Here is a 55,531-nt window from a genome sequence, read left to right on the forward strand (position 1 = left end):
AGTCCTCGGACTCGCTGCCGCCTTCACGCAGGTGGCGGCGGGCGGCGGCTTCCTGCAGGGCCCAGGCGTAGGCGAGGGCGGCGTAGCCGGCGTACATGAGGAAGTCGTGGCTGGCGGTGCCCACCAGGTCGCGGTCCTTGCGGGCGCGCAGGGCGATGCGCAGGGTCAGGACGTTCCACTGCCCGGCGAGCTTGAGCAGGGTGAGGGCGCGGCCGCGCATGGCGGGCTCCTGCTTGATCAGGTCCACGGCGAAGCGGGCCATCTGCCCGGTGAAGTCGCGCACGGCCTTGCCCTGGGTCATCAGCAGCACCTTGCGGCCGAGCAGGTCGAGGGCCTGGATGCCGGTGGTGCCTTCGTAGAGGGTGGCGATGCGGGCGTCGCGGACGATCTGCTCCATGCCGTGCTCGCGGATGTAGCCGTGGCCGCCGAATACCTGCATGCCGAGGTTGGCGCTCTCCAGGCCCAGTTCGGTGAGGCAGCCCTTGAGGATGGGGGTGAGGAAGCCGAGCTTGTCGTCCCAGTGTTCGTACTTGCCGGTGTCGTTCTGCAGGATGCCTTCGATCATGCGGTCGGCGTACTGGGTGGCGAGGTAGACCAGCGCGCGGCCGCCTTCGGCGATGGCCTTCTGGGTCAGCAGCATGCGCCGCACGTCACCGTGGTGCATCAGCACGTCGGCCACCTCGCCGGGCTCCTTGGTGCCGGAGAGGGCGCGCATGGAGCGGCGTTCGCGGGCGTAGGCGAGGGCGCCCTGGTAGGCCAGTTCGGCGGTGGCGACGCCCTGGATGGCGGTGCCGATGCGGGCGCTGTTCATGAAGGTGAACATGCATTCCAGGCCCTTGTTCGGCGGGCCGATGAGGTAGCCGGTGGCGCCGTCGAAATTCATCACGCAGGTGGCCGAGGCCTTGATCCCCATCTTCTTCTCCAGCGCGCCGCAGCTGACGCCATTGCGCGGGCCGAGGCCGCCGTCGGCGCCGGGGAGGAACTTGGGCACGATGAACAGGGAGATGCCACGGGTGCCCTTGGGCGCGTCGGGCAGGCGGGCGAGGACGATGTGGATGATGTTCTCGGTGAGGTCGTGGTCCCCGGAGGAGATGAAGATCTTGGTGCCGGTGAGGGCGTAGCTGCCGTCGGCGTTGGCGTCGGCGCGGGTCTTCACCTGGCCCAGGTCGGTGCCGCACTGGGGTTCGGTGAGGCACATGGTGCCGGCCCAGCGGCCTTCGGTGAGCGGGGTGAGGTAGGTGCGTTTCTGTTCCTCGGTGCCGTGCTGCATGAGGGTATTCATGGCGCCGAGGGAGAGGCCGGGGTACATGGAGAAGGGCCAGTTGGCGGTGCCGAGCATCTCCTGCTTGAGGGCGCCGAGGCTCATGGGCAGGCCCTGGCCGCCGTACTCGACCGGATGCGAGAGGCCTTGCCAGCCGCCGGCGACGTAGGCGTCGTAGGCCTCCTTGTAGCCCTTGGGCGTGCGCACTTCGCCGTTCTCCAGGTGGCAGCCTTCCTCGTCGCCGCTGTGGTAGAGCGGGGCGATGACTTCCTCGCAGAGCTTCGCGCACTCGCCGAGGATGGCGTCGACCATGTCGGGGGTGGCGTCCTGGCCGTTGGCGAGGCTGCGGTAGTGGGCGGGGAAGTCGAAGACTTCGTTGAGCAGGAAACGGGTGTCGCGCAGGGGCGCCTTGTAGCTGGGCATCGGAACCTCGGCAGGCAGGTGGCAGTCGCGCCGAGTTATACGGCGCACCGGTCATGTCGGCCTTGGCAGCGGGAACGGGGGCGTCTGGCAGTTCGGACAATACCGGCCGGCGGTTGTGGTTTTCGTTGACGCTTTTCTTGATGCGGGTATATACACGCATCCATGTCGACCTCCCCCTGCCTGTGCACGCGGCTGCGCCGCGCCAGCCGCAACCTGACCCGTATCTATGACGAGGCGCTCGAATTCGCCGGGATCAACGTCGCCCAGTATTCGCTGCTGAGGAACCTGCAGCGGCTGGATCGGCCGAGCATCACCGACCTGGCGGAGGCGCTTGCGCTGGACCGCAGCACCCTGGGACGCAACCTGAGGGTGCTGGAGGGCAAGGGCCTGGTCGGGCTGGGCGAAGGCGAGGACCAGCGCAACCGCGTGGCGTTCCTGACCGCTGAGGGCCAGGCCTGTGTCGCCTTGGCGCTGCCTGCCTGGGAGTCGGTGCAGCGACGGATGGTTGAGCGCCTGGGCGCGGGGCAGCGCGATGCGCTGATGGCCCTGCTGGGTGACGTGGAATCCCTGGACTGACTGTTTCGCGATAACGCGGGTGCCTGCCCGTAGAGGACATGCAATGAATTCGATGTGGCGCACGAGTGGCTGGGTGTTGCTGGGGGCGTCGCTGATCCTGGCGCTGTCACTGGGCATCCGCCACGGTTTTGGCTTGTTCCTGGCCCCGATGAGCGGGGAGTTCGGCTGGGGGCGGGAGGTGTTCGCCTTTGCTATCGCGCTGCAGAACCTGATCTGGGGGCTGTCGCAACCCTTCACCGGGGCCCTGGCCGACCGCTTCGGTGCGACGCGGGCTGTGGTGGTGGGCGGTGTGCTCTATGCGCTGGGGCTGGTGCTGATGAGCCTGTCCCATACGCCGCTGCAGCTCTCGGCCAGTGCGGGGCTGCTGATCGGCATCGGGCTGTCGGGGACGTCGTTCTCAGTGATCCTCGGGGTGGTCGGGCGGGCGGTGCCGATGGAGCAGCGCAGCATGGCCATGGGCATTGCGGCGGCAGCCGGTTCGTTCGGCCAGTTCGCCATGCTGCCGGGGTCCCAGGGGTTGATCAGTTGGCTGGGCTGGTCGTCGGCGCTGCTGGCGCTGGGGCTGCTGGTGGCGTTGATCGTGCCGCTGGCGGGGATGCTCAAGGACCGTCCGTTGCCCAGCAAGGGGCCGGAGCAGAGCCTGGCCGAGGCGCTGCGCGAGGCGGCGGCGCACCGGGGGTTCTGGCTGTTGTCGCTGGGCTTCTTCGTCTGCGGGTTCCAGGTGGTGTTCATCGGCGTGCACCTGCCGGCCTACCTGGTGGACCAGCACCTGCCGGCGACCGTGGGCACGACGGTGCTGGCGCTGGTGGGGCTGTTCAATGTGTTCGGCACCTACATCGCCGGCTGGCTGGGCGGACGCCTGGCCAAGCCTCGGCTGCTGACCGTGCTGTACCTGCTGCGGGCAGTGGTGATCCTGGCCTTCCTCTATATGCCGCTGTCGGTGTGGAGCGCCTATGCCTTCGGCATGGCGATGGGGCTGTTGTGGCTGTCGACGGTGCCGCTGACCAACGGCACGGTGGCGACCCTGTTCGGGGTGCGCAACCTGTCGATGCTGGGCGGCATCGTGTTCCTCTTCCACCAGCTCGGGGCCTTCCTCGGCGGCTGGCTGGGTGGCTACCTGTACGACCACACGGGAAGCTACGAGGTGGTGTGGCAGATCTCCATCCTGCTCAGCCTGATGGCGGCCGCGCTGAACTGGCCGATCCGCGAGCAGCCGGTGGCGCGCCTGCAGGTGGCGGTGTGAGGGCGCGCCTGGCGCTGGTCGCCGTGGCGGCCCTGGTGCTGGGCCTGACCGCATTGGCCTGGTGGGGTTGGCAGCGCGGTGGCCTGGCGCTGCTGCAACTGAACATGAGCCTGTGCTGATTGCCGGCCGGCGGGCCCGGCGCTAGCCTTGCTCCACCGCTTGACCCGCCGCGTGCCCGAGGATGCCTGCCATGAAACGCCTGTTCGCCGTGCCCCTGCTCGCCCTGTTCACCTTGCCCGCCGTGGCAGCGGAGTGCCCACCGCTGTTGCAGCACAGCCTGCCGCAGTTGCGGGCCAAGGCGACGGTGGATCTGTGCGAGCGCTTCGCCGGCAAGCCGCTGCTGATCGTCAACACCGCCAGCCACTGCGGTTTCACCCCGCAATTCAAGGGGCTGGAAGCGCTGTACCAGCGCTACAAGGCCGAGGGCTTCGAGGTGCTGGGCGTGCCTTCGGATGACTTCAAGCAGGAGGCGGCCAATACGGAGGAGACCGCGAAGGTCTGCTACGTGAACTACGGCGTGACCTTCACCATGACCGAGCCGCAGCATGTGACCGGTGACGAGGCGACGCCGCTCTACCGCGAGCTGATCGAGCAGTCCGGGCAGGCGCCACGCTGGAACTTCTACAAGTACGTGGTGGATCGCCAGGGCAAGGTGGTGGCGCATTTCTCCAGCCTTACCAGCCCGGATGACGAGGACCTGCAGAAGGCGATCCGCCAGGCGCTGGACAGCAAGCCCTGACCCGGCGAGGGGGCGAAAAGGCTGATCAGCCGGGAGTGTGTTTCAGAATCTTTCGGCTGGTTCCGGTTTGCGTGGCGCTCCTGTGATAGGGTTCGCGGCCTGTTTTTCACCCCCTCTCCTGGAGACACCCATGTCGATCAAGGACCTGATCCTGGCCGGACTGCTGGCCGCCGCCATTCCCACCGCCTTTGCCGCCAAGCCGGCTGCCCCCGTTGAAGAGAACGCTGCCCAGGCCGAACAGGCCACGGACGAGGACGTCTCGGCCGACGAAGAGCAGGGCATCAGCGAGGAAGAGTTCCTCAACAGCCTGAACTTCAAGCAGGGCAAGGTGGTGATCGGTGACAACCTGGCCACCCTGGATGTACCCGAGCAGTTCGTCTACCTGGACGGCAAGGACGCCGAGCGCGTGCTGGTGGAGGCCTGGGGCAACCCGCCGGATGCCGAGGAACCGCTGGGCATGATCCTGCCCAAGGGCATTTCTCCGCTGGCCGATGAGTCCTGGGCCGTGACCATCGAGTACGAGGAGAGCGGCTACGTGTCCGACGAGGATGCCAGCGACATCGACTACAACGAGATGCTGCAGGGCATGAAGGACGACACCAAGGAAGACAACAAATGGCGCGCCGAGAACGGCTACGAGCCGGTGCAACTGATCGGCTGGGCCTCCCAGCCGCGCTATGACGCCAATGGCCGCAAGCTGCACTGGGCCAAGGAGCTGAAGTTCGGCGATTCCGAAACCCACACCCTGAACTACAACATTCGCGTGCTGGGCCGTAAGGGCGTGCTGGTGCTGAACTTCATCGCCAACATGGACCAACTGCCGACCATCGAGCAGAACCTGCCGGCGGTGCTGGCGATGACCGAGTTCAACCCGGGCAACCGCTACGCCGACTTCAACCCGGACCTGGACAAGGTCGCGGCCTACGGCCTGGGCGCGCTGATCGCGGGCAAGGTCGCCGCCAAGACCGGCCTGCTGGCCATCCTGCTGGTGCTGCTGAAGAAGTTCTTCTGGGTGCCGATCGCCATCGGTGGCTGGGTCATTGCCCGTGTCCGCGGCAAGAAGAAGGAAGCGCCGCAGGCGGCCGAGCCGGTCCAGCCGGAGGTGGCACCGGTGGTGCAGCCGAGCAAGCCGGTGGAACCTGCTGCGACGGTGATGGACCTGAACCGCGAAGAGCCGCCGAAGTCCTGACGGTGGCTGCTGCCCGGGGTGATGCGTCACCCCGGGCGCACATGAAAACGCCGCGATACCCGAGAGGGGATCGCGGCGTTTTCGTTTTGGGGTGTACCCCGGCAGCGACGGCCGCCGGGGTTCAGGTCAGAAGCGGTAGGTGACCTGGGCGCCCAGGCCGTGGGCGCTGTTCTTGTAGGTGGAGGAGTAGCTGCCCTTGGTGCTGTTGCTCTGGTTGATGGTGGCGTCGTCTTCCTTCAGGTAGGAGTAGGCGAGGTCCACGGTCCAGTCGTCGTTGGGGCTCCAGGCGGCACCGAGGCTGAGGATCTTGCGGTCATCGGTGGGGATACGCGGGGAGCGGTACTCGTTGCGGGTCGGGCTCTGGTCGTAGGCCAGGCCGGCACGCAGGGTCCACTCGCGGTTCAGCTTGTAGGCTGCGCCGACGGCGTAGGACCAGGTGTCGCGCCAGTTCTGTTCTTCGGTAATGGTGCCGAGTACTCCGGCCAGCGGGCCGCGCACGCCGTCGTTCTCCACCTTGATTTCTTCCAGGCGGCTCCAGCGGGTCCAGGTGGTGCCGGCGTAGAGGGTCCAGTCGGCGTTCAGGTCATGGGTGATGGAGAAGTCGACCGATTCGGGGGTCTCCAGGTCAAGGGAGGCGTCGTACTTGCCGGACGAGCCGGCCAGTAGGCCATTGGTGGAGACGGTGGTGTCGCCACGCAGCTTGTACTTGACCTTGGAGTGGTAGGTCAGGCCCAGGCGGGTGCTGGGATCGACTTCGAACAGAACGCCAGCGTTGAAGCCCAGGGCGGTGTCGTCGCCCTTGACCTTGACCTTGCCATCGCTGCCACCGGGGAAGGGGTTGCGCAGGGCAGAGGTCAGCTCGCCGTCGATGCGGTTGATGGTGGGGCCGAAGCCGACGGAGAGCTGGTCGTTGACCTTGTAGCTGACGGTTGGCTGCAGGGTGACCACGCGGACTTCGCTGCGGGTGCCGTAGTAGCGGCCCTGGAAGCCCTTCTCATAGTCGGTCACCAGGCCGAAGGGCACGTACATGCCGAGGCCGAAGGTCCATTTGTCGTCGATGGGTTTGACGTAGTAGCCCATGGGCACGCCGATGAACGGGACCATGTCGCCGTCATTGCTGCCCGAGAAGGAGCCGCGGCCATGGTCGATGTCGGTCTTGGCGTCCAGCAGGGCGACACCGCCGCTGACCTGTTCGCGCTTGAGGCGCGACATGCCGGCGGGGTTGCCGAAGACGGTGGAGGCATCGTCGGCCGAGGAGGAGCGGCCGGCGAAGGCAGTACCCATACCGCTCACGCTCTGTTCGTTGATGGCGAAACCGCCGGCGAGGCTGTAGGTGGATGCGCCGGCAACAGCGAGAGCGAGGCTGGTCTTTATGATTCTTGTGATCACGGTTGACTCCTGGGTCTGGTAAGGCAGGGGGCGGAAACTAGCAGGATTTCCAGACCCTTTCCAGCTACGTTGAGTTCCCGCTAAATCGGCGTTCTAGAGGCTTTCGTGTGGCAAATTGCCGCTAATTTCACGCTTCGTGCAAAAAGCCTTGGACGCTCGTTCCTGACTGATTGGTCAGTGATCGATTTATCCTAGGCAGCCTGCTGATGAAGTCCTACGCAGCGATTCCAGGCAGCGAGGTAATCGCTGGGATTTCCCTGCGGGTTGAATACGCGTCGCCAGACATCCGCCATGCCCGGCCAGTCATCCGCAGAGGGCATCACGAGGACTTCGCTTTCCACCAGCAGCCAGGCGATGGCGGTGGCGTAGCGCAGGTTCACCGCGAGCTCCAGGTGGGGAGCGCCTAGGAAGGCATGCTGGCTGGCCAGGCCCCGCACCAGGCTGGCCAGGTCCGGATCGCGGGCCAGGTGCTGGTCCCAGAGCTGGCGGTGGTGGGCTTCGCTGATGTGGTAGAGGCCGTAGCCGGCGCGATCCCCCAGGGCCGTGCCAAGGTCGGACTGGCACGCGGCGGCACCGAGCAGGAGCACTTCGGCCGTGGGGGAGGGGCGCTGCAGGTAGGCCAGGGTGGGGCGGATGACGTGTTGGCAGAGATCGTGTGCGGCTATGCCCATGATGCCCTCGCGGAAGGTGCCGGCGGGGTCGGGGGCGTGTGGCAGCTTCTCGTTCTGGGAAAGGACCCCGCCGGGAGCGGGGTTAGCCGCTCGATTTGAAGTGTAGTGGGATAAAGATGCTGTAAAGACCTGTTTTTAAACTGTTTGGCGTCTTGCGCCAGGCGCCATATGCCAGGCAGTCATTAACAGGCTGCGGAGTAGGCCGCCCGGTATGACGGGCGGCCGGGATCACAGGCCGGTGGCCACGGGGCGACTGGGGTCGGTTATCCATTCGCTCCAGGAGCCTGCGTAGAGCGGTGCGAGCGGGTAGCCGGCCAGGCTCAGGGCGAACAGGTTGTGGCAGGCGGTGACGCCGGAGCCGCAGTAGGCCACGAGGCTGTCTGCAGGGCGGTCGGTGAGGAAGGCCTGGAAGCGCTGGCGCAGGGCCTGGGCAGGCAGGAAGCGGCCGTCGGCACCGAGGTTGTCGGTAAGGCGGCGCACTGGGCTCCGGGGATGTGCCCGGCGACGGGGTCGATGGGCTCCACCTCGCCCTTGAAGCGCGGCAGGGCACGGGCGTCCAGCAGGGTGAGTGCGTGGGAGTCGAGGCGGGCCTGGAGCTGACGGGCATCCAGCACCAGGCTGGAGTCGGGGGTGCCGGTGAAACTGCCGGTGCGCTCGGTGGGCTGTTCCGCATCCAGGGGCAGGCCGGCTTCGCGCCAGGCCTTCAGGCCGCCGTCGAGCAGGTAGACGCCATCGCGCTTGCCCAGCCAGGCGAGCAGCCACCAGGCGCGGGCGGCGAAGGCACCGGGGCCATCGTCATACAGCACGATCATGCTGGCGTTATCCACGCCCCAGCGGCGCAGGGCGGCGACCAGTCGATCCGGCTCCGGCAGCGGGTGGCGTCCGGTGATGCCCGGTTGCACGGGGGCGGAGAGGTCACGCTCGAGGTCGGCGAAATGGGCGTCCGGGATATGCCCTTCGGCATGGCTGCGCTGGCCGTAGGACGGATCATCCAGGGCGAAGCGGCAATCGAGGATCACCAGGCCGGGCTCTCCCAGTCGAGGCGCCAGTTCATCAGGGCGGATCAGTTGCGCGAGGGGCATGACGGTCTCCTGTGTCGAATCAATGACGATGCGCATCATAAGGAACGATCGCGCGTTGCGTCGCGCGGATGAACACGAGATGGGAGGGCCACGATGCCAAACCTGCATTCATTCGCCCAGAGCGCCACCCTGGCACGCCGCGTCGGCGTGGTGGTCGGTTCGGTGCTCTGGACGCTGTATTTCTGCTGCCTTGTCCTGTGGCTGGCGCTCTGGCGGCGCCTGGACCGCCAGCGTGTGGACGGTTTCACGCGGGCCTGGTCACGCGGGCTGCTGCGCCTGGTGCGGGTTCGCCTGTCGGTCCATGGGCAGTGGCCGGATTTCAATGATGGCCGGCGCTACCTGATCCTCTGCAATCACTCCAGCCACTACGACATCCCGGCCTCTTTCGTGGCGCTGCCGGGCTCCATCCGCATGCTGGCCAAGCAGGAACTCTCCCGCGTGCCTTTCCTGGGCGCGGCGATGAAGGCGGCGGAATTCCCGTTCATTGACCGGCACAACCGGCGACAGGCGCTGGAGGACCTGGCCAAGGCGCGCGCCATGATGGAAAGCGGCATTGTGCTGTGGGCCGCGCCGGAGGGAACGCGTTCCCCGGATGGCCGGTTGCAGCCATTCAAGAAGGGCTGCTTCCACCTGGCCCTGGATACCGATGCGGTGATCGTGCCGGTGGCCATTCGTGGCATTCATCGGGTGCTGCCTGCGCGCTCCTGGCGTTTCAACCTGGGGCTGCCGGTTTCCGTGCATGTGGGGGAGCCGATCGATGCCAGCCAGTACGACGTGGCACGTCTCGGGATGCTCATGGAACTGACCCGTGAGCGCATGGAGGCCTTGTTGGAGCCTGGGGTGGCGCAGCCGGAAGCGGTGAGGCAGGTGCTGCTGGAGCCGGCCTGAAGCTGTTCGCAGCGGCGAAGGGAGAGGGCGGTTAACGAGCTGCCCAGTCTGAGAGGGCTCAGTGCTGTGAACGAGGCATGAAAAAAGGGACGCCATTGGCGTCCCTTTTTCATGGAGCAAGCAGGCCTCAGACGGTCGGCTTGTCCTTCTCTTCCTCGCTGGCCTGCTGTTCTGCAGCAGGTTGCTCGGCTTCGACGGTTGCGGCTTCTTCTGCCTGGGCCTCGGCCTGGACGGCTTCAGCTTCGGCGGCCGGTGCGGCCTCTTCGGTCGGCTGAGCTTGTGCCTCGGCAGGGGCTTCGGCCACGACCGGCTCCTCGACCACCGCAGGTGCAGCCTCGGCTTCGACCGGGGCGGCGGCAGCGGCTTCACGAGCCAGGCGCTCGGCCTCCTGCTGGCGACGACGAACCTCGCGAGGATCGTTGGGCGCGCGGCCGGTGCTGCTCACGCTGGCAGCGGGGGCAGCTTCGACGCTCGGAGCGGGCTCGGCTACGACCTCTGCCACGGGTTCCGGCTGAGACTCGGCGGCTTCGGCCTGGGGCTCGACGGCAGCTTCGGCGACTTCAGCCGGCTGGGCCTGAGGCTCGCTGGCCACTTCGGCGCTTTCGCTCTGCTCGGTCACGGCAGTGGCCGGTTCGTTCGCTTGCGGCGCGTCTTGCGGCTGGATCAGCTCCAGGCTGGCCTGCTGCTCGGTGGTTTCGCTGACGGCGTTCGCTTGCGGCTCGACCTCGGCTGCCTCTGCTGCCTGGCTGGCGGCTTCGACGGCGATTACGGAGCCGGCGGCGACCGCTGCAACCACGGCGGCTTCGGAGGGCTCGTTGGCCTGCTCGGCATCGCCTTCTGCTTCTTCATTACCGTCCAGCGACTCGTCGCCATTCACTTCACGCTGACGCTCGCGGCGGTTGCTGCGGCGGCGTTGGCCGCGGGAGCGACGACGGGGGCGTTCGCCGTCCGCGCCTTCCTGGCCGTCGTCCAGCAGCTCTTCGCTGTCGTTCAGCAGTTCTTCTTCGCTCGGGGCGGCGGCAGCCTGCTCGGGGCGCGGTTGGCGCTCTTCACGGGGCGGACGCTCACCACGCTCGCGGCGGTTCTCCTGGCCTTCACGCGGCTCACGGGCTTCGCGGGGCTGGCGCTCCTCACGGGGCTGACGCTCTTCGCGGGGTTGGCGTTCCTCGCGGGCCTGGCGTTCTTCACGCGGTTGGCGCTCTTCGCGAGGCTGACGCTCCTCACGGGGCTGGCGCTCTTCGCGCGGGGCGCGCTCTGCACGAGGTTGGCGCTCTTCGCGTGGCTCACGGCCTTCGCGGGGCTGGCGCTCTTCACGCGGTTGACGGTCTTCGCGAGCCTGGCGTTCTTCACGCGGCTGGCGCTCTTCGCGAGGCTTGCGCTCGTCGTCACGACGACCTTCACGGCCTTCGCGGCGGCGGTTCTGCTGACGACCGTTGCGACGCTCCTCACCGGTACGGGCGGGGCGCTCGCTGGCGGCGGCCTTCTCGGGCGCGGGGCTCGGCTCGTCCTTGCCGGCGAACAGGCTGACCAGCGACTTCACCAGGCCCTTGAACAGGCTCGGTTCGGCGGCTGCAACGGCGGCGGTGGGCGGTGCCATCGGGGCCGGTGCGGTCGGGGCGGGAGCCGGACGCTCGGGGGCGACGGTCTTCACGGCGGCTTCCTGGCGAACCAGGGTGCGGGTGGAGGCGGCCGGGTGGTGTTCCTCGACTTCGGTGGGGGTCATCTCGTAGCTGGACAGACCAGTGAGGACTTCCGGGTTGTCGTCGCGCAGGCGCTGGACTTCGAAGTGCGGGGTTTCCAGGTGGTCGTTCGGCAGGATCACGATGCGTGCGCGGGTGCGCAGCTCGATCTTGGTGATGCTGTTGCGCTTCTCGTTGAGCAGGAAGGCGGCGACCGGGATCGGGACCTGGGCGCGGACTTCGGCGGTGCGGTCCTTGAGGGCCTCTTCCTCGATCAGACGGAGGATGGCCAGGGACAGGGATTCGACGTCACGGATGATGCCCTGGCCGTTGCAACGGGGGCAGACGATGCCGCTGGTCTCGCCCAGGGACGGACGCAGGCGCTGGCGGGACATTTCCAGCAGGCCGAAGCGGGAGATGCGGCCGACCTGTACGCGGGCGCGGTCGGCTTCCAGGGCTTCGCGGACTTTTTCTTCCACGGCGCGCTGGTTCTTGGCCGGGGTCATGTCGATGAAGTCGATGACGATCAGGCCGCCGATGTCGCGCAGGCGCAGCTGGCGGGCGATTTCCTCGGCCGCTTCCAGGTTGGTCTGCAGGGCGGTTTCTTCGATGTCACCGCCTTTGGTGGCACGAGCGGAGTTGATGTCGATGGACACCAGGGCTTCGGTCGGGTCGATGACGATGGAGCCGCCGGAGGGCAGTTTCACTTCGCGCTGGAAGGCGGTTTCGATCTGGCTCTCGATCTGGAAACGATTGAACAGCGGAACGCTGTCCTGGTAGAGCTTGATCTTGTTCTGGTACTGCGGCATCACCTGGCGGATGAAGCTGAGGGCTTCTTCCTGGGCTTCGACGCTGTCGATCAGCACTTCGCCGATGTCCTGGCGCAGGTAGTCGCGGATCGCGCGGATGATGACGTTGCTTTCCTGGTAGATCAGGAAGGGGGCGCCACGCTCACCGGAGGCTTCCTTGATGGCGCTCCAGAGTTGCAGCAGGTAGTCGAGGTCCCATTGCAGCTCCTCGCTAGAGCGGCCAAGGCCGGCGGTGCGCACGATCAGGCCCATGTCGGCCGGCGCGTTCAGGCCGTTGAGGGCTTCGCGCAGTTCGTTGCGCTCTTCGCCTTCGATGCGACGGGAGATGCCGCCGGCGCGGGGGTTGTTCGGCATCAGCACCAGGTAGCGGCCGGCAAGGCTGATGAAGGTGGTGAGGGCTGCGCCCTTGTTGCCGCGCTCTTCCTTCTCGACCTGGACGATGACTTCCTGGCCTTCGTTGAGCACGTCTTTGATGTTGACGCGGCCCTCGGGGGACTTCTTGAAGTATTCGCGGGAGATTTCTTTCAGCGGCAGGAAGCCGTGACGTTCGGCACCGAAGTCGACGAATGCGGCTTCGAGGCTGGGTTCGATGCGGGTGATGCGGCCTTTATAGATGTTGGCCTTTTTCTGTTCGCGGGCGCCCGACTCGATGTCCAGGTCATACAGGCGTTGGCCGTCGACCAGGGCAACACGCAACTCTTCGGGCTGAGTTGCGTTAATCAGCATTCTTTTCATGTAGTACCGTCGGTTTCCGGGGCTACCGGAAACGGCGACCGGCACACACGACTCTCGCGGTCGGTGTCAGGTGCGTGTCAGGAGCGGGTTAATGCTCCCGTGTCCAGCGACATCAGGCCATCTGGCCGGAGTCGCGACGACGTCTCCCGCTGCTGTTGTCGTAACAGAAGCAACGTTTATCAGGAGGAGGAATCAGCCATCGGCAGCGGACGGAATAAAACGTCTTGGTTGAAGCGCTGCTACGCAGTCCGACGGTTGTGCATCTCCACCCTACACTTGTCCCTTGAAAATCGGGTGCCGCTCGCAGAATCCGTAGCGGGTTGCATTTACCGCGACCGCCCTAGGGTGGTCACGCGTCATGGCTCAAGGCTTTTTTCTCCGAATGATCGCTGTTCTGGAGCGAAGATTCTGACGGACGGCCTGACGTCCTGAATGGGTTGCACGTGGCTGGGATGGCAGTTTTGGCGAGCATCCGGGGCACGGCCGCTTTTGGCGGCGTTCGCGACTATAGCAGCAATCATTAAGTGCTTCAAATCCATAAAAAATTGTTATGATCGCCGCCATGACGACTCCCTCCTCTCCAACTTCCGGCGTGCAAATGCTCGAAGTTGCGCCGGAATATGCCGGTCAGCGTATTGATAATTTCCTCCGGACCCAGCTGAAAGGCGTCCCCAAGACCTTGATCTACCGCATCTTGCGCAAGGGCGAAGTGCGGGTGAACAAGGGGCGCATCAAGCCTGAGTACAAGCTTCAGGCTGGCGATGTAATTCGGGTGCCGCCGCTGCGTCTCGCGGAGCGGGATGAGCAGGTACCGGTTGCCCAGGGGCTGCTGGAGCGTCTCGAAGCTGCCATCGTTTATGAAGACAAGGGGCTGATTGTCCTCAACAAGCCGGCCGGCATTGCCGTGCATGGCGGCAGCGGCCTCAGTTATGGGGTGATCGAGGCGTTTCGCCAGCTGCGGCCCGATGCGCGCGAGCTCGAGCTGGTCCATCGCCTGGACCGGGATACCTCGGGCCTGCTGATGATCGCCAAGAAGCGCAGCATGTTGCGTCACCTCCACGAAGCACTGCGCGGTGATGGTGTAGATAAGCGCTACCTCGCCCTGGTGCGGGGGAGTTGGCCGACGTCGAAGAAAAAAGTCAGCGCCCCGCTTCTGAAGAACACCCTGCGCTCCGGTGAGCGGATGGTGGAGGTGGATGACGAGGGTAAGGATGCTCTGACCGAGTTCCGCGTGCTGCGGCGTTTTGGTGAGTTCGCCACTTTGATCGAGGCGAGCCCGATTACCGGCCGTACCCATCAGATCCGGGTCCATACCCGGCATGCCGGCCATGCCATTGCGGGTGATCCCAAGTACGGCGATGAAGATTTTTCTCGGGAAATCCGCGATTTGGGCGGCAAACGCCTGTTCCTGCATGCCTATGCGCTCTCCCTGGTTTTGCCGGATGGCACGCCCCTGAGTCTTGAGGCGCCAGTGGATGAAATGTGGTCGCAGACCCTGGAGCGGTTGGGTGCCTGACTATCAGCTGCTGATCTTCGATTGGGATGGCACCCTGGTGGACTCCATTTCGCGCATTGTCGAGTCCCTTCGGGTGGCGGCTGAGGCTTGCGGTCTGCCGCAATTGGACGATTCGGCGCTCAAGGGCATCATCGGTCTCGGCTTGCCCGAGGCGATTGCAGTGCTTTATCCGGATCTGGCCGATCCGCAGCGGATCGCTCGCTACCGTGAGGTCTATGTGTCGCACTACAGTCATCTGGAGGCGGCCCCGTCGCCGCTCTTTGCGGGCGTGGAAGATGCGCTGGAGTCGTTTCGCGAGGCTGGTTATCGCCTGGCGGTGGCAACGGGCAAGACGCGGCGCGGGCTTGATCGTGTCCTGGCGGGGCGTGGTTGGGAGTGCTACTTCGATATCACTCGCTGCGCTGACGAAACGGCGAGCAAGCCTGATCCCTTGATGCTGCGCCAGATCATGGCGCATTGCGGTGTCAATGCCGGTGCGTCGCTGATGGTGGGGGACTCGCCCTTTGATCTGCGTATGGCACGCAATGCGGCAATGGACTGCGTGGCGGTCGGTTATGGCGCGCAGTCGCTTGATGTCCTGCGGCTGGAGTCGCCGACGCTGGCAATCGAGCGTTTTGATGAGCTGCGCCATTGGTTGGCTGGTGGCGCGAACAACCCGGTGAACAAGGTGGAATTGCATGTCTGATGAATGGAACGCATCGGCACCCGCTGGTGGTGATGACAAGAGTTGGAGGCTGCTTGAGAAGGCTGTCCTGGCGGGCGTTCAGGAACAGCGGCGAGCTCGGCGCTGGGGTATTTTCTTCAAGCTCCTGACCTTCCTTTATCTGTTCGGCGCGCTGCTGATGTTTTCGCCGTTGTTCGATCTGCAGAAGACGGCGGCGCGTGGTGAGACCCATACGGCACTGGTCGAGGTTCGCGGCATGATTGCGGATAACGAGGCTGCGAGTGCCGACAACATCGTGAGCAGTCTCAGGGCGGCCTTCGAGGATCCGAAGACCAAGGGGGTTGTTCTGCGCATCAACAGCCCGGGCGGCAGTCCCGTCCAGTCGGGCTACATCTATGACGAGATCCGGCGGCTGCGGGGTGAGCATCCCGATACCAAGGTCTATGCGGTGATCACTGATCTTGGGGCATCTGGTGCCTACTACATTGCCAGTGCAGCGGACGAGATCTACGCGGACAAGGCGAGCCTGGTGGGGTCCATTGGTGTCACGGCGGCCAGCTTCGGTTTCGTCGACCTGATGGGTAAGCTGGGTGTCGAGCGTCGCGTCTACACCTCGGGCGAGCACAAGGCGTTCCTTGATCCGTTCCAGCCTCAGAAGGATGACGAGACTCGCTTCTGGCAGGGTGTGTTGGATATCACTCATCGCCAGTTCATCGAGAGCGTGAAGAAGGGGCGAGGTGATCGGCTGAAGGTCGATGGGCATCCCGAGCTCTTCAGCGGCCTGGTCTGGTCCGGTGAGCAGGCTCTTGAGCTGGGTCTGGTGGATAAACTCGGTAGCACCAGCTACGTGGCGCGCGAGGTCATCGGCGCCAAGGAAATCGTCGATTACACGAAGCAGGACACGCCGTTTGATCGCTTTGCCAAGCGCCTGGGTGCGAGCATGGCTGAGCAGTTGGCGATGTGGATGGGGTTCCAGGGGCCTTCGCTGCGCTGAACCTCGCAGGTAGTTGCCAGAAAAGCCCGGCTTGTGCCGGGCTTTTTCGTTTCAGGGGACCTGTTGGCCTTCGGCGAGCAGCATGTCCACCAGGCGGATCAGTGGCAGGCCAACCAGGCTGGTGGCGTCCTCGCCCTCTGTGGTGCGGAACAGTGCGACGCCTAGCCCTTCCGCCTTGAAGCTGCCGGCGCAGTCGTAGGGCTGCTCTGCCTGCAGGTATCGCTCGATGGTGGCTTCGTCCAGTTTGCGGAAGTGCACGGTGAAGGGGATGCAATCCACCTGGCAGCTGCCGGTTCGCGTATTGAGCAGGGCTAGGCCGGTCAGGAAGCTTACGCTGGCGCCGCTTGCGGCCATGAGTTGCTGCTTGGCGCGGGTGAAGTCGCCGGGCTTGCCCAGGACCTGCTGGCCGAGCACGGCAACCTGGTCGGAGCCGATGATCAGGTGCTGCTCATGGATGTGCGCCAGGGCACGGGCTTTCTGTTCGGCAAGGCGGCGCACCAGTTGCTCGGCGCCTTCTCCCGGGTGGCGTGTTTCATCGATGGCGGGCGCGCTCCAGGTGAAGGGAAGGCCCAGGCGCTCCAGCAGGGCGCGCCGGTAGGGTGAGCTGGATGCGAGCACCAGATTGGTCATGATCGACTCCGCGAAAAAATGCCGCGATTCTATCGGGCGTGCCGTGCGGCGGACAGGTCGGAATTTGTTTTGACAGGGCAGGGGGGCATCCCTAGAATACCGCGCCTATGTTGAATGGGCCGATTCCAACTCACGTCGATCCGCGCAAGATGGCTGATCGCAGCGCCACCCTCCAGGGTGAGCTGCCTCTCGCCAGTCTCGAGCGTTTGTGCGATCCCCTCTCCGATGACGCAGGTCGCGTCACCGTGAGGCTTTCGTTCGAGCGCGACGAGCAGCGCACTGTGGTGATCCACAGCGAGCTCGACGTCGAGGTCAAGATGGTATGTCAGCGTTGCCTGGAGCTGGTCGCGCTGCCGATCCACAGCGAGTGTACGTACGCCGTGGTGAAGGAGGGTGCGGACAGCCAGTCACTGCCCAAGGGCTATGACGTGCTGGAAGTGGGTGAGGATCCGCTGGATCTTCTGACTCTGGTCGAGGACGAGCTTCTGCTGGCCTTGCCCATTGTTCCGGCCCATGACCCTGAGGAATGCCAGCAGCCGGCGGGGCTTGATGAGCCCGAACCGAGCGAGGACGAGGTTCCGCGGTCCAACCCGTTCAGCGTACTGGCGCAGTTAAAGCGTGACCCAAACGTTTAGGAGTTAATTGATTATGGCTGTTCAGCAGAACAAAAAATCCCGCTCTGCCCGTGACATGCGTCGCTCCCACGACGCCCTCGAGGCCAATGCCCTGTCCATCGAGAAGAGCACCGGTGAAGTTCACCTGCGCCACCACGTCTCCCCGGACGGCTTCTACCGTGGTCGCAAAGTGATCGACAAGGGCTCGAACGAGTAATCCTTGTCTGTCTCTGTTATAGCGATTGACGCAATGGGCGGGGACTTCGGTCCCCGTTGCATTGTTCCGGCCAGCATTGCCTGCCTGGCTGAGTTCCCCTCCTTGCATCTGGTCCTTGTCGGCCAAGCCCCCGTCCTTGAAGAGCTCATCGCCCGCGAAAGCGGAGTCGATCGTCGACGCCTGTCCGTCGAGCATGCTGCCGAAGTGGTGGCGATGGACGAGCGGCCCTCGCAGGCGCTGCGCAGCAAGCCCGACTCCTCCATGCGTGTCGCTTTGGACCTCGTCCGTGCCGGGCGTGCCCATGCCTGCGTGAGCGCCGGCAATACCGGTGCGTTGATGGCGCTTTCCCGCTATGTGCTCAAGACCCTGCCGGGAATCGATCGGCCTGCCATGGTGACTGCGATTCCCACGGCGCGCGGCCATTGCCACCTGCTGGACCTTGGCGCCAACGTGGATTGCAGTGCCGAGCATCTCTATCAGTTTGCGGTGATGGGCAGCGTTGCGGCTGAGGCGCTCGGGTTGCGCAGCCCTCGTGTGGCGTTGCTGAACGTCGGCACGGAGGACATCAAGGGCAACCAGCAGGTCAAGCTCGCGGCCAGCCTGCTTCAGCAGGCCAATGGGTTGAACTACATCGGCTACATCGAGGGCGATGCGCTGTATCGCGGCGAAGCGGATGTGGTGGTCTGCGATGGCTTCGTCGGCAACATCCTGCTCAAGTCCAGCGAGGGGCTGGTGGCGATGATTGCCGCGCGCATCGAGTCCCTGTTCACCGAGAATCTTGGCTCCCGTCTGGTTGGCGCGCTGGCGCTGCCGCTGTTGAGTCGTCTCAAGGGTGACCTGGCTCCGTCCCGCCACAATGGCGCGAGCTTTCTCGGGCTGCAGGGGATCGTGGTGAAGAGCCACGGCTCCGCTGGCGCGGATGGTTTCCAGAGTGCGATTCGTCGTGCCGTCATCGAGGTGCGGGAGAATCTGCCGCAGCGACTCCATGGGCGGCTCGAGGATCTGTTGCTCTAGGATGTGACCGCTGGCCGAGGGTTGTCATCCAACTGTCAGTCCGTTGCGCCTGGCGCCGCCAGGTGTGCGAATCGAACAAGGCAAACACGGGAACCGTTCCAATGTCCGCATCCCTCGCATTCGTTTTCCCCGGCCAGGGCTCTCAGTCCCTTGGCATGCTGGCCGAGCACGGCGCTTCGAGCCGCCTGGTCGTAGAGACCTTCGGCGAAGCCTCCGAAGCACTCGGCTATGACCTGTGGGCCCTGACCCAGCAAGGTCCCGAGGAAAGCCTCAACCAGACCGACAAGACCCAGCCGGCGATCCTGACCGCGTCCATCGCCTTGTGGCGCCTGTGGCTGCAGGAAGGTGGCGCACGCCCTGCCTATGTGGCCGGTCACAGCCTGGGCGAATACTCCGCTCTGGTAGCCGCAGGCAGCCTGCAGCTCGCTGACGCCGTGAAGCTCGTCGAGCGCCGTGGGCAGTTGATGCAGCAGGCCGTCCCGGCTGGACAGGGCGGCATGGCGGCCATCCTGGGTCTCGAGGATGCCGATGTACTGGCAGCATGTGCCGAGGCTGCAAAGGGTGACGTGGTCAGTGCGGTGAATTTCAACGCGCCGGGCCAGGTGGTGATTGCCGGTTCGGCTGCAGCTGTCGAGCGTGCCATCGAAGCCTGCAAGGCGCGCGGTGCCAAGCGTGCGATGCCGCTGCCGGTGAGCGTGCCGTCCCACTGTGCCCTGATGAAGCCTGCTGCAGAGCGTTTCGCCGAGTCTGTCCAGGCGCTGGACTGGAAGGCGCCCGAGATCGCGCTGGTGCAGAACGTCAGCGCCTCGGTGGTGACCGATCTTGATGTGCTCAAGGCCGACCTCCTGGCTCAGCTCTACAGCCCGGTCCGCTGGGTCGAGTCGATGGTGCGCCTGTCCGAGCAGGGTGTGACCGATCTCGTCGAGTGCGGCCCCGGCAAGGTCCTGAGCGGCCTGAACAAGCGCTGCGTCAAGGGCATCGCCACCCATAACCTGGATACCCCCGACGCCTTCGCAGCCGCTCGCGCTGCGCTGGCCTGATCAAGGAGAAGAACATGAGTCTGCAAGGTAAGGTCGCACTGGTTACCGGCGCGAGCCGTGGTATCGGCCAGGCCATCGCCCTGGAACTGGGCCGCCAAGGTGCCGTCGTCATCGGTACTGCCACCACGCCGGGCGGCGCCGAGCGCATTGCCGAATACCTGAAGGAGCACGGCATCGAAGGGGCCGGCCTGGTTCTGGATGTCAGCAGCGATGAATCCGTCGCCAGCACGCTGGAGCACATCCAGCAGCATCTGGGGCAGCCGCTGATCCTGGTGAACAATGCCGGCATCACCCGCGACAACCTGATGCTGCGCATGAAAGACGACGAATGGTTCGACGTCATCAATACCAACCTGAACAGCCTGTTCCGCTTGAGCAAGGCAGTTCTGAGGGGCATGACCAAGGCGCGCTGGGGCCGCATCATCAACATCGGCTCCGTGGTCGGTGCGATGGGTAACGCCGGCCAGGCCAACTACGCTGCTGCCAAGGCCGGTCTCGAGGGCTTCGGTCGGGCGCTGGCCCGTGAAGTGGGCTCTCGCGCCATCACCGTCAACTCCGTTGCCCCTGGCTTCATCGATACCGACATGACCCGCGAACTGCCCGATGCGCAGCGCGAGGCCCTGTTGACCCAGATTCCGCTGGCTCGCCTTGGTCAGGCCGAGGAGATTGCGAAGGTGGTCGGATTCCTCGCTTCCGATGGTGCTTCCTACGTGACAGGGGCTACCATTCCGGTGAACGGTGGGATGTACATGAGCTGAATGTGACGAATCCCCTCAGGAAACTGTCATACGAGCTGTCTAAAATCCGGTACTCGAGTGCAATTGGGTTCTGGACGGCTCCTGACGGGGCCTGAAGGGGTTCGGAGTCCTGCTTGAAAAGCAGAAAACCCTTTCTATACACTGCAGCCCAAGCTGCACGGATTTTTCCATAGGAGTGAAAACAAGGTATGAGCACCATCGAAGAACGCGTCAAGAAGATCGTCGCCGAGCAACTGGGCGTCAAAGAAGACGAAGTCACCAACAGCGCTTCCTTCGTTGAAGACCTGGGCGCCGACTCCCTTGACACCGTTGAGCTGGTGATGGCTCTGGAAGAGGAATTCGAGACCGAGATTCCGGACGAGCAAGCCGAGAAGATCACCACCGTTCAGGAAGCCATCGATTACATCAACGCTCACGCGCAATAAGTAATCGTCGGTTCCCCGACCTGGAAAAGCCGCACGACCCTGAAGGTCGTGCGGCTTTTCTTTAAGCGGTTTTTGCCGCCGATCAGCAACATGTAAAAGGAGAGCGCTGTGTCGCGTAGACGCGTCGTGATCACCGGCCTTGGCATGCTGTCGCCCTTGGGCAACACCGTCGCCGATAGCTGGCAAGGCATCCTGGCTGGCCGCAGTGGCATCGGCCTCATCGAGCATATGGATCTGTCGGCCTATGCCACCCGTTTCGGCGGCTCGGTCAAGGGCTTCGATGTCGAGCAGTACCTGTCGGCCAAGGAAGCACGAAAGCTCGACCTGTTCATCCAGTACGGCCTGGCTGCGAGTTTCCAGGCCGTGCGTGACGCTGGCCTGGAAGTGACCGATGCCAACCGTGAGCGCATCGGCGTGGCCATGGGGTCGGGCATCGGTGGCCTGACCAACATCGAGAACAACTGCCGTTCGCTGATCGAGCAGGGACCGCGGCGCATCTCGCCGTTCTTCGTCCCGGGGTCGATCATCAACATGGTGTCCGGCTTCCTGTCGATCCACCTGGGTATCCAGGGGCCTAACTACGCCATCGCCACGGCGTGCACCACCGGTACCCATTGCATCGGCATGGCGGCGCGCAACATCGCCTACGGTGAGGCGGACGTGATGATCGCCGGTGGCTCCGAGATGGCGGCCTGCGGCCTCGGTCTCGGCGGCTTCGGTGCGGCCCGTGCACTGTCTACCCGCAACGACGAGCCGACTCGCGCGAGCCGCCCGTGGGACAAAGGGCGCGATGGCTTCGTGCTGTCGGATGGCGCCGGTGCGCTGGTGCTCGAAGAGCTGGAGCACGCCCGTGCCCGTGGCGCCACCATCTATGCCGAGCTGGTCGGCTTCGGCATGAGTGGCGATGCCTTCCACATGACCTCTCCGCCGGATGACGGCGCCGGTGCCGCGCGCTGCATGCGCAACGCCCTGCGTGATGCCGGTCTGAATGCGGACCAGGTGCAGTACATCAATGCCCATGGCACCTCGACGCCGGCCGGTGACCTGGCGGAAGCCGCTGCCGTGAAGAGCGTCTTCGGCGATCACGCCTACCGCGTTGCGGTGAGCTCGACCAAGTCGATGACCGGTCACCTCCTGGGCGCTGCCGGGGCCGTTGAGGCGATCTTCAGCGTGCTGGCGATCCGCGACCAGGTGGCTCCGCCGACCATCAACCTGGAGGAGCCGGATGAAGGCTGTGACCTGGATTTCGTGCCTCACCAGGCGCGCTCCATGCCCATCGACGTCGTCCTGTCCAACTCCTTCGGCTTTGGCGGCACCAACGGTTCCCTGGTGTTCCGTCGCTTCGAGGGCTGATGGACGACTGGATCGATGGCCGGCCGGCCGCTTCCCTTCCCATGAGGGATCGCGGCCTGGCCTACGGCGACGGACTGTTCGAGACCATCGCCGTTCGCCGGGGCGTTCCAAGCCTTTTGGAGCGTCATCTGGCGCGCTTGGCTGAAGGCGCGCGTCGGCTCTTCCTGTCCCTGGATCTGGAGACCGTTCGTAACGAGCTCCTGGCATTCTCCGCCGAATTGGGGGAGGGCGTTGCAAAGCTCATCGTCACCCGGGGTGATGGCCTGCGCGGCTATGCACCCTCCAGCGGCCCGGCGCGTCGCCTGCTGATGGCCAGTCCATTGCCTGCCTACCCATCGGTATGCGCCGAAGAGGGCATCGAGCTTTTTCCCTGCACCACGCGCCTGGCCGAGCAACCCCTGCTGGCTGGCCTCAAGCATTTGAACCGGCTTGAGCAGGTTCTCGCGCGTGCCGAGTGGAGTGACCCCCGCTATGCGGAAGGGTTGGTACGAGACCATTCGGGCCGGCTGATCGAGGGCGTGTTCAGCAACCTTTTCCTCGTGCATGACGGCCAGTTGCTGACGCCGGACCTGCAGCGCTGTGGTGTGCAGGGTGTCATGCGCGCGGCATTGCTGGATCTGGCCGCAGCCCAGGGAATCAACGTCCAGGTCCGCGACATCGCGTTCGACGAGTTGGCGGTCGCTGACGAGGTCTTTACCTGCAACAGCCTCTATGGCATCTGGCCGGTGCGCGCCTGCAGCGAGCATGTCTGGTCGGTGGGCCCGCTCACCCGTAAACTGCAGCCCCTTGCCCTCGCCCAACTGGACTGCTGATTCGTGATTCGCAAATTGCTCATGCTGCTGCAGGGTGGCCTGTTCCTCGTTGGTATCTTGCTGGCGTTCGCGGGTTGGCAACAGCACTTGGCCCTCACCCAGCCCCTCGACCTCAGCGAGGAGCGCCTGCTCGATGTGCCGGCGGGTGCCACCCCGGGTGGCATGCTCAATCGACTGGAAGAGCAGGGCGTGATCCACAGTGCCTTCTGGCTGCGCCAGTACTGGCGTTTCAACCTTTCCGGCCAGGCACTGCACAGCGGTGAGTACCGCATGACCCCGGGCATGACCGCCGAAGGGTTGCTCGGGCTCTGGCAGCGGGCCGATGTCGTCCAGTACAGCCTCACCCTGGTCGAAGGCTGGAATTTCCGCCAACTGCGAGCCGCGTTGGCCAAGCAGGTCAAGCTGGAACAGACCCTGGCCGGTGCCAGCGATGATGAGGTGATGAAGCGCCTCGGTCTGGAAGGCCAGCATCCCGAGGGGCGATTCTTCCCCGATACCTACCGTTATGTACGTGGCATGCGTGATACGGACCTGCTTCGCCAGGCTCACCAGCGCTTGGAGCAGGTCCTAGACGAGGAGTGGCAATCCCGTGCCCAGGGCTTGCCCTACAAGGATGCCTACGAGGCATTGATCATGGCCTCGATGGTGGAAAAGGAGACCGGCGTCCCGGAGGAGCGTGGGCAGATCGCCGGCGTGTTCATCCGTCGCCTCCAGCAGGGCATGCTGCTGCAGACCGACCCCACGGTGATCTACGGCCTGGGTGAGCGCTACACCGGCAAGATCACCCGCGCCCACCTGCGCGAAGCGACGCCCTACAACACCTACGTCATCGCCGGAATGCCGCCGACGCCCATCGCCATGGTGGGGCGCGAGGCCATCCATGCGGCCCTCAACCCGGTGGAAGGCAAAAGTCTCTACTTCGTCGCCCGTGGCGACGGTAGCCACGTTTTTTCGGAGACCCTCGAAGCGCACAACAAGGCGGTCCGTGAGTTCCAGCTCAACCGCCGTGCGGACTACCGCTCGAGTCCCGCTCCCGTCAGCAAGAAGGACACCCCGTGAACGGCCTGTTCATTACGCTCGAAGGCCCCGAAGGGGCCGGCAAGAGCACCAACCGAGACTTCATCGCCTCTCGCCTGCGCGAGCGTGGCGTTGAAGTCCTGCTAACCCGCGAGCCCGGTGGCACGCCGTTGGCCGAACGCATCCGCGAGCTGCTGCTGGCGCCCAGTGACGAGTCGATGGCGGTGGATACCGAGCTGCTGCTGATGTTCGCCGCCCGCGCCCAGCACCTGGACCGCGTCATCCGCCCTGCGCTTAAGGCCGGGCAGGTGGTGCTGTGTGATCGCTTCACCGACGCCACCTACGCCTACCAGGGCGGTGGCCGGGGTGTGTCGATGGCGCGTATTGCCGAACTGGAGCGCTTCGTCCAGGGCAGCCTGCGTCCGGACCTGACCCTTGTGTTCGACCTGCCGGTGGAAGTGGGCCTCCAGCGCGCCGCAGCCCGTGGCCGGCTGGACCGTTTCGAACAGGAGGACCGCAGCTTCTTCGACGCCGTTCGCCAGACCTATCTTGAGCGTGCCGCCGAGGCGCCCGAGCGTTACCGGGTGATCGATGCGGCGAAGCCCCTGGCCGATGTCCAGCGTTACCTGGACGCCCTTCTGCCGGAGTTGCTGGAGCGCTGCCATGGCTGAAGCCTACCCCTGGCAGGATTCGCTCTGGCAGCACCTGGCCGGTCGCCCGCGTCATGCCCATGCCTACCTGCTGCACGGGCCGGCCGGCATCGGCAAGCGTGCGCTTGCTGAACGCCTGATGGCACGGCTGCTGTGCCAGCAACCTGCGGGAAACGATGCCTGTGGTCAGTGCAAGTCCTGCTTCCTGCTGGCAGCGGGCACTCACCCTGACAACTACGTGCTGGAGCCTGAGGAGGTCGACAAGGCAATCCGTGTCGATCAGGTGCGAGACCTGGTGGATTTCGTCGTGCAGACCGCTCAGTTGGGTGGGCGCAAGGTCGTACTGCTGGAGCCGGCGGAGTCCATGAACCTGAACGCGGCCAACGCCCTGCTCAAGAGTCTGGAGGAACCCTCCGGCGACACCGTGCTGCTGCTCATCAGCCACCAGCCGAGCCGCCTGCTGCCCACCATCAAGAGCCGCTGTGTACAGCAGGCATGCCCGTTGCCAGGTGAGGCGGAGAGCCTGGCCTGGCTCGCCCGGGCGCTGCCCGACAGTGATGCCGCGACCCGATCGGACCTGTTGGCCCTGGCCGGCGGCTCGCCGCTGACCGCGCTGCGTCTGCACGGACAAGGCGTACTGGAGCAGCGTGCCCAGGTGGTGGAGGGGGTGAAGAAGCTGATCAAGCAGCAAGTCGGCGTCAGCCAGTTGGCCGAAGGCTGGAATGCGGTACCGCTGGTCTTGCTGTTCGACTGGTTCTGCGACTGGGCCCAGTTGATGCTGCGCTACCAGTTGACGCAGGACGAAGCGGGGCTGGGGCTGGCGGACATGCGCAAGGTCGTCCAGTACCTGGCGGACAAATCCTCCCAGGCCAAGGTGCTGGCGATACAGGAGTGGCTCCTGCAGCAGCGGCAGAAGGTGCTGGGCAAGGCCAATCTCAACCGTGTCTTGCTTCTCGAAGCCTTGCTGGTGCAGTGGGCAAGCTTGCCCGGACCGGGCTAGAATCGCCCACTGAGCCAGCCAGCAGGAACGCCGAATGAGTCTCCCACCCAATCTAGGCCCGCGTAACGGGATCCTGTCCCTGACGATCAAGGACAAGTCCGTTCTCTACGCCGCCTACATGCCGTTCATCAAGAACGGTGGCCTGTTCATCCCCACCAACAAGAGCTACAAACTCGGTGACGAGGTGTTCATGCTGCTGAACCTGATGGATGAGCAGGAGAAGATCCCGGTGGCGGGCAAGGTGGTGTGGATCACCCCGAAGGGCGCCCAGGGCAACCGGGCTGCCGGCATCGGCGTGCAGTTCAACGATGGCGACACCACCGCCCGCAACAAGATCGAGACCTACCTGGCCGGCGCGCTGAAGTCCGATCGTCCCACCCACACCATGTAATCTCCGGCGCCGCCCAGGCGGCGCTTCCCTGTACCCCTCCAGTGGCACCCCGCACCATGTTGGTCGACTCTCATTGTCATCTTGATCGCCTTGACCTGGCTGCCCATGGCGGCTCCCTCGATGCAGCGCTCGATGCGGCGCGCGCCCGGGGCGTTGGGCAATTCCTTTGCATTGGCGTGAGCGCCGAGAACGCTGCCGCAGTGAAGGCCCTGGCCGACCGCTACGGTGATGTGCACTGCTCGGTCGGCGTACACCCGCTGGATCTCGCGCCTGGTCAGCCTCCAGCCCTGGACTGGTTGCTGCAGGAACTGGATCACCCGCGTGTGGTGGCCATTGGCGAGACCGGGCTCGACTATCACTACGAGCCGGAGGCAGCGGAGCTCCAGCAGCAGGCTTTCCAACTGCACCTCGAGGCTGCACGGATCACCGGCAAGCCGGTCATCGTCCACACCCGCGAGGCGCGGGCGGACACCCTTGCCCTGCTGCGAGAAGCTGCCTTGCCCCAGGCAGGCGTGTTGCATTGCTTCACCGAAGACTGGGACATGGCCCGGGCTGCGCTCGACATCGGCTTCTATATCTCCCTGTCAGGGATCGTCACCTTCCGCAATGCCGAGGCGCTGCGCGAGGTCGCTCGCCAGGTGCCTGCCGATCGGTTGCTGGTAGAGACGGATTCCCCCTACCTGGCACCGGTGCCCCACCGGGGCAAGGCGAACCTGCCGCAGTATGTGCGCGAGGTGGCGGAGTTCCTGGCGGAGCTGAGGGGGGTGTCCTATGACGCGCTGGCCGAGCAGACCACGGCCAACTTCTACCGTCTGTTCCCTCTGGCCCAATCGGCTGCCTGACGCACAGGCAAAAAAAACCCGGGTTCTGGGGGATGAATCCGGGTCAAGACCATTAGGAGTAAAACAAAGTACGCGATCCTCGGTACTTTGGCCGGCGGGGCACTTGGGGGGAGATGCCGCGCACCGGTAAAGGGAAGTATTGGCCAATATCCCCGAGCGTCCAGAGCAGATCGGTCGTTTTTTAAACAGATTTGGAATACTCCCGCGCCCGCTGAGTCCCCCCTGTTCCTGCCTATCGTCTTGCATGCCGCAGCCCCAAAGAATGGGCGCAACATGACTTTTTCCACTTTGATCGGGCTTACAGCGAGCGTCGAATCGTCTGGCGTCGTCTTATAGATTGCTGATCGAATCCGGTCGGATTGATGTCTGGATATCTTCCAAGCGTTCTGTTTGGAAGGGGCGAAACCCTTCTGGGTCGCGCTTTCTAGCCATCCGGGGGCGTGTCGGCTGCTGCCTAATATGCCCGGCTGGGTGCTGGCAATACGCTCATAGTCGGATGTTCCGTGCATTTTGCCGGCATTTAGGCATAATACGCGGCTTGATTTTTGACCCTATAGTCCCTTTATGCAGAAAGAACCCCGTAAAGTCCGTGAGTTTCGCCGCCGCGAGCAGGAAATCCTCGATACCGCGCTCAAACTGTTCCTGGAGCAGGGCGAGGACAGCGTCACCGTCGAGATGATTGCCGACGCAGTGGGTATCGGCAAAGGCACGATCTACAAGCACTTCAAGTCCAAGGCCGAGATCTACCTGCGCCTGATGCTGGACTACGAGCGTGACCTGAACGAACTGCTCCACTCGGCGGACGTGGATCGCGACAAGGAAGCCCTGTCCCGCGCCTATTTCGAGTTCCGGATGCGGGATCCGCAGCGCTACCGCCTGTTCGACCGCTTGGAGGAGAAGGTGGTGAAGAACAGCCAGGTGCCCGAGATGGTGGAGCAGCTGCACAAGATCCGTGCGTCCAACTTCGAGCGCCTGACCCAGTTGATCAAGGGGCGTATCGCCGAAGGCAAGCTGGAAGACGTACCGCCTTACTTCCACTACTGCGCGGCCTGGGCGCTGGTGCATGGCGCCGTTGCGCTCTACCACTCGCCCTTCTGGAGCAACGTCCTGGAAGACCAGGAAGGCTTCTTCCAGTTCCTGATGGACATCGGCGTGCGCATGGGCAACAAGCGCAAGCGTGACAATGAGTCGCCATCCGGCTGAGTGATGGACGCCTGCTGGGCGCCGAGCCATGGGACGGGCTCGGGGCCCGGCGATATACTGCGCCACCCCCTCCTCGGAGCGTCCCGTGATCGTCGATCGACAAGGCAGGCGGTTTCGCAACCTGCGCATCAGCCTCACTGCCGCTTGCAACTACGCCTGTACCTACTGCGTGCCTGACGGCAAGCGCCTGGTCGCCGCCCATGACGAGTTGCCTGCCGATGCGCTGGTGCGCGGTGTGGCTTACCTGATCGAAGCCGCGGGCATCGAACGGTTGCGCATCACCGGCGGAGAGCCCCTGGTCAGCCCCAAGCTCGAAGCCTTTCTGGATGGCATCGGCCAGCTCGGTCTCGATGACATCAGCCTGACCACCAACGGCCAGCTGCTTTCCCGCAAGTTGTCCGCGCTGCTTGCCTGCGGCATCCGTCGCCTCAATGTTTCCCTGGATACCCTCGATGCGGATGCCTTCCGCCGGATCGCCAGGGGAGGAGACTTGGCGTCCGTGCTTCGTGGAATGGATGAAGCGGCCGCTGCCGGGATCAGGATCAAGGTCAACATGGTGCCGCTGCGGGGCCAGAACCTCGACCAGGTGCTGCCCCTGCTGGAGTACTGCCTGGCGCGCGGCTTCGAGCTGCGCTTCATCGAACTGATGCGCATGGGGCACCTGGCACGCGACGCGGCTGGCTTCCAGCGTCAGTTCGTCGGCCTGGATGAACTGCTGGCCGCCATTGGCGAGCAGTACGCCTATGTCCAGGCCGATGCGCCGGTGGACGCGACCGCGTTGCGCTATGAGATTCCGGGACGCGGCCACTTCGGGGTGATCGCCAATGAGAGTGTGCCCTTCTGCCGGACCTGTTCGCGCCTGCGCCTGTCGTCCACGGGCTGGCTGCATGGCTGCCTGTCCTCCAGCAATCGTCACTATGTGGGGGACTTGTTGCACAAACCCCGTCACCAGGCACTCCCTGCACTGCAGCGGCTGCTCGTCAGCGCGTTGGCGGACAAGCAGGATGTCGCCTTCTCCGGTGGTGTGACGGTCATGAAGATCATCGGCGGCTGACGGCCGCCTCGGCGAGAAACAGCCCATGAGCTTTCCCGTTTCCTATATCGAACCCGTGTTCCGGCCGCCGAGTGAGGCGAACTCCCTGATCCTGCCGGTGACCAACGGCTGTTCGTGGAACCAGTGCACCTTTTGCGAGATGTACACGCAGCCCCAGAAGAAATTCCGGGCGCGTGATGAAGCGCAAGTGCTGGAGGAAATCCGTCGCTGCGGCGAACAACTGATCGTCCAGCGGGTTTTCCTGGCTGATGGCGATGCGCTGGTGCTGCCGACTCACCGCCTGCTGACGATTCTCCGCGCCATTGCCGAGCACCTGCCGGAGGTGACGCGCGTCTCCAGCTATTGCCTGCCGAGGAACTTGCGCCGCAAATCGGTCGAGGAGCTGAAGGAGTTGGCCGATGCGGGCTTGGGGATGGTGTATGTCGGTGCCGAGTCGGGGGACGACGAGGTGCTGGCCCGGGTCAACAAGGGTGAAACCGCGGCCTCGACCCGCGATGCATTGCTGAAGCTCGGCGAGGCTGGCATCACCCGTTCGGTGATGATCCTCAACGGGCTTGGCGGAGCGGGGCTCAGTGACCAGCATGCTGATCGTTCAGCGCAGTTGATGAACGAGACCCAGCCCGAATTTCTATCCACGCTGGTGGTCAGCTTTCCCATGGGGGATGACCGCCTGCGGTCGTGTTTCGAGGATTTCCGTCCCCTGGACCAGATCGGCCTGTTCCGCGAAGTCGAGCGGATGCTGGAGGGGCTGGAGCTGCGCGACACGGTCTTCCGCAGTGACCATGCGTCCAACTACCTGGTCCTCAAGGGGCAGCTGGGAGCGGACAAGCCGCGCCTGCTGGAGCAGGTGCGCCAGGCCATCGCTGCGCCAGGGCGCGCCAATCTTCGCCAGGAATGGCAGCGTGGGTTGTGATGGCGCGGAACCTGCATTTCATACCGCCAGTGCCGGATTTACGTCGCTGGACGGAGGAACGTTATGCATAGGCTGATGGTGTTGCTGGTGATCGTGGCGTTGGGTGGCTGCATGAAGGTGAGCGACCTGGCCCTGGGCGCGCGTGACCACATGAGCGATGCGGGCCTGCTGGACCACAGCGAGACGCGCCGTGCCAATACGTGGCGCCTGCAGGCGGACTCCCTCATCTATATCGCCCAGAGCGCCTTCATGCCGGAGAACGGCACCCATACCCGGCCGAACGTGGTGGCGGAGGAGGCGTTCCGGGGCTTCGTCGAGTATTTCCCCATGGTCCGTCGCGCACGCAAGCCAGTGAGCCTGGAGCAGGCGATGAGCGAGGCACGGGCGGTTGGGGCGAACTACCTGCTGTATACGCGCTTCGCCGATGCGGATGACCGGATCGGCACGCTGGAAGAGTGGGAGGACCAGGAAGCGGTGGATAGGCTCGGCGTCGACAACGGCGTGATCCAGCTGATGCTGATCGAGACCAACACCCGCTACCTGGTGGACACCGCGCGGATCACCAACCGTGGCGGGCTGTTCACCTTCTATGACCAGAAGCCCGAGGATCTGATCGGTCCGCCCCTGAGAGAGTATGCGCGCAGCCTGTTGGGGCTGAGCCGCTGAGGAGGATGCCATGAGCGATACAGGCAAGGCAGGTGATCTGCTGGCACAGCTGCCCAAGGGAAAGGGGCTGCCACCTGTCCACCTGTGGAACCCCGATTTCTGTGGCGACATCGACATGCGCATCGCCCGGGACGGGACCTGGTACTACCTCGGTTCGCCCATCGGGCGAAAGCCGATGGTGCGGCTGTTCTCGTCCATCATCCGCCGCGACGGCGATGACTACTTCCTGGTGACACCGGTGGAAAAGGTGGGCATCACCGTCGAGGACGCGCCCTTCGTTGCGGTAAGTGTTGAGGTGAGCGGGGAGGGCGAGCGTCAGGTGCTGCGCTTCGTCACGCATGTCGAGGACGAGGTGGAGGCCGGCGTCGAGCATCCCATTCGCGTAGTGATCGATCCGGTCACCCAGGAGCCTTCGCCTTATGTGCATGTGCGGGCCAACCTGGAGGCGCTGATCCACCGCAACGTCTTCTACCAACTGGTCGAGCTGGCGGTGGTATGTGAGATCGATGGCCGCCGCTGGCTGGGCGTTTGGTCGGGCGGGGAGTTCTTCCCGATCGGCGAGGAGCCTTGATCGGCTTTCCCACAAGCAACAAAAAAGGCCCCTTGGGGCCTTTTCTGTTTGTGGCGATTACATGTTGGGGTAGTTCGGGCCGCCGGTGCCTTCCGGGGCAACCCAGGTGATGTTCTGCGCCGGGTCCTTGATGTCGCAGGTCTTGCAGTGGACGCAGTTTTGGGCGTTGATCTGGAAGCGCTTGTTGCCGTCCTCCTGGGTCACCACCTCGTATACGCCGGCCGGGCAGTAGCGCTGGGCGGGCTCGTCGTACAGCGGCAGGTTCTTCTCGAGCGGAATGCTCGGGTCGGTGAGCTTCAGGTGGCAGGGTTGTTCCTCTTCGTGGTTGGTGTTGGAGAGGAATACCGAGGACAGCTTGTCGAAGCTGATCTTGCCGTCCGGCTTCGGATAGTCGATGCGCTGGGACTGGGCGGCGGGCTTCAGGCAGGCGTAGTCCGGCTTGTTGTCATGAAGGGTGAAGGGAATCTTGCCGCCGAACCAGTTCTGGTCGATGTAGTTGAACGCACCGCCGACCAGGGCGCCGTACTTGTGGATGGCGGCACCGAAGTTGCGGCTGCAGAACAGCTCGTCGTACAGCCAGCTGGACTTGAAGGCATCGACGTAGCCGGTCAGCTCGTCGCCACCTTCCTTGCCGGCGGCCAGAGCGGCGGCGATGGCCTCCGCAGCAAGCATGCCGGACTTCATGGCGGTGTGGCTGCCCTTGATCTTGGCGAAGTTCAGGGTACCCAGGTCGCAGCCGATCAGCGCGCCGCCCGGGAAGACCATCTTCGGCAGGGAGTTCAGGCCGCCCTTGCAGATGGCGCGGGCACCGTAGGCGACGCGCTTGCCGCCTTCCAGGTACTGCTTGATCACCGGGTGGTGCTTGTAGCGCTGGAACTCGTCGAACGGCGAAAGGTAGGGGTTGGCGTAGGACAGGTCGATGATCAGACCCACGACCACCTGGTTGTTCTCCAGGTGATAAAGGAAGGAGCCGCCGGTGTTCTCGGTGCCCATGATGTCCATCGGCCAGCCGGCGGTGTGCACCACCAGGCCCTGCTCGTGCTTGGACGGGTCGATGTCCCAGATTTCCTTGATGCCGATGCCGTAGTGCTGGGCGTCGGCCTCGGAGTCGAGGTTGTATTTCTTGATCAGCTGCTTGCCGATGTGGCCACGGCAGCCTTCGGCGAACAGGGTGTACTTGGCACGCAGTTCCATGCCGGGGGTGTAGTAGCCTTCTTTCGGATGGCCTTCACGGTCGACACCAAGGTCGCCGGTGACGATGCCGCGAACCACGCCATTCTCGTCGATCAGCGCTTCCTGGGCGGCGAAGCCCGGGTAGATCTCGACGCCCAGGCCTTCGGCCTGCTGGGCCAGCCAGCGGCACAGGTTGCCCAGGGAGATGATGTAGTTGCCCTCGTTGTGCATGGTCTTGGGCACGAAGAGGTCGGGGATCTTGATCGCGCCCTCGGCATCCTTGAGCATATAGATGTCGTCGCGCTTGACCGGAGTGTTCAGCGGAGCGCCCAGCTCCTTCCAGTCAGGGAACAGTTCGTTGAGCGCGCGCGGTTCGAAGACTGCACCCGAGAGGATGTGGGCGCCGACTTCGGAACCTTTCTCGACCACGCATACGCTGATCTCCTGACCAGCTTCGGCGGCCTTCTGCTTCAGTCGGCATGCTGCGGACAGGCCAGACGGGCCGGCGCCGACGATGACGACGTCGAATTCCATGTATTCGCGTTCCACTGTCTATCTCCTCAAGGCTCTCTTCGATGTTTTATGTGGGAGGGCTAGGCTCGATCCCTGACCAGAGCTGGCGCATTATATCCACACCCTTTGGCGGGTCCAATACAAACGTTTGTTTGAATTTTGTCAAAGCCTGATAGGATAAGGCTCTGCGGCTTATGACTGGGTATTTTCCCGTATTGACCGGTTTGGGTGTTACGGTCAAGATACGGTCGGTTTTGCACTCGCCGTATGGGCTGACCGTCGGTTCCGGCCGATGAGCATCACCCGCCAGGTTCGCCTTGGCGACATTCTTATTTCACCGGAGAGTAACGAGGAATCCATGAAGGTTCTTGTAGCTGTCAAACGAGTGGTCGACTACAACGTCAAGGTCCGCGTCAAGGCGGACAACTCCGGCGTCGACCTCGCCAACGTCAAGATGTCGATGAACCCCTTCTGCGAGATCGCTGTCGAAGAGGCCGTGCGTCTGAAGGAAAAAGGCGTCGCGACCGAAATCGTCGTCGTCACCATTGGCCCGAACACCGCTCAAGAGCAGCTGCGTACTGCCCTGGCCCTCGGTGCTGACCGCGCCATCCTGGTCGAGTCGGCCGATGAGCTGAACTCCCTGGCCGTCGCCAAGCTGCTGAAAGCCGTCGTGGACAAGGAGCAACCCCAGCTCGTGATCCTCGGCAAGCAGTCCATCGACAGCGACAACAACCAGACCGGCCAGATGCTGGGCGCCCTCACTGGCTTCGCCCAGGGCACCTTCGCCTCCAAGGTCGAAGTCGCTGGCGACAAGGTCAACGTCACCCGTGAGATCGACGGCGGCCTGCAGACCGTGGCCCTGAATCTCCCGGCCATCGTCACCACCGACCTGCGTCTGAACGAGCCGCGCTACGCTTCGCTGCCGAACATCATGAAGGCCAAGAAGAAGCCGCTGGACGTGGTTACCCCCGACGCCCTGGGCGTTTCCACCGCCTCCACCGTCAAGACCCTGAAAGTCGAAGCGCCTGCTGCCCGCAGCGCCGGCATCAAGGTCAAGTCCGTGGCTGAACTGGTCGAGAAACTGAAGAACGAGGCGAAGGTAATCTAAATGGCTATCCTGGTTATCGCTGAACACACTAATTCCGCCCTGGCCGCCGCTACCCTGAACGTAGTGACCGCTGCCCAGAAGATCGGCGGCGACATTCACGTCCTGGTTGCCGGTTCCGGCGTTGGCGGTGCTGCCGAAGCGGCTGCCAAGGTTGCTGGCGTTTCCAAGGTACTGGTTGCTGACAACACGGCTTTCGCCCATCAGCTGCCGGAAAACGTCGCGCCCCTGATCGCCGAGCTGGGCAAGGGCTACAGCCACGTCCTGGCTGCTGCCACCACCAACGGCAAGAACTTCCTGCCGCGCGCTGCTGCACTGCTGGACGTCGACCAGATCTCCGAGATCATCGCCGTTGAAAGTGCCGACACCTTCAAGCGTCCGATCTACGCCGGTAACGCCATCGCCACCGTGCAGTCCACTGCTGCCATCAAGGTGATCACCGTTCGTACCACCGGTTTCGACGCTGCTGCTGCCGAAGGTGGCTCCGCCGCCATCGAAGCCGTGGGCGCTGCCAACGACGCTGGCAAGTCCGCCTTCGTGGGTGAAGAGCTGGCCAAGTCCGACCGTCCCGAACTGACCGCAGCCAAGATCGTCGTCTCCGGCGGCCGTGGCATGGGCAACGGTGACAACTTCAAGCACCTGTACTCCCTGGCCGACAAGCTGGGCGCTGCCGTCGGTGCTTCCCGCGCCGCCGTCGACGCCGGCTTCGTGCCGAACGACATGCAGGTCGGGCAGACCGGCAAGATCGTCGCCCCGCAGCTGTACATCGCCGTGGGCATCTCCGGTGCCATCCAGCACCTGGCCGGCATGAAGGACTCCAAGGTCATCGTCGCTATCAACAAGGACGAAGAAGCCCCGATCTTCCAGGTGGCTGACTACGGCCTGGTGGCTGACCTGTTCGAAGCCGTACCCGAGCTGGAAAAGCTGGTCTGATCCCGCTGCTCCAGTCGTGAAAAAGCCCGCCTCCTGGCGGGCTTTTTCATCCCTGCATGATTCCTGGCGGCAACCATCCTGACCTGCCTCCAGATGTCTGCACCTACGTCCCTGCTTCGCTCATGGGCGGGCGCTGCAGCCTCCGTTCGACTCCCAACAAAAAGCCCGCCATGAGGCGGGCTCTTCGAGCGATCCAGCCGGTGTCAGCGTGTCAGCTTCAGGCTGCGAACCATCGCCAGGGTCATCAGCAGGGCGGTGGCCGCCCAGCCGATGGCCTGGATGTTGCCCAGGGTTTCCTCGACGAGCTGGGGAATGATCCCCAGGCCGATCATCAGGGCCAGCAGCAGCGTCTCGCGGCGCGAGGCGCTGACCGGGCGGGCGAGATAGAACAGCGCCGGCAGCAGCAGTGCTGCGCTGGGGAAGCTGCGGTAGCGCGCATCGAACACCAGGCCCAGCATCAGCACCGCGCCGACGAAGCCGGCACCGAGCAGCCACCAGCCGCCACGGGCTTCCAGCCAGGCGAACAGGCGTTCACGCGCTGCACCCCGGGCGGACAGGCTCAGCACACCGTGGGCCAGCACCACCAGGTTCAGCGCCACGATGGCGGCGGCCCAGGCCCACTCGCCGGCATAGCGTGCGGTCACGCGGGTCAGCTCGGCCCACATGCCGATGCTGCCGGCGCCCAGGGCGGCCAGCAGCGGCATCAGCCAGGCCGCGCGCACCGAGGCGGGGCGGCCACCCAGAGCGAGGGCGACCAGGAACAACAGGGCGCTGGCGCCCAGCCAGTTCGGCCAGTGGGGGAGGTTGGAGACCGGCCCGGCCAGCACGCCTTTCTCAGTACGGTCGGCGCTGAACAGACCCCAATAGCCGCCCACCGCACCTTCGCTGACGCGCTTCCAGGGCTGGTCGAAGGCTTCGATCAGGTTGTAGCGCCAGCCGTTTTCCTCGGCCATGTGGACGAAGCCACGGATGAACTTGGCCTCGTTGACACGGCTGGGCAGGGCGGTTTCGCGCTGGCGTCCCTCGCTGGGCCAGCCGGTCTCGCCGATCAGGATGTCCTTGGGCGCGAAGCGCTTGCCGAAGTCCTCGCGGATCTCGCCGACGTGGGCGAGGGCCTCGTCGATCCCCGCCGGGTCGTCTTCCCAGTAGGGCAGCAGGTGGATGGTGAGGAAGTCCACCGCCGGAGCCACCTCCGGATGGCGCAGCCAGAACTCCCACACATCGGCGTAGGTCACCGGTTGCTTCACCTGGGCTTTCACCTCGGTGATGAGCTTGGCCAGCTGGGCGCCGGTCACTTCCTTGCGCAACAGGGTCTCGTTGCCGACGATCACTGCCTCGACCACGTCCGGGTTGGCGTTGGCGGCTTTCACCAGCGCGGTGATTTCCTTGCCGGTGTCCACCGGGTTGCCGTTGACCCAGGCGCCGAGCATCAGCTTCAGCCCATGCTTGCGGGCCAGCTCCGGCATGGCTTCGAGGCCGGTCATCGAATAGGTGCGCACGCAGTGGAAGCGCGTCGCCAGCAGCGCCAGGTCGGCATCCATGCGTTCGGGGCGCAGGACGAACGGCTGGTCGAACGGCGATTGGTCCTTGTCGAACGGGCTGTAGGACGCGCATTGCAGCTTGTGGGTCGGCGTGGCGGCGTCCGGCAGGATCACCGGCTTGCCCTGGCCGTACCAGAGGCCGGCGAGCGACAACAGGGCGATCAGAGATGCGAACAGGTAGGGAAACAGGGGGAATCGGCTGGTTGGGCTCATTGGATGTGTCGCGACTGGCGGCAAAGCGCCGAATCTTAGCGGATTAGCACCCTGCGTAGGAATGTGCCTTTCCTTCCGATCCGCCGCTGCCTGTGTCGAGTCGTTACCGATGCCCTCAGGCGTGGCGATGACCCCAGCCGGCAAAGCCGTTCGCACCATCGATACCCCGGGCTTCCAGGCGCTTCCAGAGCTTCTCGTGCAGGTGGAAACCCACCGAGTTCACCAAGGGTTCCACCAGGGCCACCAGGCCGCCGACCGTCACGCTGCCGGTGAGCAGGTAGGCCACCGTGAAGGCGATGCCGAAGTGCATGAGGGTGAAGGTCACGGTCTTGAGCATGATGGCGTTCCGCAGTTGCGAATGATTCATGTTCGCCAGGCTAATGGCCGTGCGACGCGGAAGGAAATGCAACGCGGGAATGGTGACGATAGCCCCGGTCAATCAAGGGTGTACGACCTTGGTCTAGAAAGCGGCGGCGCTACGACTAAGGTCGTCTGTCACCCGTGCATGGTCGATCTAGAGTTGCTTTCACCACCCATGTGCTGTGGAGGACAACAACAAAATGAACGACAGCATTTACCAACGGATTCACGAGAATCCGCGCTTCAAGGAACTGGTGACCAAGCGTGAACGTTTCGCCTGGTTGCTCTCTGCCATCATGCTCGGCCTCTACCTGGCCTTCATCCTGCTGATCGCCTTCGAGCCGCAGGTACTGGGCATGCGCCTCAGCGCCGACTCGCCGATCACCCTCGGCATTCCGATCGGCGTCGGGATCATCCTCACCGCCTTCGTCCTGACCGGTGTCTACGTGCGCCGCGCCAACGGCGAGTTCGACCGGCTGAACCAGGAAATCCTCAAGGAGGCGCAGCAATGAGCGCGCGTATTCTCTCGCTTCTTGCCGCCGCGGGTCTGATGGTCGCCGCGCCGGCACTCTGGGCAGCCGGTGCCATCGAAGGCGATGTGCAACGCCAGCCGGTGAACGTGTCCGCCATCGTCATGTTCGTGGCCTTCGTCGGCTTCACCCTCTGCATCACCTATTGGGCCTCCAAGCGCAGCAAGTCGACTGCCGACTTCTACACCGCCGGCGGCAGCATCACCGGCTTCCAGAACGGCCTGGCCATCGCCGGCGACTACATGTCCGCCGCGTCCTTCCTGGGCATTTCCGCGCTGGTGTTCACCTCGGGCTATGACGGCCTGATCTACTCCATCGGCTTCCTCGTCGGTTGGCCGGTGATCCTGTTCCTGATCGCCGAACGCCTGCGCAACCTCGGCAAGTACACCTTCGCCGACGTCGCCTCCTACCGCCTGAAGCAGAAGGAAATCCGCACCCTCTCCGCCTGCGGTTCGCTGGTGGTGGTGGCCTTCTACCTGATCGCGCAGATGGTCGGTGCCGGCAAGCTGATCGAGCTGCTGTTCGGCCTGAACTACCACGTCGCCGTGGTCCTGGTGGGCATCCTGATGGTCTGCTACGTGCTGTTCGGCGGCATGCTGGCCACCACCTGGGTGCAGATCATCAAGGCCGTGCTGCTGCTCTCCGGCGCCTCCTTCATGGCGATCATGGTGCTCAAGCACGTCAACTTCGACTTCGCCGCCCTGTTCAGCGAGGCCATCAAGGTCCACCCGAAAGGCGAGGCCATCATGAGCCCCGGCGGCCTGGTGAAGGACCCGATCTCGGCCATCTCCCTGGGCCTGGCGCTGATGTTCGGCACCGCTGGCCTGCCGCACATCCTGATGCGCTTCTTCACCGTGAGCGATGCCAAGGAAGCCCGCAAATCGGTGTTCTTCGCCACCGGCTTCATCGGCTACTTCTACATCCTGACCTTCATCATCGGCTTCGGCGCCATCCTGCTGGTCAGCACCAACCCGGCCTTCAAGGACGCCACCGGCGCCCTCGTCGGCGGCAACAACATGGCGGCGGTGCACCTTGCCAACGCCGTGGGTGGCAGCCTGTTCCTCGGCTTCATCTCCGCCGTTGCCTTCGCCACCATCCTCGCGGTCGTGGCAGGCCTGACCCTGGCGGGCGCCTCGGCCGTGTCCCACGACCTGTACGCCTCCGTGGTCAAGAAGGGCAAGGCCAACGAGAAGGATGAGCTGCGCGTCTCGAAGATCACCACCGTCGCACTGGGCGTCCTGGCCATCGGCCTGGGCATCCTGTTCGAGAAGCAGAACATCGCCTTCATGGTGGGCCTGGCCTTCTCCATCGCCGCCAGCTGCAACTTCCCGGTGCTGATCCTTTCCATGTACTGGAAGAAGCTGACCACCCGTGGCGCCATGATCGGTGGCTGGCTGGGTCTGGTAACGGCCGTCACGCTGATGATCCTCGGCCCGACCATCTGGGTTCAGATCCTCGGCCACGCCGAAGCCATCTACCCCTACGAGTACCCGGCCCTGTTCTCCATCCTGGTGGCCTTCGTCGGTATCTGGTTCTTCTCCATCACCGACAAGTCCACGGCCGCTGATGAAGAGCGTGCGCGCTTCTTCCCGCAGTTCGTCCGCTCCCAGACCGGCCTGGGTGCCAGTGGTGCCGTCGCCCACTGATCGCTCGGCCAACAAGAAGAAGGGCAGCCACTGGCTGCCCTTTTTCTTTTCCGAGCCGGCCGTTCGCCGCGCTAGATGCGGCCCAGCAGCATCAGCACGATGAGGATCACCAGCAGCGCACCGACGATACCGGACGGGCCATAGCCCCAGGAGCGGGAGTGGGGGAAGACCGGCAGTCCGCCGACCAGCAGGAGGATCAGGATCAGCAGCAGGATGGTGCTCAGGCCCATGGTGGACTCCTTGTTTCTGATTGGTTCTGGACTTCCTGGCGCAGGGCGGCGAGGCTTTGCGGCCTTTTCTACCCGTGCCTATGTGTTCCGACTTCAGCGGTGCGCAGCGGGTTCAGGGTGTTTTCATTCCAGCCTTATCAAGGAGGCGGCGCGGGGATGCGCCGACAGCGAGCGGATGATCGAACGGGTCGCGGCGGATGCGGTGGTGCTGGTGCACCTGGCCTTCATTCTCTTCGTGCTGCTGGGTGGGTTGGCTGTGCTGATGCGCAACTGGATGGCGATGCTGCATCTGCCGGCCGTGGCCTGGGGCGCCTGCGTGGAACTGCTGCACCTGCGCTGTCCGCTGACGGACCTGGAAAACAGCTTGCGGCACGCGGCAGGCGAGTCGGGCTACCCCGGTGGCTTCGTCGAGCGCTACATCCTGCCGGTGATCTACCCGGCCGGGTTGACCGACGCCATCCAGCTCTGGCTGGGCGCCGTGGTCATCAGTCTCAACCTGCTGGTCTACGGGCTGGTGCTGTGGCGTGGACTGAAGCGCCGCACGGCCTTCTGACGCGTTCTCGGGGATGCCGCTCGCGGGGCGCTGCGCAAGCCCGTGAAGCAACGTTTTGCACCGGTCATTCAGCGTCCTGATTTCGCGCTTCGGCGCCAGGGGCCTCGCTACACTGCGGGCATCTAGCACAGCAGAAGGCACCCTCACCATGCACAACCGCATCATGATCACTGGCGCCGGCTCGGGCCTGGGCCGCGAGATTGCCCTGCGCTGGGCCCGCGAAGGCAGCAAGCTCGCCCTGTCCGACGTCAACGAGGCCGGCCTGGCAGAAACCCTCGCCCTGGTTCGCGAAGCCGGCGGCGATGGCTTCACCCAGCGTTGCGACGTGCGTGACTACAGCCAGCTCACCGCATTCGCCCAGGCCTGCGAGCAGAAGCTCGGTGGCATCGACATCATCGTCAACAACGCTGGCGTCGCCTCCGGCGGCTTCTTCGAGGAACTGTCCCTGGAGGATTGGGACTGGCAGATCGCGATCAACCTCATGGGCGTGGTCAAGGGCTGCAAGGCCTTCCTGCCGCTGCTGCAGAAGAGCCGTGGGCGCATCGTCAACATCGCCTCCATGGCGGCGCTGATGCAGGGCCCGGCCATGAGCAACTACAACGTGGCCAAGGCCGGCGTGGTGGCCCTGTCGGAAAGCCTGCTGATCGAATTGCGCCAGGAGGGCATCGGCGTCCATGTGGTCTGCCCATCCTTCTTCCAGACCAACCTGCTGGATTCCTTCCGTGGCCCGACCCCGGCCATGAAGCAGCAGGTGGGCAAGCTGCTGGAAAGCTCGCCGATCAGCGCCGCCGACATCGCCAGCTATATCTACGACGAAGTGGCCGCCGGCACCTTCATGATCCTGCCCCACGAACAGGGCCGGATGGCCTGGACCATCAAGCAGAAGAACCCCCAGGCCCTCTACGACGAAATGGCCACCATGGCCGAGAAAATGCGCGCCAGGAACCGCCAGGCGTCCTGATCGATCGGTCAATTTCTGGGGCTTCCAGCCTTGCCTGGCCGGGGAGGGGAGTAGTAGGGTTCCGCTCCCCGACCTGCCTGTCGACGACCCTGGAAGCCCTGTGAAACCTGTATCCCGAGCCCTCCTGATGCTCGCCCTGGTGCTGGGAGCGATCAACCTTCGCCCCGGCATCACCTCCCTCGCCCCGCTCATCGAGCGCATTGCTGCCGAGTTGTCCCTGAGCCGCGGGCTGATCAGCCTGACCACCGCACTGCCGGTCCTCTGCATGGGGCTGCTGGCCCCGTTGGCGCCACGCCTGGCTGTGCGCTTCGGGCTGGAGCGGGTCATCGCCGGCTGCCTGGGGTTGATCGGCTTGGCCCTGGCGGCCCGTCTCGGGTCGCACCACAGCGCCGTGCTGATCGGCAGCGCGGCCGCCCTGGGCGCCGGCATCGCCATCGCCGGCCCGCTGATGTCGGGTTTCATCAAGCGCCATTTCCATGACCACGTCGGCCGGGTCGTCGCCTGGTATGCCCTGAGCATGACCGTGGGCGGTGCAGCCGGTGCGGTGCTCACCGAGCCGGTGGTGGTGCTGGCCCAGGGTGGCTGGCACCTGGGCCTGGCCGCCTGGGCCATTCCCGCCGGGGTGGCGATGCTGCTCTGGCTGTGCCTGCCCAACCGTGCCGAAAAAGCCGAGGAGGGCGGGACGGCTGGCCTGCCCTGGCGTGAGCCGCGTGCGTGGTTGATCACCGCCTTCTTCGCCATCCAGGCCGGCTTGTTCTACGCCCTGGCCACCTGGCTGGTGGCCCGCTACGGTGAGGCCGGCTTCAGCAGCCTGCGCAGCAACAGCCTGTTCAGCCTGTTCATGCTGATGGGGCTGCCCAGCTCCTTCGTGCTGCCCTGGCTGGCCCAGCGTTTCGGCAACCGCTATCACCTGCTGCTGGCCTGCGGCTTCATCAGCACGCTGTGCCTGGCGATGATCACCTTCGCGCCGACCCAGGTGCCCGAGCTCTGGGCGCTGTTGCTGGGCCTGGGGCTCTCCGGCTCCTTCTCCCTGGCCATGGTGCTGCCGCTCTATGAGGTGAACAGCTCCCTCGCCGTCAGCCGCTGGACGGCGATGATGCTGTTCGCCGGCTACAGCCTCGGCAGCCTGACGCCGGTGCTCGCCGGCCTCGGCCGGGACCTGGCGGGCGACTACCAGGGGCCCTTCATGGTCATCACCGCGCTGGCCTCGCTGCTCTGCGTGCTGGCCTGGCTGCTGGGGCGCGGCAGGGCGGATGCGCGGAAATAGCGCGCAGTTCCTTTCCTGGCCGCCGGCCCTGTGTTAGAAGGCTGCCTCAGTTTTCCTGGAGTGCTTGTGTGGACTCTGAATCCATCGTCTATGGCTGCATCCGCGACTGGCCGTCCGATGATCCCGAGGTGCTGGATCATCGCCGCGAGACCAATCGTGAGGTGATCGAGCGCCTGCCTGCCGGCGATATCTGGCCCTTCCTTGGCCGCGAGATGTTCTCCTTCAGCCGTCGCCCCGGGCTTGGCCTCTACCAGACCCAGGTGATTCACTTCGGCGCCAGCTACCCCGCCATCGAGTACGAGTGGAACCTCTGGGTGAAGCAGTTCGAGGCGTTGTTGGAGCAGCTCTACTGGGGCAGCGCCGTGGTGCACCTGGAGACGGAGCTCAACGGCACCCACACCTTCCGCTGGGAAAGCGAGCAGGGCTTCCACAGCCCGCAGGAAGCCGGCCTGCGCGTACGCTGCGCCTGGGAACGAGAAGGCGCGCTGCGCGGCTGACATCAGGCGGCCGGCCCCGGTCGCACTCGCCCTGGAGGCACCCATGCTCAACTACCTGTGGTTCTTTCTCGCGGCGCTGTTCGAGATCGCCGGCTGCTACGCCTTCTGGATGTGGTTGCGGCTTGGACGCAGTGCGCTGTGGATCGCCCCCGGGCTGCTGAGCCTCACCCTGTTCGCCCTCCTGCTCACCCGGGTCGAAGCGGCCTACGCGGGGCGGGCCTACGCCGCCTACGGCGGGGTCTACATCGTCGCGTCACTCTGCTGGCTGGCCTTCGTCGAGCGTACCCGCCCGCTGGCCAGCGACTGGCTGGGCGCGGCGCTCTGCATCATCGGTGCCGCCATCATCCTGCTCGGGCCGCGCGTTTCCTCGTCCTGACCCCTCCGTCGCGTTCGTCTGATCCTGTTACCGGTTGGGGTGGAAAGCCGCCCTGCGACTGCTAGATTTTCGCACTCGGTGTTCGAAGATCCCTACGTCAGGCCCGCTCAACCATAACAAGCAGGACGGACCCGCCATGGATACCTGCCAATCGTTTTCGACCGTCGAAATCAAGAACCTGGTGTTCCAGCACCTGTGCGACTGCTCGCCTGCCCAGCAGGTGGTGTTCGCCGCCTGCCGCGTGCCCTTCTATGCCTGCACCCGCCTGCGCTCCGGCGAGCCGGAGGATGTGCTGGTGGTGGCCGAACTGCCCAACGGCATCCTCTATTTCGGCGAGGGTGACGAAGGCTTCGGGCTCGGCCTGCCAGACGGGCAGGGGCGGCTGCATTGCCAGGGGCAATACGCCCTGGCACTGACCCAGGCGCTCAGCCGAGCGGGTTTTCATCGCTAGGCGCGCGGGCGCTGCGCTGGGCTTATGCCTTGCTGGAATGAGGCCATAGCGAAACGATCCAATGAAATATCTTGCGCGCAAAATTAATGAGCGATAAATTTATCGCCATGAAGATTTGAGCGCTAAATAAAATCGCGCAAATCGAATCGGATCTACCCCAACGCAACCTGATCACGAGGACCGCACCATGAGCATCGAAAACGTCGTATACCGCGCCTACGCAGAAGCCACCGGTGGCCGTGATGGCCGTGCCGTTTCCTCCGATGGCGTGCTGGACGTCGCCCTGACCACCCCGCGCGAACTGGGCGGTGCCGGCGGCTCGGGCACCAACCCCGAGCAACTCTTCGCGGCCGGTTACTCGGCGTGCTTCATCGGCGCGATGAAGTTCGTCGCGGCACGGGACAAGTACCCGATGCCGGCTGACGCCTCCATCGAAGGGATCGTCGGCATCGGCGCCATCCCCAACGGCTTCGGCATCGAGGTGGAGCTGCAGATCAGCCTGCCGGGGATGGACAAGGCCCAGGCCCGCGAACTGGTGGACAAGGCCCACATCGTCTGCCCGTATTCCAACGCCACCCGCGGCAACATCGACGTCACCCTGACCCTGGTCTGACCGCCGGCACAAATGAAGAAGGCCCCTCACGGGGCCTTTTTCATGTCAGGCGAGTTTCAGCAGGGTCATGCCGCCTACCAGCAAGCTCAGGCCGAGCCAGCCGCGCCAGGCCAGCCGCTGGCCGAACAGGGCCCAGCCGAGGGCAACGGTGGCGATGATGCCGAAGCCGCCCCAGATGGCGTAGGCCATCGACAGCTCCATGCCCTGCACCGCCTGGGCCAGCGCGGTGAAGGCCGCGAGGATGCAGAGGATGGACAGGCCGCCGAGCAGGCGCCGGCGGAAGCCGTCGGAGTACTTGAGCAGGATGTTGGCCAGGACTTCCAGGACGATGGCCACGCCCAGCCAGGCGAAGTGAATCCAGGTCACGGTGCTCATGCTGCCACCTCCTGGCGAGTCGGCTCGGTCGAGCTGTGGGTACCGAACTTGATCAGCAGGATGCCGGCGATCATCACGCCGATGCCCAGCGCCTTGGCCAGGCCGAGGCTTTCCCCCAGCCAGGCGACGCTGACGGCGGTGATCAGCACGATGCCGATGCCCTCCCAGAGGGCGTAGGCGACCCCGACCGGGACGCGTTTGACGGCCAGTGCCAGGAAGAAATACGACAGGCCGATCAGCCCGTACATCAGCAGGTGCCCCAGCACCGGGTTGTTTTCGTTGGCAAAGGACATGGAGGTGGTGCCGACGACCTCGAAGAAGATCGCCGTCAGAAGATAGATCCAGGAACGCATGGTGCCCTCCCATGGGCATTGCGGGCTCGCCGGCAATGGCGAATCGCCCGTGTATCGGTTTCGGGTGTGCGCAGGGCGCAGGTGGCCGAAGTCGTCCGGCCCGAATGGGAGGGGCGCTACAGGTCGCCGGTCCAGTGGCCCTCGCGGGACACCAGACGGGAGAAGGACAGGGAAGGGGAGTGGCTGTTCAACATAATGAACGGAATATTAACTTTAGGTATCCATGCGTATCAATCGATAGATTTTGGCTAAATATTTCCGCGATTGTTACGGGTTTGAGCGCGCCTGCTTTCGGGGTTGGCAAAAACCTGTTCGCTTTATTGATCGTTCTGGGGCTTCGGCGCCCTGGAGCGGCAGACGCTGCCAGAGGCACCTGGAAAACGCGCTGGATGGCCCGTTCCACGGGGCTTAGACCATGGTCCAAGTCCGGTAAGACCATGGTCGAATGGCCCCACTGACAGGCGGGGGATACAAAAGACGGCATACAAAAACAACTACCCGTCGAGGTATGAGACATGAGTGCTGCTTCACTGTATCCGGTGCGTCCCGAGGTGGCTGAAAAGTCGCTGACCAACGAGGCGACCTACAAGGCCATGTACCAGCAGTCGGTGATCAACCCCGATGGTTTCTGGCGCGAGCAGGCTCAGCGCATCGACTGGATCAAGCCGTTCACCAAGGTCAAGCAGACCTCCTTCGACGACCACCACGTCGACATCAAGTGGTTCGCCGACGGCACCCTCAACCTCTCCGCCAACTGCCTGGATCGTCACCTCGCCGAGCGCGGCGACCAGCTGGCGATCATCTGGGAAGGCGACGACCCGTCCGAGCACCGCAACATCACTTACCGCGAGCTGCACGAAGAAGTGTGCAAATTCGCCAACGCCCTGCGCGGCCAGGATGTGCACCGCGGTGACGTGGTCACCATCTACATGCCGATGATCCCCGAAGCGGTGGTGGCCATGCTGGCCTGCACCCGCATCGGCGCCATCCACTCCGTGGTCTTCGGCGGCTTCTCTCCCGAGGCCCTGGCCGGTCGCATCATCGACTGCAAGTCCAAGGTGGTGATCACCGCCGACGAAGGCCTGCGTGGCGGCAAGAAGACCCCGCTGAAAGCCAATGTCGACGACGCCCTGACCAACCCCGAGACCAACAGCGTCCAGAAGCTCATCGTGGTCAAGCGCACCGGCTCCACCATCAAGTGGAACCCGCACCGCGACGTCTGGTACGAGGACCTGATGAAGGTCGCCTCCAGCCAGTGCCTGCCGAAGGAGATGGGTGCCGAGGACCCGCTGTTCATCCTCTACACCTCCGGCTCCACCGGTAAGCCCAAGGGCGTGCTGCACACCACCGGCGGCTACCTGGTCTACGCCTCGCTGACCCATGAGCGCGTGTTCGACTACCGCCCGGGCGAAGTCTTCTGGTGCACCGCCGACATCGGCTGGGTCACCGGCCACACCTACCTGGTGTACGGGCCGCTTTCCAACGGCGCCACCACCCTGATGTTCGAGGGCGTGCCGAACTACCCGGACGTCAGCCGCGTCGCCAAGATCATCGACAAGCACAAGGTCAACATCCTCTACACCGCCCCCACCGCCATCCGCGCGATGATGGCCGAGGGCAAGGCTGCCGTGGCCGGTGCCGACGGCTCCAGCCTGCGCCTGCTGGGTTCGGTGGGCGAGCCGATCAACCCGGAAGCCTGGCACTGGTACTACGAGAACGTCGGCCAGTCCCGCTGCCCGATCGTCGACACCTGGTGGCAGACCGAGACCGGCGCCTGCCTGATGACCCCGCTGCCGGGTGCCCACGCCCTGAAGCCGGGCTCTGCCGCGCGGCCCTTCTTCGGCGTGCAGCCGGCCCTGGTGGACAACCTGGGCAACCTGATCGAGGGCGCCGCCGAAGGCAACCTGGTGATCATCGACTCCTGGCCGGGCCAGGCCCGTACCCTGTACGGCGACCACGACCGCTACGTCGACACCTACTTCAAGACCTTCAAGGGCATGTACTTCACCGGTGACGGTGCCCGTCGCGACGAGGACGGCTACTACTGGATCACCGGCCGCGTCGACGACGTGCTCAACGTCTCCGGCCACCGCATGGGCACCGCCGAGATCGAGAGCGCCATGGTCGCCCACCCGAAAGTCGCCGAGGCCGCCGTGGTCGGTGTCCCCCACGACATCAAGGGGCAGGGCATCTACGTCTACGTCACCCTCAACGCCGGCGTGGAATCCTCCGAAGCGCTGCGCCAGGAGCTGAAGCAGTGGGTGCGCCGCGAGATCGGCCCCATCGCCACACCGGACGTGATCCAGTGGGCACCCGGCCTGCCCAAGACCCGCTCCGGCAAGATCATGCGCCGCATCCTGCGCAAGATCGCCGTGGCCGAGTACGACACCCTCGGCGACATCTCCACGCTGGCTGATCCTGGCGTGGTGCAGCACCTCATCGACACCCATCGCACCATGCAGGCCGCCTGACCCGGCGACCTCCCGCTCCAGCGAACGCCCCGCCCGGCCACAAGCCCGGCGGGGCGTTCTGCTTCTGGTCGATTGATATCGGACGGTGCCAGCGGCAGGCGTGTGGCAACGGGGGATAGCGAGCGGTAACAGTCGGGGTGTAACCTTGCGCGCCATTCTGGGGCGCCTGGGAGCAGATTGCCCCGGGCTGGTGCTGAATGAGGTGGGGCTGGCAGCCCGGTAGCGGGCTGGAGCGCCCGTTTTTACTGGGGGTGTTGGAAAGTGGTCTGGTAATTGCTTTTCCAAAAGGTTCTGAATTGAACTGCCTAGTCACGAAAGTGGGTTGCTGTCAACCTCTCCCTCCCGGCCGTCCTGGCCTTTTGTAATTTGTTGTCGCATTGAAGAAATATCGACTTTAGGGCTGTCGCTAGAATGCCGCTCACCCGGCCAAGGCCATTTCCCTGAGTTCAATCAAGGTAAATTCCGCGCCTATTTCTACAATTCGCTGAATGGTCTGGGCACGATCTCTCCTGCCAGCAGATGCTTCCCTATTCCAAGGAGTCAAACATGAAGAAGATTGCCCTTCTCGGCGCTCTGGCGCTGACCCTGCTGTCGCCGCTGGCAGCCACTGCCGATGATTCCAAGCCCCTGCGCATTGGCATCGAGGCCGCTTACCCGCCCTTCGCCTTCAAGACCCCGGACGGCAAGATCACCGGCTTCGACTACGACATCGGCAACGCCCTCTGCGAAGAGATGAAGGTCAAGTGCCAGTGGATCGAGCAGGAGTTCGACGGCCTGATCCCCGCCCTCAAGGTGCGCAAGTTCGACGCCGTGCTGTCCTCGATGACCATCACCGAAGACCGCAAGAAGTCCGTCGACTTCACCAACCGCTACTACCTGACCCCGATCAAGCTGGCGATGAAGGCCGGCACTGTGATCAACGACCCGCTGGTGGACCTGAAGGGCAAGAAGGTCGGCGTCCAGCGCGCCAGCACCTACGACCGCTTCGCCACCGAGGTCTACGCCCCGGCCGGCATCGAAGTGGTGCGCTACAGCTCGCAGAACGAAGTGTTCCTCGACATGACCGCCGGTCGCCTTGACGCGACCCTGGCCGATGCCGTGAACATCGACGACGGCTTCCTCAAGACCGAAGCCGGCAAGGGCTTCGCCCTGGTAGGCCCGGACTACACCGATCCGAAGTACTTCGGTGAAGGCGCCGGCATCGCCGTTCGCAAGGGCGACAAGGCCCTGGCGGACAAGATCAACGCCGCCATCGCCGCCATCCGTGCCAACGGCAAGTACAAGGAAGTCCAGGACAAGTACTTCCAGTTCAACATCTACGGCGAGTAATCCCCTCCGCCCTTCCCCGGAAGTGGCACAACCAGGACGTTGAGGTCGCGCGTGCGACCACGGCACCGCGCGACCGGGCGTCACGGTCGGCGGCTAACCTGCAGGTTGTGCCACTTTTTCATTGCAGCGGTGCTGTCCGGTTTCACCTGGGGCGCTGCAAGAGGACCTGAAACATGCTCAACGGCTACGGCTCGACCATTCTCGAGGGTGCCTGGCTCACCCTGCTGCTGGCGCTGTCCTCCATGTCCATGGCCATCCTGCTCGGCCTGGTCGGCGCGGCCTTCCGCCTGTCGCCGGTGCGCTGGCTGGCCATCATGGGGGATGCCTACGCCACCGTGGTCCGCGGCATTCCCGACCTGGTGCTGATCCTGCTGATCTTCTACGGCGGCCAGCAGGTGGTGAACCTGGTGGGGCCGATGGTCGGCTATGACGACTACATCGACCTCGACCCGTTCTGGTCCGGGGTCTTCACCCTCGGCTTCATCTTCGGTGCCTACCTGTCCGAGACCTTCCGGGGTGCCTTCATGGCCATCCCGAAAGGGCAGGGCGAGGCCGGCTTCGCCTACGGCATGAACGGTCGCCAGGTGTTCTTCCGCATCCTCGTGCCGCAGATGATTCGCTTCGCCATCCCCGGCTTCACCAACAACTGGCTGGTGCTGACCAAGGCCACCGCGCTGGTGTCCGTGGTGGGCCTGCAGGACATGATGTTCAAGGCAAAGAGCGCGGCGGACGCCACCCGCGAGCCCTTCACCTTCTTCCTGGCCGTGGCGGGTCTGTACCTGGTGCTGACCAGCGTGTCGCTGCTGGCGTTGCGCTTCCTGGAAAAACGTTACTCCGTCGGCATCAAGGCCGCCGATCTGTGAGCGAGAGGGCGCATCCGTGATCTTCGACTACACCGTCATCTACGAGAACCTGCCGCTCTACTTCAGCGGCGTGCTGGTGACCCTCAAGCTGCTGGCCATTTCCCTGGCCGTCGGCCTGCTGGTGGCCGTGCCCCTGGCGCTGATGCGGGTCTCCAAGCAGCCCATGGTCAACTTCCCGGCCTGGCTCTACACCTACGTCATCCGCGGCACCCCGATGCTGGTGCAGCTGTTCCTCATCTACTACGGCCTGGCCCAGTTCGAGGCCGTGCGCGCAAGCTGGCTCTGGCCCTACCTGTCCAACGCCACCTTCTGTGCCTGCCTGGCGTTCGCCATCAACACCAGTGCCTACACCGCCGAGATCCTCGCCGGCAGCCTCAAGGCCACGCCCCACGGCGAGATCGAAGCGGCCAAGGCCATCGGCATGTCCCGCGCCAAACTGTACCGCCGCATCCTGCTGCCCTCGGCCCTGCGCCGTGCGCTGCCGCAGTACAGCAACGAAGTGATCATGATGCTGCACACCACCAGCCTGGCCTCCATCGTCACCCTGGTGGACATCACCGGCGCCGCGCGCACCGTGAACTCGCAGTACTACCTGCCGTTCGAGGCGTTCATCACCGCCGGCCTGTTCTACCTGTGCCTGACCTTCATCCTGGTGCGCCTGTTCAAGCTGGCCGAGCGCCGCTGGCTGGCCTACCTGGCTCCGCGCAAGGCCTGATGCCATGGAGCGCATCGATCACGAACTGCCCTGGGGCCTGCCCGGTACCCGCCGCCAGCTGAGCGTCTTCCGCTTCGGCGCCGGCGCGCGCAAGGCGTACCTGCAGGCGTCCCTGCATGCCGACGAACTGCCGGGCATGCGCGTGGCGGTGGAGCTCAAGCGGCGCCTGGCCGAACTGGAGGCCGAAGGCCGCCTGACCGGCTGCATCGAACTGGTGCCGGTGGCCAACCCCATCGGCCTCGGCCAGGTGCTGCAGGCCACTCACCTGGGCCGTTTCGAGTTCACCAGCGGGCGCAACTTCAACCGGGGCTTCGTCGGCCTGGCGGCCCAGATCGAGGCCGGCCTTGAAGGGCGTCTGGGTGATGATGCCGATGCCAACCGCACCACCATCCGCGAGGCCATGCAGGCCGCCCTGTGCCAACTGCCGCCGGCCACTTCGGAGCTGGAGGGCCTGCAGCGCCTGCTGCTGACCCATGCCTGCGACGCCGACCTGGTGCTGGATCTGCATTGCGACCTGGAGGCGGCCGTGCACCTGTACTGCCTGCCGCAGCACGCCGCGCCGCTGGCCGGGCTCTCGGCCCGCCTGGGGGCCGCGGCCGTGCTCACCGCTGAAGAGTCCGGTGGCAGCTCCTTCGACGAGGCCTGCTCGCTGCCCTGGCTGCGCCTGGCCCGGCGCTTCCCGCAGGCGTCGATTCCGCTGGCCTGCGTGGCCAGCACGGTCGAGCTGGGCGGCGTGGCCGATACCGACCGCCCGCTGTCCGAGGCTCGCGCCGAGGCCATTCTCGCAGTGCTCGCCGAGCACGGGTTGATCGACGGTGACTGGCCGGCCGCGCCGCCGGCACGGTGCGAGCCGACCCCCTTCGAGGGCACCGAACTGCTCTATCCGCCCCACGCCGGTGTGGTCAGCTTCCTGCAGCCTGCCGGTGCGCGGGTCAGGGCTGGCGAGCCGCTGTTCGAAGTGATCGACCCCTTGAGCGACCGCCATTCCACGGTGTGCGCCACGGTGGACGGCGTGCTGTTCGCCCGTGAGCGCACCCGCTTCGCCCAACCCGGACTTTGGCTGGCCAAGGTGGCCGGCCGTGAACCCATTCGTCAGGGACGCTTGCTGAGCGACTGATCCAATCGCATCGAGACCGAGACCATGTACAAACTGGAAGTCCAAGACCTGCACAAGCGCTACGGCAGCCATGAAGTCCTCAAGGGCGTCTCCCTGGCCGCCAAGGCGGGCGATGTGATCAGCATCATCGGCTCGAGCGGATCGGGCAAAAGTACCTTCCTGCGCTGCATCAACCTGCTGGAGCAGCCCCACGGCGGCAAGATCCTGCTCAATGGCGAGGAGCTCAAGCTGGTGGCCAACAAGGACGGCGGCCTCAAGGCGGCCGACCCCAAGCAGCTGCAGCGCATGCGTTCGCGCCTGGCCATGGTGTTCCAGCACTTCAACCTGTGGTCGCACATGAGCGCCCTGGAGAACGTCATCGAAGCGCCGGTGCACGTGCTCGGCGTGTCGAAGAAGGAAGCCATCGAGAAGGCCGAGCACTACCTGGCCAAGGTCGGCGTGGCCCACCGCAAGGACGCCTACCCGGCGCACATGTCCGGCGGTGAGCAGCAGCGCGTCGCCATCGCCCGCGCCCTGGCGGTGGAGCCGGAGGTGATGCTGTTCGACGAGCCCACTTCCGCCCTCGACCCCGAACTGGTGGGCGAGGTGCTCAAGGTGATGAAGGACCTGGCCTTGGAAGGCCGCACCATGGTGGTGGTCACCCACGAGATGGGCTTCGCCCGCGAGGTGTCCAACCAGTTGATTTTCCTGCACAAGGGCGTGGTCGAAGAGACCGGCTGCCCGAAGGATGTGTTGGCCAATCCACAATCCGAGCGGCTCAAGCAGTTCCTCTCCGGAAGCCTCAAGTAAATCGTGCCGACTGAGGCTAAGCTGCCTGCCATGACTGCCCAACGAATCGGTTTCCTGCTCTGGCCCGGCACCAAGGCCATGACCCTGGCGCTGGCCGAGGAGGCCCTGCGCGTCGCCCAGCGCCTGCACCCGGAAGTGGTCTACGACCTGCACTTCCTCCAGGCCGAGGCACCGGCCGAAGGCGGCTGGCGCCTGCCGGGCGAGCCCTGGACCGGCAAGCTGGAAGGGCTGACACGCCTGTTCCTGCTGGCCGACGAGCCACCGGCGACGGTGTCCGTTGGGCTGGCCACGGCACTGAAGCAGGTGGCCCGCACCGGCTGCGTGGTGGGCGGGCTCTCCGCCGGGGTCTACCCGTTGGCGCAACTGGGCCTGCTGGACGGTTACCGCGCGGCGGTGCACTGGCGCTGGCAGGATGATTTCAGCGAGCGCTTCCCCAAGGTCATCGCCACCAGCCACCTGTTCGACTGGGACCGCGACCGCCTTACCGCCTGCGGCGGCCTGGCGGTGCTCGACCTGCTGCTGGCGGTGCTGGCCCGTGACCACGGCGCCGAGCTGGCCGGCGCCGTGTCCGAGGAACTGGTGGTGGAGCGCATCCGCGAAGGCGGCGAACGCCAGCGCATCCCGCTGCAGAACCGCCTCGGCTCCAGCCACCCGAAGCTCACCCAGGCGGTGCTGCTGATGGAGGCCAACATCGAGGAGCCGCTGACCACCGACGAGATCGCCCAGCACGTGTGCGTGTCGCGCCGCCAGCTGGAGCGCATCTTCAAGCAGTACCTCAACCGCGTGCCCAGCCAGTACTACCTGGAACTGCGCCTGAACAAGGCCCGGCAGATGCTGATGCAGACCAGCAAGTCGATCATCCAGATCGGTCTGTCCTGCGGCTTCTCCTCCGGCCCGCACTTCTCCAGCGCCTACCGCAACTTCTTCGGCGTCACCCCCCGCGAAGACCGCAACCAGCGGCGCAGCGGCGGCCCCTTCGACAACCAGCCGGCACTGTCCGAGCGCGGTTGATCACCGGTGCCGGGCGGGCGGTATGCAGCGCCCGGCGCCTCGTTCCTGTCTTCCTTGTGCTGGCAGCCCCGGTCGAGGGTGCTCTGTGCCGGTGTATGGCGTCTCGATGCGCCGTCTCGCCCCGTGTCCTTGCGCATGACGGATACCCGCCGGTCATCCCGTGGCGAATACGCTGTGCCCCGTGCGTCCTGTGGCGATCCGCGTTTAAACTGCGCCTTCCCGACGCTTTCTGTCGCATTTCCGAAAGCCTCGGATTTTCGCGGGTTTGGGCTGTAAGAAGTTGTCGCTTGGCGGCAATGCCAACCCCGGATCACTCCCTACAATCCTTTCACCACTAGCCGCTTCAGGCAGGAGAAACTGATGTCCGTTGAGCATGCGCAGGTCGAGCGCGCCGATTTCGATCAGCTGATGGTCCCCAACTATGCCCCCGCCGCGTTCATCCCGGTGCGAGGCCAGGGTTCCCGCGTCTGGGACCAGAGCGGCCGTGAACTGATCGACTTCGCCGGCGGCATCGCCGTGAACTCCCTGGGGCATGCTCACCCGGCACTGGTCAAGGCACTGACCGACCAGGCCAACAAGATCTGGCACGTTTCCAACGTCTTCACCAACGAGCCGGCCCTGCGCCTGGCCCGGAAGCTGGTGGACGCCACCTTCGCCGAGCGCGTGTTCCTCGCCAACTCCGGCGCCGAGGCCAACGAGGCCGCGTTCAAGCTGGCCCGTCGCTACGCCCACGACGTTTATGGCCCGCAGAAGCACGAGATCATCGCCGCCACCAACAGCTTCCACGGGCGCACCCTGTTCACCGTGACGGTGGGCGGCCAGCCGAAGTACTCCGACGGCTTCGGTCCGAAGATGGAAGGCATCACCCATGTGCCGTTCAACGACCTGGAAGCCCTGAAGGCCGCCATCTCCGACAAGACCTGCGCCGTGGTCCTCGAACCCGTGCAAGGGGAGGGCGGCGTGCTGCCGGCCGACCAGGCCTACCTGGAAGGCGCCCGCAAGCTGTGCGACGAGCACAACGCCCTGCTGGTGTTCGACGAAGTGCAGAGCGGCATGGGCCGCAGCGGCCACCTGTTCGCTTACCAGCACTACGGCGTGACCCCGGACATCCTCTCCAGCGCCAAGAGCCTGGGTGGCGGTTTCCCCATCGGCGCCATGCTGACCACCACCGAGATCGCCAAGCACCTCTCCGTGGGCACCCACGGCACCACCTACGGTGGCAACCCGCTGGCCTGCGCCGTGGCCGAAGCGGTGCTGGACGTGATCAACACCCCCGAAGTGCTCAGCGGCATCACCGCCAAGCACGAGCGCTTCAAGGCACGCCTCGAGGCCATCGGCCAGAAGTACGGCCTGTTCACCGAAGTGCGCGGCCTGGGCCTGCTGATCGGCGCGGTGCTGGCCGATGCCTGGAAAGGCAAGGCCAAGGACGTGCTCAACGCCGCCGAGAAGGAGGCCGTGATGGTGCTGCAGGCCAGCCCGGACGTGGTGCGCTTCGCGCCCAGCCTGGTGATCCCGGACGCCGACATCGACGAAGGCCTGGACCGCTTCGAGCGCGCCGTGGCCAAGCTGACCCAGGCCTGAGGGCCCGGAAGGCGCGGCACAGGAGGTGCCGCGCCGCACAACCAGGGATGAAGGTTTTTCATGCGTGATCGGCGGCCCATTGGCCGCCGTTTTCTCCGGTCGGCCAACGGCGCCGCCGGAGCCTTTATTGAAGGAGTGACTCCCATGCTGGTGATGCGCCCCGCGCAAATGGCCGACCTCGCCGATGTTCAGCGACTGGCCGCGGACAGCCCCGTGGGTGTCACGTCCCTCCCGGACGACGCCGGTCGCCTGGGCGAGAAGATCACCGCCTCCGAAGCGTCCTTCGCTGCCGAAGTGAGCTTCAACGGTGAGGAGAGCTATTTCTTCGTGCTGGAAGACACCGAGCGCGGCTGCCTGGTGGGCTGCTCCGCCATCGTCGCCTCCGCCGGTTTCTCCGAGCCCTTCTACAGCTTCCGCAACGAGACCTTCGTGCATGCGTCCCGGGAGCTGAAGATCCACAACAAGATCCACGTCCTCTCGCTGTGCCACGACCTCACCGGCAACAGCCTGCTGACCAGCTTCTACGTCGAGCGCGACCTGGTGAACACCGCCTTCGCCGAACTCAACTCCCGCGGCCGCCTGCTGTTCATGGCCAGCCACCCCGAGCGTTTCGCCGATGCGGTGGTGGTGGAGATCGTCGGCTACAGCGACGACCAGGGTGAGTCGCCGTTCTGGAACGCCGTCGGGCGCAACTTCTTCGACCTCAACTACGTCGAGGCCGAGCGCCTGTCGGGGCTGAAGAGCCGCACCTTCCTCGCCGAGCTGATGCCGAACTACCCCATCTACGTGCCGCTGCTGCCCGACGAGGCCCAGGAGTCCATGGGGCAGGTGCACCCGCGCGCGCAGATCACCTTCGACATCCTCATGCGCGAAGGCTTCGAGACCGACAACTACATCGACATCTTCGACGGTGGCCCGACCCTGCACGCCCGCACGT

General features: G+C 64.8%; 58 protein-coding genes and 1 pseudogene (2 of these 59 running past the window's edge). 47 read left to right on the forward strand and 12 right to left on the reverse strand.

Translation table 11 applies throughout. The annotated features are described in order from the left end of the window. Positions 1-1,684: the 5' portion of an acyl-CoA dehydrogenase C-terminal domain-containing protein gene (locus BM198_RS11555; protein WP_074970074.1), read on the reverse strand. Its footprint begins 137 nt before the window's first position; the window shows 1,684 of its 1,821 coding nt (coding positions 1-1,684); its start codon is at positions 1,682-1,684; its stop codon lies off the left edge, out of view. Between the two features lie 162 nt (positions 1,685-1,846). On the opposite strand from BM198_RS11555, the gene BM198_RS11560 reads away from it, so the two are divergent. From BM198_RS11560 to BM198_RS11575, 5 genes are all read left to right on the forward strand, one after another. Continuing rightward, entirely contained in the window at positions 1,847-2,260 is a 414-nt protein-coding gene (locus tag BM198_RS11560; RefSeq protein ID WP_074970076.1) for a MarR family winged helix-turn-helix transcriptional regulator, read from the forward strand. Positions 2,261-2,312: 52 nt separating this feature from the next. Beyond that, a complete protein-coding gene (locus tag BM198_RS11565) occupies positions 2,313-3,503 on the forward strand; it encodes an MFS transporter (RefSeq protein WP_139233616.1) in 1,191 nt (396 codons plus the stop codon). Further along, positions 3,500-3,622, forward strand: a complete 123-nt coding sequence (locus BM198_RS30645; RefSeq protein ID WP_260845423.1) for a hypothetical protein — start codon at positions 3,500-3,502, stop codon at positions 3,620-3,622. The genes BM198_RS11565 and BM198_RS30645 overlap by 4 nt, the downstream gene beginning before the upstream one ends. 71 nt (positions 3,623-3,693) lie before the next feature. Then, positions 3,694-4,242 (forward strand): glutathione peroxidase, encoded by a 549-nt coding sequence (locus tag BM198_RS11570; protein WP_074970080.1) that lies wholly within the window; start codon positions 3,694-3,696, stop codon positions 4,240-4,242. 130 nt (positions 4,243-4,372) lie between these two features. Next, the gene (locus tag BM198_RS11575) at positions 4,373-5,431 is read left to right on the forward strand and encodes a DUF2167 domain-containing protein (RefSeq protein ID WP_074970082.1); all 1,059 of its coding nucleotides are present in this window, start codon (positions 4,373-4,375) and stop codon (positions 5,429-5,431) included. 126 nt (positions 5,432-5,557) lie between these two features. Here the strand turns inward: BM198_RS11575 and BM198_RS11580 are convergent, their stop codons facing one another. The 3 genes and pseudogenes from BM198_RS11580 to BM198_RS11590 form a co-directional block, all read right to left on the reverse strand. Beyond that, positions 5,558-6,820 (reverse strand): OmpP1/FadL family transporter, encoded by a 1,263-nt coding sequence (locus BM198_RS11580; RefSeq protein ID WP_074970084.1) that lies wholly within the window; start codon positions 6,818-6,820, stop codon positions 5,558-5,560. A 191-nt stretch (positions 6,821-7,011) separates the two neighbouring features. Next, complete coding sequence (locus BM198_RS11585; protein ID WP_074970086.1) at positions 7,012-7,491, reverse strand: hypothetical protein; 480 nt, start codon at positions 7,489-7,491, stop codon at positions 7,012-7,014. A 228-nt stretch (positions 7,492-7,719) separates the two neighbouring features. Beyond that, positions 7,720-8,573, reverse strand: a pseudogene (locus BM198_RS11590) (sulfurtransferase). Between the two features lie 93 nt (positions 8,574-8,666). Between BM198_RS11590 and BM198_RS11595 the strand changes: the two are divergent. Continuing rightward, entirely contained in the window at positions 8,667-9,461 is a 795-nt protein-coding gene (locus BM198_RS11595) for a lysophospholipid acyltransferase family protein (RefSeq protein ID WP_044412433.1), read from the forward strand. Between the two features lie 127 nt (positions 9,462-9,588). Here the strand turns inward: BM198_RS11595 and rne are convergent, their stop codons facing one another. Continuing rightward, on the reverse strand, positions 9,589-12,684 hold the full coding sequence (gene rne / locus BM198_RS11600; protein ID WP_074970088.1) for a ribonuclease E: 3,096 nt from the start codon (positions 12,682-12,684) through the stop codon (positions 9,589-9,591). Between the two features lie 562 nt (positions 12,685-13,246). Between rne and rluC the strand changes: the two genes are divergently transcribed. The 3 genes from rluC to sppA are packed head-to-tail and all read left to right on the forward strand — an operon-like array spanning position 13,247 to position 15,858. Further along, the gene (gene rluC / locus BM198_RS11605; RefSeq protein WP_074970361.1) at positions 13,247-14,200 is read left to right on the forward strand and encodes a 23S rRNA pseudouridine(955/2504/2580) synthase RluC; all 954 of its coding nucleotides are present in this window, start codon (positions 13,247-13,249) and stop codon (positions 14,198-14,200) included. Next, on the forward strand, positions 14,193-14,885 hold the full coding sequence (locus BM198_RS11610) for an HAD-IA family hydrolase (RefSeq protein ID WP_074970090.1): 693 nt from the start codon (positions 14,193-14,195) through the stop codon (positions 14,883-14,885). Before rluC ends, BM198_RS11610 begins: the two co-directional genes overlap by 8 nt. Further along, complete coding sequence (gene sppA / locus BM198_RS11615; protein ID WP_074970092.1) at positions 14,878-15,858, forward strand: signal peptide peptidase SppA; 981 nt, start codon at positions 14,878-14,880, stop codon at positions 15,856-15,858. Before BM198_RS11610 ends, sppA begins: the two co-directional genes overlap by 8 nt. A 51-nt stretch (positions 15,859-15,909) precedes the next feature. Here the strand turns inward: sppA and BM198_RS11620 are convergent, their stop codons facing one another. After that, positions 15,910-16,488, reverse strand: coding sequence for a Maf family protein (locus tag BM198_RS11620; protein ID WP_074970094.1), 579 nt, complete (start codon positions 16,486-16,488; stop codon positions 15,910-15,912). A gap of 107 nt (positions 16,489-16,595) precedes the next feature. Here BM198_RS11620 and BM198_RS11625 point away from each other — a divergent pair, with 107 nt between their 5' ends. From BM198_RS11625 to BM198_RS11710, 18 genes are all read left to right on the forward strand, one after another. Continuing rightward, entirely contained in the window at positions 16,596-17,123 is a 528-nt protein-coding gene (locus BM198_RS11625) for a YceD family protein (protein ID WP_044412418.1), read from the forward strand. Positions 17,124-17,136: 13 nt separating this feature from the next. Further along, positions 17,137-17,319: a 50S ribosomal protein L32 gene (gene rpmF / locus BM198_RS11630; protein WP_044412415.1), complete on the forward strand. Its 183-nt coding sequence runs from the start codon at positions 17,137-17,139 to the stop codon at positions 17,317-17,319. A 3-nt stretch (positions 17,320-17,322) separates the two neighbouring features. Beyond that, positions 17,323-18,333 (forward strand): phosphate acyltransferase PlsX, encoded by a 1,011-nt coding sequence (gene plsX / locus BM198_RS11635; RefSeq protein ID WP_074970096.1) that lies wholly within the window; start codon positions 17,323-17,325, stop codon positions 18,331-18,333. 101 nt (positions 18,334-18,434) lie between these two features. Further along, positions 18,435-19,373 carry an ACP S-malonyltransferase gene (gene fabD / locus BM198_RS11640; RefSeq protein ID WP_074970099.1) on the forward strand — a complete coding sequence of 313 codons (939 nt, stop codon included), beginning with the start codon at positions 18,435-18,437 and terminating at the stop codon, positions 19,371-19,373. A gap of 14 nt (positions 19,374-19,387) precedes the next feature. Further along, the gene (gene fabG, locus BM198_RS11645; RefSeq protein ID WP_044412409.1) at positions 19,388-20,131 is read left to right on the forward strand and encodes a 3-oxoacyl-ACP reductase FabG; all 744 of its coding nucleotides are present in this window, start codon (positions 19,388-19,390) and stop codon (positions 20,129-20,131) included. A 188-nt stretch (positions 20,132-20,319) separates the two neighbouring features. After that, on the forward strand, positions 20,320-20,556 hold the full coding sequence (gene acpP / locus BM198_RS11650; protein WP_016493661.1) for an acyl carrier protein: 237 nt from the start codon (positions 20,320-20,322) through the stop codon (positions 20,554-20,556). A 108-nt stretch (positions 20,557-20,664) separates the two neighbouring features. Next, on the forward strand, positions 20,665-21,909 hold the full coding sequence (gene fabF, locus BM198_RS11655) for a beta-ketoacyl-ACP synthase II (RefSeq protein WP_044412403.1): 1,245 nt from the start codon (positions 20,665-20,667) through the stop codon (positions 21,907-21,909). Then, positions 21,909-22,721: an aminodeoxychorismate lyase gene (gene pabC, locus BM198_RS11660; protein ID WP_074970101.1), complete on the forward strand. Its 813-nt coding sequence runs from the start codon at positions 21,909-21,911 to the stop codon at positions 22,719-22,721. Before fabF ends, pabC begins: the two co-directional genes overlap by 1 nt. A gap of 3 nt (positions 22,722-22,724) precedes the next feature. After that, the gene (mltG, locus tag BM198_RS11665) at positions 22,725-23,780 is read left to right on the forward strand and encodes an endolytic transglycosylase MltG (RefSeq protein WP_074970104.1); all 1,056 of its coding nucleotides are present in this window, start codon (positions 22,725-22,727) and stop codon (positions 23,778-23,780) included. After that, on the forward strand, positions 23,777-24,409 hold the full coding sequence (gene tmk, locus BM198_RS11670) for a dTMP kinase (RefSeq protein ID WP_074970106.1): 633 nt from the start codon (positions 23,777-23,779) through the stop codon (positions 24,407-24,409). Before mltG ends, tmk begins: the two co-directional genes overlap by 4 nt. After that, entirely contained in the window at positions 24,402-25,388 is a 987-nt protein-coding gene (locus tag BM198_RS11675) for a DNA polymerase III subunit delta' (RefSeq protein WP_074970109.1), read from the forward strand. Before tmk ends, BM198_RS11675 begins: the two co-directional genes overlap by 8 nt. A gap of 34 nt (positions 25,389-25,422) precedes the next feature. After that, the gene (locus BM198_RS11680; RefSeq protein ID WP_044412389.1) at positions 25,423-25,779 is read left to right on the forward strand and encodes a PilZ domain-containing protein; all 357 of its coding nucleotides are present in this window, start codon (positions 25,423-25,425) and stop codon (positions 25,777-25,779) included. Between the two features lie 56 nt (positions 25,780-25,835). After that, a complete protein-coding gene (locus BM198_RS11685; RefSeq protein ID WP_074970110.1) occupies positions 25,836-26,621 on the forward strand; it encodes a TatD family hydrolase in 786 nt (261 codons plus the stop codon). 564 nt (positions 26,622-27,185) lie between these two features. Beyond that, positions 27,186-27,824, forward strand: a complete 639-nt coding sequence (locus tag BM198_RS11690) for a TetR/AcrR family transcriptional regulator (RefSeq protein ID WP_044412384.1) — start codon at positions 27,186-27,188, stop codon at positions 27,822-27,824. Between the two features lie 85 nt (positions 27,825-27,909). Next, on the forward strand, positions 27,910-28,878 hold the full coding sequence (locus BM198_RS11695; RefSeq protein ID WP_074970112.1) for a GTP 3',8-cyclase MoaA: 969 nt from the start codon (positions 27,910-27,912) through the stop codon (positions 28,876-28,878). A gap of 25 nt (positions 28,879-28,903) precedes the next feature. Then, entirely contained in the window at positions 28,904-29,791 is an 888-nt protein-coding gene (locus tag BM198_RS11700) for a radical SAM protein (protein ID WP_074970114.1), read from the forward strand. A 63-nt stretch (positions 29,792-29,854) separates the two neighbouring features. After that, complete coding sequence (locus BM198_RS11705; RefSeq protein WP_074970116.1) at positions 29,855-30,457, forward strand: DUF4823 domain-containing protein; 603 nt, start codon at positions 29,855-29,857, stop codon at positions 30,455-30,457. A 10-nt stretch (positions 30,458-30,467) separates the two neighbouring features. Beyond that, on the forward strand, positions 30,468-31,028 hold the full coding sequence (locus BM198_RS11710) for a DUF1285 domain-containing protein (protein WP_074970118.1): 561 nt from the start codon (positions 30,468-30,470) through the stop codon (positions 31,026-31,028). 57 nt (positions 31,029-31,085) lie between these two features. Here BM198_RS11710 and BM198_RS11715 read toward each other — a convergent pair whose 3' ends face one another. Further along, on the reverse strand, positions 31,086-32,750 hold the full coding sequence (locus BM198_RS11715) for an electron transfer flavoprotein-ubiquinone oxidoreductase (protein WP_074970120.1): 1,665 nt from the start codon (positions 32,748-32,750) through the stop codon (positions 31,086-31,088). A gap of 322 nt (positions 32,751-33,072) precedes the next feature. On the opposite strand from BM198_RS11715, the gene BM198_RS11720 reads away from it, so the two are divergent. After that, positions 33,073-33,822, forward strand: coding sequence for an electron transfer flavoprotein subunit beta/FixA family protein (locus BM198_RS11720; RefSeq protein WP_069559679.1), 750 nt, complete (start codon positions 33,073-33,075; stop codon positions 33,820-33,822). Next, positions 33,823-34,752: an electron transfer flavoprotein subunit alpha/FixB family protein gene (locus BM198_RS11725; RefSeq protein WP_074970122.1), complete on the forward strand. Its 930-nt coding sequence runs from the start codon at positions 33,823-33,825 to the stop codon at positions 34,750-34,752. A 203-nt stretch (positions 34,753-34,955) separates the two neighbouring features. On the opposite strand, the gene BM198_RS11730 is transcribed toward BM198_RS11725, so the two are convergent. After that, entirely contained in the window at positions 34,956-36,506 is a 1,551-nt protein-coding gene (locus BM198_RS11730; RefSeq protein ID WP_074970124.1) for a glycoside hydrolase family 17 protein, read from the reverse strand. A 115-nt stretch (positions 36,507-36,621) separates the two neighbouring features. Further along, on the reverse strand, positions 36,622-36,843 hold the full coding sequence (locus tag BM198_RS11735; protein WP_044412359.1) for a DUF2061 domain-containing protein: 222 nt from the start codon (positions 36,841-36,843) through the stop codon (positions 36,622-36,624). 223 nt (positions 36,844-37,066) lie between these two features. Between BM198_RS11735 and BM198_RS11740 the strand changes: the two genes are divergently transcribed. Further along, entirely contained in the window at positions 37,067-37,378 is a 312-nt protein-coding gene (locus BM198_RS11740) for a DUF485 domain-containing protein (RefSeq protein WP_044412356.1), read from the forward strand. After that, entirely contained in the window at positions 37,375-39,042 is a 1,668-nt protein-coding gene (locus tag BM198_RS11745) for a cation acetate symporter (protein WP_074970126.1), read from the forward strand. Before BM198_RS11740 ends, BM198_RS11745 begins: the two co-directional genes overlap by 4 nt. A 71-nt stretch (positions 39,043-39,113) precedes the next feature. On the opposite strand, the gene BM198_RS11750 is transcribed toward BM198_RS11745, so the two are convergent. Further along, on the reverse strand, positions 39,114-39,272 hold the full coding sequence (locus tag BM198_RS11750) for a DUF3309 family protein (protein ID WP_044412351.1): 159 nt from the start codon (positions 39,270-39,272) through the stop codon (positions 39,114-39,116). A gap of 175 nt (positions 39,273-39,447) precedes the next feature. On the opposite strand from BM198_RS11750, the gene BM198_RS11755 reads away from it, so the two are divergent. The 7 genes from BM198_RS11755 (at position 39,448) to BM198_RS11785 (ending at position 43,990) form a co-directional block, all read left to right on the forward strand. After that, positions 39,448-39,825, forward strand: a complete 378-nt coding sequence (locus BM198_RS11755) for a DUF2784 domain-containing protein (RefSeq protein WP_074970128.1) — start codon at positions 39,448-39,450, stop codon at positions 39,823-39,825. Positions 39,826-39,973: 148 nt separating this feature from the next. Continuing rightward, on the forward strand, positions 39,974-40,786 hold the full coding sequence (locus BM198_RS11760) for an SDR family oxidoreductase (RefSeq protein ID WP_074970130.1): 813 nt from the start codon (positions 39,974-39,976) through the stop codon (positions 40,784-40,786). A 100-nt stretch (positions 40,787-40,886) separates the two neighbouring features. Beyond that, positions 40,887-42,053: an MFS transporter gene (locus BM198_RS11765; protein WP_074970132.1), complete on the forward strand. Its 1,167-nt coding sequence runs from the start codon at positions 40,887-40,889 to the stop codon at positions 42,051-42,053. 68 nt (positions 42,054-42,121) lie between these two features. Further along, complete coding sequence (locus BM198_RS11770; RefSeq protein WP_074970134.1) at positions 42,122-42,550, forward strand: hypothetical protein; 429 nt, start codon at positions 42,122-42,124, stop codon at positions 42,548-42,550. 43 nt (positions 42,551-42,593) lie between these two features. After that, entirely contained in the window at positions 42,594-42,926 is a 333-nt protein-coding gene (locus tag BM198_RS11775; protein WP_074970136.1) for a YnfA family protein, read from the forward strand. Between the two features lie 136 nt (positions 42,927-43,062). Beyond that, entirely contained in the window at positions 43,063-43,377 is a 315-nt protein-coding gene (locus tag BM198_RS11780; protein WP_044412331.1) for a hypothetical protein, read from the forward strand. A gap of 187 nt (positions 43,378-43,564) precedes the next feature. Then, positions 43,565-43,990, forward strand: a complete 426-nt coding sequence (locus BM198_RS11785) for an organic hydroperoxide resistance protein (RefSeq protein WP_044412328.1) — start codon at positions 43,565-43,567, stop codon at positions 43,988-43,990. Positions 43,991-44,035: 45 nt separating this feature from the next. Here the strand turns inward: BM198_RS11785 and mdtI are convergent, their stop codons facing one another. Both mdtI and BM198_RS11795 read right to left on the reverse strand, forming a co-directional pair. After that, positions 44,036-44,365, reverse strand: a complete 330-nt coding sequence (gene mdtI, locus BM198_RS11790) for a multidrug/spermidine efflux SMR transporter subunit MdtI (protein WP_044412325.1) — start codon at positions 44,363-44,365, stop codon at positions 44,036-44,038. Further along, positions 44,362-44,718: an SMR family transporter gene (locus BM198_RS11795; protein WP_044412322.1), complete on the reverse strand. Its 357-nt coding sequence runs from the start codon at positions 44,716-44,718 to the stop codon at positions 44,362-44,364. The genes mdtI and BM198_RS11795 overlap by 4 nt, the downstream gene beginning before the upstream one ends. A gap of 515 nt (positions 44,719-45,233) precedes the next feature. On the opposite strand from BM198_RS11795, the gene acs reads away from it, so the two are divergent. From acs to aruF, 9 genes are all read left to right on the forward strand, one after another. Beyond that, positions 45,234-47,189 carry an acetate--CoA ligase gene (gene acs, locus BM198_RS11800; RefSeq protein WP_044412319.1) on the forward strand — a complete coding sequence of 652 codons (1,956 nt, stop codon included), beginning with the start codon at positions 45,234-45,236 and terminating at the stop codon, positions 47,187-47,189. 546 nt (positions 47,190-47,735) lie between these two features. Beyond that, a complete protein-coding gene (locus tag BM198_RS11805) occupies positions 47,736-48,518 on the forward strand; it encodes an ABC transporter substrate-binding protein (protein ID WP_044412316.1) in 783 nt (260 codons plus the stop codon). A gap of 173 nt (positions 48,519-48,691) precedes the next feature. Beyond that, positions 48,692-49,381, forward strand: coding sequence for an ABC transporter permease (locus BM198_RS11810; RefSeq protein ID WP_044412314.1), 690 nt, complete (start codon positions 48,692-48,694; stop codon positions 49,379-49,381). A gap of 16 nt (positions 49,382-49,397) precedes the next feature. Further along, positions 49,398-50,096 carry an ABC transporter permease gene (locus BM198_RS11815; protein ID WP_044412311.1) on the forward strand — a complete coding sequence of 233 codons (699 nt, stop codon included), beginning with the start codon at positions 49,398-49,400 and terminating at the stop codon, positions 50,094-50,096. Between the two features lie 4 nt (positions 50,097-50,100). Then, positions 50,101-51,213: a succinylglutamate desuccinylase/aspartoacylase family protein gene (locus BM198_RS11820; protein WP_074970138.1), complete on the forward strand. Its 1,113-nt coding sequence runs from the start codon at positions 50,101-50,103 to the stop codon at positions 51,211-51,213. Between the two features lie 24 nt (positions 51,214-51,237). Then, complete coding sequence (gene aotP, locus BM198_RS11825; protein WP_044412306.1) at positions 51,238-52,002, forward strand: arginine/ornithine transport ATP-binding protein AotP; 765 nt, start codon at positions 51,238-51,240, stop codon at positions 52,000-52,002. Positions 52,003-52,032: 30 nt separating this feature from the next. After that, positions 52,033-53,013 carry a transcriptional regulator ArgR gene (gene argR / locus BM198_RS11830; RefSeq protein ID WP_074970141.1) on the forward strand — a complete coding sequence of 327 codons (981 nt, stop codon included), beginning with the start codon at positions 52,033-52,035 and terminating at the stop codon, positions 53,011-53,013. 360 nt (positions 53,014-53,373) lie between these two features. After that, positions 53,374-54,594 carry an aspartate aminotransferase family protein gene (locus tag BM198_RS11835; RefSeq protein ID WP_074970143.1) on the forward strand — a complete coding sequence of 407 codons (1,221 nt, stop codon included), beginning with the start codon at positions 53,374-53,376 and terminating at the stop codon, positions 54,592-54,594. A 144-nt stretch (positions 54,595-54,738) separates the two neighbouring features. Continuing rightward, positions 54,739-55,531, forward strand: the 5' portion of a protein-coding gene (aruF, locus tag BM198_RS11840) for an arginine/ornithine succinyltransferase subunit alpha (protein ID WP_044412298.1). The gene runs 224 nt beyond the window's last position; only the first 793 of its 1,017 coding nucleotides appear in the window; its start codon is at positions 54,739-54,741; the stop codon falls past the right edge of the window.

Source organism: Metapseudomonas otitidis, from assembly GCF_900111835.1.
Taxonomy (GTDB): Bacteria; Pseudomonadota; Gammaproteobacteria; order Pseudomonadales; family Pseudomonadaceae; genus Metapseudomonas; species Metapseudomonas otitidis.

Excerpts from the sequence above, each read along its gene's own strand:
- BM198_RS11780 (WP_044412331.1), top strand. The coding sequence starts at position 43,063 with ATGGATACCTGCCAATCGTTTTCGACCGTCGAAATCAAGAACCTGGTG.
- BM198_RS11575 (WP_074970082.1), top strand. The coding sequence starts at position 4,373 with ATGTCGATCAAGGACCTGATCCTGGCCGGACTGCTGGCCGCCGCCATT.
- BM198_RS11750 (WP_044412351.1), bottom strand. The coding sequence starts at position 39,272 with ATGGGCCTGAGCACCATCCTGCTGCTGATCCTGATCCTCCTGCTGGTC.
- BM198_RS11595 (WP_044412433.1), top strand. The coding sequence starts at position 8,667 with ATGCCAAACCTGCATTCATTCGCCCAGAGCGCCACCCTGGCACGCCGC.
- acpP (WP_016493661.1), top strand. The coding sequence starts at position 20,320 with ATGAGCACCATCGAAGAACGCGTCAAGAAGATCGTCGCCGAGCAACTG.
- argR (WP_074970141.1), top strand. The coding sequence starts at position 52,033 with ATGACTGCCCAACGAATCGGTTTCCTGCTCTGGCCCGGCACCAAGGCC.
- BM198_RS11755 (WP_074970128.1), top strand. The coding sequence starts at position 39,448 with ATGATCGAACGGGTCGCGGCGGATGCGGTGGTGCTGGTGCACCTGGCC.
- pabC (WP_074970101.1), top strand. The coding sequence starts at position 21,909 with ATGGACGACTGGATCGATGGCCGGCCGGCCGCTTCCCTTCCCATGAGG.
- BM198_RS11620 (WP_074970094.1), bottom strand. The coding sequence starts at position 16,488 with ATGACCAATCTGGTGCTCGCATCCAGCTCACCCTACCGGCGCGCCCTG.
- BM198_RS11795 (WP_044412322.1), bottom strand. The coding sequence starts at position 44,718 with ATGCGTTCCTGGATCTATCTTCTGACGGCGATCTTCTTCGAGGTCGTC.
- BM198_RS11710 (WP_074970118.1), top strand. The coding sequence starts at position 30,468 with ATGAGCGATACAGGCAAGGCAGGTGATCTGCTGGCACAGCTGCCCAAG.
- BM198_RS11725 (WP_074970122.1), top strand. The coding sequence starts at position 33,823 with ATGGCTATCCTGGTTATCGCTGAACACACTAATTCCGCCCTGGCCGCC.
- BM198_RS11810 (WP_044412314.1), top strand. The coding sequence starts at position 48,692 with ATGCTCAACGGCTACGGCTCGACCATTCTCGAGGGTGCCTGGCTCACC.
- BM198_RS11720 (WP_069559679.1), top strand. The coding sequence starts at position 33,073 with ATGAAGGTTCTTGTAGCTGTCAAACGAGTGGTCGACTACAACGTCAAG.
- BM198_RS11685 (WP_074970110.1), top strand. The coding sequence starts at position 25,836 with ATGTTGGTCGACTCTCATTGTCATCTTGATCGCCTTGACCTGGCTGCC.
- BM198_RS11680 (WP_044412389.1), top strand. The coding sequence starts at position 25,423 with ATGAGTCTCCCACCCAATCTAGGCCCGCGTAACGGGATCCTGTCCCTG.
- acs (WP_044412319.1), top strand. The coding sequence starts at position 45,234 with ATGAGTGCTGCTTCACTGTATCCGGTGCGTCCCGAGGTGGCTGAAAAG.
- BM198_RS11570 (WP_074970080.1), top strand. The coding sequence starts at position 3,694 with ATGAAACGCCTGTTCGCCGTGCCCCTGCTCGCCCTGTTCACCTTGCCC.
- BM198_RS11740 (WP_044412356.1), top strand. The coding sequence starts at position 37,067 with ATGAACGACAGCATTTACCAACGGATTCACGAGAATCCGCGCTTCAAG.
- BM198_RS11735 (WP_044412359.1), bottom strand. The coding sequence starts at position 36,843 with ATGCTCAAGACCGTGACCTTCACCCTCATGCACTTCGGCATCGCCTTC.
- sppA (WP_074970092.1), top strand. The coding sequence starts at position 14,878 with ATGTCTGATGAATGGAACGCATCGGCACCCGCTGGTGGTGATGACAAG.
- BM198_RS11560 (WP_074970076.1), top strand. The coding sequence starts at position 1,847 with ATGTCGACCTCCCCCTGCCTGTGCACGCGGCTGCGCCGCGCCAGCCGC.
- BM198_RS11730 (WP_074970124.1), bottom strand. The coding sequence starts at position 36,506 with ATGAGCCCAACCAGCCGATTCCCCCTGTTTCCCTACCTGTTCGCATCT.
- BM198_RS11585 (WP_074970086.1), bottom strand. The coding sequence starts at position 7,491 with ATGGGCATAGCCGCACACGATCTCTGCCAACACGTCATCCGCCCCACC.
- BM198_RS11625 (WP_044412418.1), top strand. The coding sequence starts at position 16,596 with ATGTTGAATGGGCCGATTCCAACTCACGTCGATCCGCGCAAGATGGCT.
- rpmF (WP_044412415.1), top strand. The coding sequence starts at position 17,137 with ATGGCTGTTCAGCAGAACAAAAAATCCCGCTCTGCCCGTGACATGCGT.
- mdtI (WP_044412325.1), bottom strand. The coding sequence starts at position 44,365 with ATGAGCACCGTGACCTGGATTCACTTCGCCTGGCTGGGCGTGGCCATC.
- BM198_RS11745 (WP_074970126.1), top strand. The coding sequence starts at position 37,375 with ATGAGCGCGCGTATTCTCTCGCTTCTTGCCGCCGCGGGTCTGATGGTC.
- BM198_RS11700 (WP_074970114.1), top strand. The coding sequence starts at position 28,904 with ATGAGCTTTCCCGTTTCCTATATCGAACCCGTGTTCCGGCCGCCGAGT.
- BM198_RS11675 (WP_074970109.1), top strand. The coding sequence starts at position 24,402 with ATGGCTGAAGCCTACCCCTGGCAGGATTCGCTCTGGCAGCACCTGGCC.
- BM198_RS11690 (WP_044412384.1), top strand. The coding sequence starts at position 27,186 with ATGCAGAAAGAACCCCGTAAAGTCCGTGAGTTTCGCCGCCGCGAGCAG.
- rluC (WP_074970361.1), top strand. The coding sequence starts at position 13,247 with ATGACGACTCCCTCCTCTCCAACTTCCGGCGTGCAAATGCTCGAAGTT.
- BM198_RS11775 (WP_074970136.1), top strand. The coding sequence starts at position 42,594 with ATGCTCAACTACCTGTGGTTCTTTCTCGCGGCGCTGTTCGAGATCGCC.
- fabG (WP_044412409.1), top strand. The coding sequence starts at position 19,388 with ATGAGTCTGCAAGGTAAGGTCGCACTGGTTACCGGCGCGAGCCGTGGT.
- aotP (WP_044412306.1), top strand. The coding sequence starts at position 51,238 with ATGTACAAACTGGAAGTCCAAGACCTGCACAAGCGCTACGGCAGCCAT.
- BM198_RS11705 (WP_074970116.1), top strand. The coding sequence starts at position 29,855 with ATGCATAGGCTGATGGTGTTGCTGGTGATCGTGGCGTTGGGTGGCTGC.
- rne (WP_074970088.1), bottom strand. The coding sequence starts at position 12,684 with ATGAAAAGAATGCTGATTAACGCAACTCAGCCCGAAGAGTTGCGTGTT.
- BM198_RS11785 (WP_044412328.1), top strand. The coding sequence starts at position 43,565 with ATGAGCATCGAAAACGTCGTATACCGCGCCTACGCAGAAGCCACCGGT.
- BM198_RS11760 (WP_074970130.1), top strand. The coding sequence starts at position 39,974 with ATGCACAACCGCATCATGATCACTGGCGCCGGCTCGGGCCTGGGCCGC.
- fabD (WP_074970099.1), top strand. The coding sequence starts at position 18,435 with ATGTCCGCATCCCTCGCATTCGTTTTCCCCGGCCAGGGCTCTCAGTCC.
- BM198_RS11805 (WP_044412316.1), top strand. The coding sequence starts at position 47,736 with ATGAAGAAGATTGCCCTTCTCGGCGCTCTGGCGCTGACCCTGCTGTCG.
- BM198_RS11565 (WP_139233616.1), top strand. The coding sequence starts at position 2,313 with ATGTGGCGCACGAGTGGCTGGGTGTTGCTGGGGGCGTCGCTGATCCTG.
- BM198_RS11820 (WP_074970138.1), top strand. The coding sequence starts at position 50,101 with ATGGAGCGCATCGATCACGAACTGCCCTGGGGCCTGCCCGGTACCCGC.
- BM198_RS11835 (WP_074970143.1), top strand. The coding sequence starts at position 53,374 with ATGTCCGTTGAGCATGCGCAGGTCGAGCGCGCCGATTTCGATCAGCTG.